At 67.4% G+C, this 40,386-nt stretch carries 31 protein-coding genes, 1 tRNA gene, 3 rRNA genes and 3 pseudogenes; 15 read left to right on the top strand and 23 right to left on the bottom strand.

Going from position 1 to position 40,386, the window contains the following annotated elements; genetic code table 11:
• A pseudogene (locus A5704_RS27405) lies at positions 1-671 on the top strand (ATP-binding cassette domain-containing protein); the annotation flags it as partial.
• Here A5704_RS27405 and A5704_RS05045 read toward each other — a convergent pair.
• Both A5704_RS05045 and A5704_RS05040 read right to left on the bottom strand, forming a co-directional pair.
• Positions 667-1,299 (bottom strand): annotated as a pseudogene (locus A5704_RS05045) (iron ABC transporter permease); the annotation flags it as partial. The pseudogenes A5704_RS27405 and A5704_RS05045 overlap by 5 nt on opposite strands.
• Positions 1,296-3,881, bottom strand: a complete 2,586-nt coding sequence (locus tag A5704_RS05040; RefSeq protein WP_067887660.1) for an ABC transporter ATP-binding protein/permease — start codon at positions 3,879-3,881, stop codon at positions 1,296-1,298. The gene A5704_RS05040 and the pseudogene A5704_RS05045, both read right to left, overlap by 4 nt.
• A 156-nt stretch (positions 3,882-4,037) precedes the next feature.
• Between A5704_RS05040 and A5704_RS05035 the strand changes: the two genes are divergently transcribed.
• A complete protein-coding gene (locus A5704_RS05035; RefSeq protein ID WP_067757829.1) occupies positions 4,038-4,463 on the top strand; it encodes a thiol-disulfide oxidoreductase DCC family protein in 426 nt (141 codons plus the stop codon).
• On the opposite strand, the gene A5704_RS05030 is transcribed toward A5704_RS05035, so the two are convergent.
• Both A5704_RS05030 and A5704_RS05025 read right to left on the bottom strand, forming a co-directional pair.
• The gene (locus A5704_RS05030) at positions 4,460-4,798 is read right to left on the bottom strand and encodes a hypothetical protein (protein WP_197499069.1); all 339 of its coding nucleotides are present in this window, start codon (positions 4,796-4,798) and stop codon (positions 4,460-4,462) included. The genes A5704_RS05035 and A5704_RS05030 overlap by 4 nt on opposite strands.
• A gap of 43 nt (positions 4,799-4,841) precedes the next feature.
• Positions 4,842-4,928 (bottom strand) — tRNA-Leu (locus A5704_RS05025).
• 97 nt (positions 4,929-5,025) lie between these two features.
• Between A5704_RS05025 and A5704_RS05020 the strand changes: the two genes are divergently transcribed.
• A complete protein-coding gene (locus tag A5704_RS05020; RefSeq protein WP_067757831.1) occupies positions 5,026-5,406 on the top strand; it encodes a hypothetical protein in 381 nt (126 codons plus the stop codon).
• Positions 5,403-5,753 (top strand): DUF3817 domain-containing protein, encoded by a 351-nt coding sequence (locus tag A5704_RS05015; RefSeq protein WP_067757833.1) that lies wholly within the window; start codon positions 5,403-5,405, stop codon positions 5,751-5,753. The genes A5704_RS05020 and A5704_RS05015 overlap by 4 nt, the downstream gene beginning before the upstream one ends.
• Positions 5,754-5,808: 55 nt before the next feature.
• Here A5704_RS05015 and rdgB read toward each other — a convergent pair whose 3' ends face one another.
• The 8 genes from rdgB to clpS all read right to left on the bottom strand — a co-directional run bounded on the left by rdgB (position 5,809) and on the right by clpS (position 11,779).
• Positions 5,809-6,414: an RdgB/HAM1 family non-canonical purine NTP pyrophosphatase gene (gene rdgB, locus A5704_RS05010; RefSeq protein WP_067757836.1), complete on the bottom strand. Its 606-nt coding sequence runs from the start codon at positions 6,412-6,414 to the stop codon at positions 5,809-5,811.
• Between the two features lie 44 nt (positions 6,415-6,458).
• Positions 6,459-7,238, bottom strand: coding sequence for a ribonuclease PH (gene rph / locus A5704_RS05005; protein WP_067757838.1), 780 nt, complete (start codon positions 7,236-7,238; stop codon positions 6,459-6,461).
• 24 nt (positions 7,239-7,262) lie between these two features.
• On the bottom strand, positions 7,263-8,045 hold the full coding sequence (locus A5704_RS05000) for a cyclic nucleotide-degrading phosphodiesterase (RefSeq protein WP_067757840.1): 783 nt from the start codon (positions 8,043-8,045) through the stop codon (positions 7,263-7,265).
• A gap of 235 nt (positions 8,046-8,280) precedes the next feature.
• Entirely contained in the window at positions 8,281-9,096 is an 816-nt protein-coding gene (gene murI, locus A5704_RS04995; protein WP_067281152.1) for a glutamate racemase, read from the bottom strand.
• Positions 9,093-9,773, bottom strand: a complete 681-nt coding sequence (locus tag A5704_RS04990; RefSeq protein WP_082954776.1) for a rhomboid family intramembrane serine protease — start codon at positions 9,771-9,773, stop codon at positions 9,093-9,095. Before A5704_RS04990 ends, murI begins: the two co-directional genes overlap by 4 nt.
• 35 nt (positions 9,774-9,808) lie before the next feature.
• Entirely contained in the window at positions 9,809-10,870 is a 1,062-nt protein-coding gene (locus A5704_RS04985; RefSeq protein WP_067757845.1) for a P1 family peptidase, read from the bottom strand.
• Entirely contained in the window at positions 10,867-11,448 is a 582-nt protein-coding gene (locus A5704_RS04980; protein ID WP_067757849.1) for a DUF2017 domain-containing protein, read from the bottom strand. Before A5704_RS04980 ends, A5704_RS04985 begins: the two co-directional genes overlap by 4 nt.
• A 25-nt stretch (positions 11,449-11,473) precedes the next feature.
• Positions 11,474-11,779 carry an ATP-dependent Clp protease adapter ClpS gene (gene clpS, locus A5704_RS04975; RefSeq protein WP_067757852.1) on the bottom strand — a complete coding sequence of 102 codons (306 nt, stop codon included), beginning with the start codon at positions 11,777-11,779 and terminating at the stop codon, positions 11,474-11,476.
• Between the two features lie 67 nt (positions 11,780-11,846).
• Here clpS and A5704_RS04970 point away from each other — a divergent pair, with 67 nt between their 5' ends.
• Together A5704_RS04970 and A5704_RS04965 are read left to right on the top strand one after the other, a co-directional pair.
• On the top strand, positions 11,847-13,160 hold the full coding sequence (locus A5704_RS04970) for a nicotinate phosphoribosyltransferase (protein WP_067757855.1): 1,314 nt from the start codon (positions 11,847-11,849) through the stop codon (positions 13,158-13,160).
• Positions 13,161-13,178: 18 nt separating this feature from the next.
• Positions 13,179-15,188, top strand: coding sequence for an ATP-dependent DNA helicase (locus A5704_RS04965; RefSeq protein WP_067757858.1), 2,010 nt, complete (start codon positions 13,179-13,181; stop codon positions 15,186-15,188).
• 2 nt (positions 15,189-15,190) lie between these two features.
• Here the strand turns inward: A5704_RS04965 and glgP are convergent, their stop codons facing one another.
• Entirely contained in the window at positions 15,191-17,836 is a 2,646-nt protein-coding gene (gene glgP / locus A5704_RS04960) for an alpha-glucan family phosphorylase (RefSeq protein WP_067887656.1), read from the bottom strand.
• Between the two features lie 347 nt (positions 17,837-18,183).
• Here glgP and A5704_RS04955 point away from each other — a divergent pair, with 347 nt between their 5' ends.
• Positions 18,184-20,298, top strand: coding sequence for an alpha-1,4-glucan--maltose-1-phosphate maltosyltransferase (locus tag A5704_RS04955; protein ID WP_067887653.1), 2,115 nt, complete (start codon positions 18,184-18,186; stop codon positions 20,296-20,298).
• 1 nt (position 20,299) lies between these two features.
• Positions 20,300-22,495, top strand: coding sequence for a 1,4-alpha-glucan branching protein GlgB (gene glgB, locus A5704_RS04950; RefSeq protein ID WP_067887650.1), 2,196 nt, complete (start codon positions 20,300-20,302; stop codon positions 22,493-22,495).
• Positions 22,496-22,557: 62 nt separating this feature from the next.
• On the opposite strand, the gene A5704_RS04945 is transcribed toward glgB, so the two are convergent.
• Positions 22,558-23,481, bottom strand: coding sequence for a tetratricopeptide repeat protein (locus A5704_RS04945; protein WP_067747760.1), 924 nt, complete (start codon positions 23,479-23,481; stop codon positions 22,558-22,560).
• Between the two features lie 192 nt (positions 23,482-23,673).
• Positions 23,674-24,855 carry an acetyl-CoA C-acetyltransferase gene (locus A5704_RS04940; RefSeq protein ID WP_067887647.1) on the bottom strand — a complete coding sequence of 394 codons (1,182 nt, stop codon included), beginning with the start codon at positions 24,853-24,855 and terminating at the stop codon, positions 23,674-23,676.
• Between the two features lie 78 nt (positions 24,856-24,933).
• On the opposite strand from A5704_RS04940, the gene mce reads away from it, so the two are divergent.
• The gene (mce, locus tag A5704_RS04935) at positions 24,934-25,401 is read left to right on the top strand and encodes a methylmalonyl-CoA epimerase (protein WP_197499003.1); all 468 of its coding nucleotides are present in this window, start codon (positions 24,934-24,936) and stop codon (positions 25,399-25,401) included.
• Here the strand turns inward: mce and A5704_RS27395 are convergent, their stop codons facing one another.
• Both A5704_RS27395 and nucS read right to left on the bottom strand, forming a co-directional pair.
• Positions 25,402-25,710: a hypothetical protein gene (locus tag A5704_RS27395; protein WP_082950235.1), complete on the bottom strand. Its 309-nt coding sequence runs from the start codon at positions 25,708-25,710 to the stop codon at positions 25,402-25,404. It abuts the gene before it with no gap.
• Positions 25,711-25,732: 22 nt separating this feature from the next.
• The gene (gene nucS / locus A5704_RS04930; protein WP_067887645.1) at positions 25,733-26,404 is read right to left on the bottom strand and encodes an endonuclease NucS; all 672 of its coding nucleotides are present in this window, start codon (positions 26,402-26,404) and stop codon (positions 25,733-25,735) included.
• Positions 26,405-26,449: 45 nt separating this feature from the next.
• Between nucS and A5704_RS04925 the strand changes: the two genes are divergently transcribed.
• Both A5704_RS04925 and A5704_RS04920 read left to right on the top strand, forming a co-directional pair.
• A complete protein-coding gene (locus A5704_RS04925) occupies positions 26,450-28,063 on the top strand; it encodes an adenylate/guanylate cyclase domain-containing protein (RefSeq protein WP_067781101.1) in 1,614 nt (537 codons plus the stop codon).
• A 69-nt stretch (positions 28,064-28,132) separates the two neighbouring features.
• On the top strand, positions 28,133-28,513 hold the full coding sequence (locus A5704_RS04920) for a hypothetical protein (RefSeq protein ID WP_067747749.1): 381 nt from the start codon (positions 28,133-28,135) through the stop codon (positions 28,511-28,513).
• 16 nt (positions 28,514-28,529) lie between these two features.
• Here A5704_RS04920 and A5704_RS04915 read toward each other — a convergent pair whose 3' ends face one another.
• Positions 28,530-29,777, bottom strand: a complete 1,248-nt coding sequence (locus A5704_RS04915; protein ID WP_067781104.1) for an MFS transporter — start codon at positions 29,775-29,777, stop codon at positions 28,530-28,532.
• A 91-nt stretch (positions 29,778-29,868) separates the two neighbouring features.
• Here A5704_RS04915 and A5704_RS04910 point away from each other — a divergent pair, with 91 nt between their 5' ends.
• The 3 genes from A5704_RS04910 to A5704_RS04900 all read left to right on the top strand — a co-directional run bounded on the left by A5704_RS04910 (position 29,869) and on the right by A5704_RS04900 (position 32,820).
• On the top strand, positions 29,869-30,753 hold the full coding sequence (locus A5704_RS04910) for a LysR family transcriptional regulator (protein WP_197499004.1): 885 nt from the start codon (positions 29,869-29,871) through the stop codon (positions 30,751-30,753).
• Between the two features lie 67 nt (positions 30,754-30,820).
• A complete protein-coding gene (locus tag A5704_RS04905; RefSeq protein ID WP_067887643.1) occupies positions 30,821-32,320 on the top strand; it encodes a DNA-3-methyladenine glycosylase 2 family protein in 1,500 nt (499 codons plus the stop codon).
• Positions 32,317-32,820 (top strand): methylated-DNA--[protein]-cysteine S-methyltransferase, encoded by a 504-nt coding sequence (locus A5704_RS04900; RefSeq protein WP_067747740.1) that lies wholly within the window; start codon positions 32,317-32,319, stop codon positions 32,818-32,820. Before A5704_RS04905 ends, A5704_RS04900 begins: the two co-directional genes overlap by 4 nt.
• 59 nt (positions 32,821-32,879) lie before the next feature.
• Here A5704_RS04900 and rrf read toward each other — a convergent pair.
• From rrf to murA, 4 genes are all read right to left on the bottom strand, one after another.
• Positions 32,880-32,992, bottom strand: a 5S ribosomal RNA gene (gene rrf, locus A5704_RS04895).
• Positions 32,993-33,085: 93 nt separating this feature from the next.
• Positions 33,086-36,184: ribosomal RNA gene (locus A5704_RS04890) — 23S ribosomal RNA — on the bottom strand.
• A gap of 282 nt (positions 36,185-36,466) precedes the next feature.
• Positions 36,467-37,994: ribosomal RNA gene (locus A5704_RS04885) — 16S ribosomal RNA — on the bottom strand.
• The 16S, 23S and 5S rRNA genes sit together here, the layout of an rRNA operon.
• Positions 37,995-38,363: 369 nt before the next feature.
• Positions 38,364-39,617 carry a UDP-N-acetylglucosamine 1-carboxyvinyltransferase gene (murA, locus tag A5704_RS04880; RefSeq protein ID WP_067281208.1) on the bottom strand — a complete coding sequence of 418 codons (1,254 nt, stop codon included), beginning with the start codon at positions 39,615-39,617 and terminating at the stop codon, positions 38,364-38,366.
• Positions 39,618-39,787: 170 nt separating this feature from the next.
• Here murA and A5704_RS04875 point away from each other — a divergent pair.
• A pseudogene (locus A5704_RS04875) lies at positions 39,788-40,159 on the top strand (ATP:cob(I)alamin adenosyltransferase); the annotation flags it as partial.
• Here A5704_RS04875 and A5704_RS27390 read toward each other — a convergent pair.
• Positions 40,062-40,386: ATP:cob(I)alamin adenosyltransferase (locus A5704_RS27390; protein ID WP_231968796.1), on the bottom strand; the 325-nt coding region annotated here is incomplete at its 5' end. The pseudogene A5704_RS04875 and the gene A5704_RS27390 overlap by 98 nt on opposite strands.

Here is a 40,386-nt window from a genome sequence, read left to right as displayed (position 1 = left end):
CGACGCCGCAGCCGACGAAGCCAACGGCGGGCTCACCGAGCGGATCATCGAATTCGCCCGCACCCAGCAGGCGCTGCGGGCCGCACGGCGGGTCGAACCGGCGCGCAGCCTGGTCGGCGACGCGCTCGCCGCGCAACACGGGGCGACCATGCGCTTGCTGTCCATGCAGGTCCCGGGTCAGCTGCTGTTCAGCCTGGCCAGCCAGCTGTCGCTCATCCTGCTGGCGGGGGCGACCGCGGCGCTGACGGTCGACAGGGCCCTCTCAGTGCCCGAGGCCATCGCCTTGATCGTCGTCATCGTGCGCTACCTCGAACCGTTCACCACGATCAGCGAATTGGCCCCGGCCCTGGAGAGCACCCGCGCGACGCTCGACCGCATCCGTTCGGTGCTCACGGCGCCACTGATGAGCTCCGGGCCCGCCACGCTGCCCGTCACCGCGGCGGCGCCCCGCATCGAGTTCGACGACGTCGAGTTCCGGTATGGCGATGCGACCGCGCCGGTGCTCGACGGGGTGAGCTTCACCCTGGCGCCGGGCAGCACGACGGCGATCGTCGGCCCGTCCGGATCGGGGAAGAGCACCATCCTGGCGCTGATCGCCGGACTGCACGAACCGACCCGCGGCCGGGTCCTGATCGACGGCGTCGACGCGGCGACGCTGGACGCCGAGACCCGCCGGGCGGCGAGCAGCGCCTGCTGGGTGCGGGCGAATTCGATGATCCGCTCGGTGAGCCCGCCGTTGGCTTCGTCGGCTGCGGCGTCGGCGCGCCGCGTCAGTCGCGCTGAGGCCCACAGCGCACCCAAGAGCAGCGGCACGCCGCCGAGTGCGGCCGCGCCGAGCTGCCACGAGATCGGGAGTAGGGCGACCGCGATGGCGGCGGGCAGCAGGATGGCGGAGATCAGCGGCGTCAGCAGGTTGACGACCAGGCCGACCAGTTCCGGCCCGGTGGCGGCGATGGCCTGGCGCGCCGTCGCGGTGTGCTCGGCGGTGAACCAGTCCAGCCGCACGCCGGGCAGCCGGTCCGCGACGTCGTGCTGGCTGTGGTCGAGGACGGCGAACCCGAGATCGAAGCCGATGCGCGCGGTCGCGGTGTCGATCACCCATCCGACGACGGTGGCGGCCGTGAGCCAGGCGAGCCACCCGAGCGCGCGGTGCGGGTTGTCGAACAGGGCGCCCACCAACGGCACCAGCAGCACGGTGGCCGCCGCCCGCACCACGACGGACAGCAACGCGAGCGCGGCGTAGGCGATGACCCCGGCCCGGCGATCCGCGGGCACCAGCCCCAACCAGGTGCGGATCATCGCGTCCCCTCCCGAGCGGTGGTGGCGGCAACCGGGTCACGCCGGCCGCCTTCCCACAGCCGCCGGTATCGGCCGTCGGCGGCCAGCAACTCGTCGTGCGTGCCGCGTTCGGCGATCCGGCCGTGGTCGAGCACGACGATCTGGTCGGCTCCGGTGACCGTGTGCAGCCGATGGGCGATCACCAGGACGGTGCGATGCCGGGCCAGCCGGTTAAGCGCTTGCTGCACAAGGTATTCCGATTCGGGGTCGGCGAACGCGGTGGCCTCGTCGAGGATCAGGACCGGGGTGTCCGCCAGGATTGCCCGCGCGATCGTCAACCGCTGCCGTTCCCCGCCCGACAACCCCGTTCTCGCGCCGAGCACCGTGTCGTAGCGGTCAGGCAATCGCATGATGCGGTCGTGGATCTGGGCCTGGCGCGCCGCCTCCTGAATCTGCGCCGCGGCGGCATCCGGGACGGCCAGCGCGATGTTCTCGGCGACGGTGCCGTGCACCAGCTGCGTCTCCTGCAGGACGAAGCCGACCTTCGCGTAGAGCTCATCGGCGGTCATCGACCGGATGTCTTGCCCCCCAACGCGTATCGCGCCCTCTTCGACGTCGTGGAACCGGGCCAGCAGGGCGGCCAGCGTGGACTTGCCGGACCCGGACGGGCCGACGAGGGCGGTGACGGTGCCGGGCCGCAGCGTCAGCGACACGTCGCGGATCACCGGGACGCCCGGGCGATAGCCGAAGCTGACGCCGTCGAACACCACAGTCGCGGACGGATCCCCGGACCCGTCTTGCGGCCGCACGGCGAGTTCGGGCTCGTCGAGTGTGTTCTGCAGGCGCCGGGCGGCCAGCATGCCGGCGCTGATGCCGCCCACTCCGTACGCGATACCCAGCAGGCGTGCCCCGAATGTGGTGCCCAGCAACAGGAACGGCACGAGATTCACCGGATCCATCCGCCCGGTGACGGTGAGCAGGGTGCCCGTGAGCACGATGAGCCACAAGAAGGTGGAGGGCCGGGTGACCAGGTCCATCAGCGTCTTCTTGCCGGCGAGCGGCCGCTGCCAGGAGACCAGGAATTCGACGTATTCGTCCAGGCGGCGGCGGAAACTGGAGGCGGCCGCGCCGCCGAAGACGCGGATCACCGGCTGGCCCTCCAGGTAGGCGCCGGCCTCGCCGCTCATCTTCTCGGCCCAGCGCTGCGATTGCGGAATGCGCGGGCCCGACTGAATCGTGAGCGACGACGTCAACACCAGGTACACCAGCACGGGCAGGAACAGCACGAGCGCCACCCGCCAGTCGACGGCGAAGAGGTAGACCAGCACCGCCACCGGTGCGATGATCGCCGCGACCGCGTCCGGGATGGCGTGGGTGACCAGATAGTGCAGCGACAGCGTGTCGTCCTGCAGCAGCTGCTTGATCGAGCCCGATCCACGCGTGGTGAACCAGCCCAGTGGCAATCGGGATAGCTTGCGCAACAACCGCGACCGCAGGTCGGCGGCGAACCGGGCGTCGACGACGTGCAGCCACAGCGTGAGCGCCGCGCCGAGGACGGCGCCCGTTCCCAGCAGCGCAACGGCCGCGATCCCGACGTTCCAGAGTCGGGATGCGGGCGCCCCGGTGACCAGCAGGCGGGCCAGCTCGACCAGCAGGACGAACGGCGCCAGCTGCACCATGGTGATGACGGCCTGCAGCACCCCGGAAAGAATCAGCGCCGAGCGCAACGGCGCGAGCAACCGGCCGGCCCCCTGAGCGCGCCAGTGGCCGCGCGCTGCGGGGGCGGGCGTCTGCGAGGTCGGTCCTGGCGGCGAAACCTGCTCGTGTGCGGGCTCATTCACGGATGCGGGCTCGTCGCCGCGCTGGATGCCCATCGCCCGGCCGGCGCTCCAGTAGGCCTGGGCGTGAATCTCCGACTTGGGAAAACCGAAGTCGTCGCGCAGTCGCGTGCGGACGTGCTTGAGGACCGTGGCCTCAGGTGTGGCCCACGCGTACCAGTTGGACCAGTCGCGGTTATGGATCGCCGCCGCAAGGGACTTCTCGTCGCGGCGGGCCACCCAGTGCACTCTCAGACGGGGGTGCGGCGCGATCGGGATCAGGACGTCATGGTCGTCGTGTTGCTCGAGATACATCTCGATCGGCACTTCATTGGGGACGACTCCGATGATCCCGTTCATGCCGGGGATCGACGCCGAGTCACCGATCAGCAGGTAGCCGGCCGGCTGCTCGGGTGGCACGTCGAAGCGCGACGAGCCCATCAGCGCCATGACGGCGATCGTCGCGCCGGGTTCCACGGTGCGCGCCCACTTCGACGCCGGGCCTGCGGGCTCGTGCAGCACGACGTCGACCGCGAATCGGCCGTTCGGGGCGTCGGCCTCGGAGATGGTGTAGGCGCGCTGGAACTCGGTGTTGGATCCGTCGGGGTCGGGAAACCAGAACCGCAGCCACGCGGCGGGTTCGGCATCCACGTCCTCGAACAGTGTCGGCGACGCCATCCGCACCCGCACGAAATGCGGTGCAATCTGGACGGTTTCGAGCACCGTCGCGGTGTGGTCGCGAGCGCCGAAGCTGCGCAACATCACGCCCTGGAACCCGCGTGCCATCGGCGGTCCTTTCCCGCGGCGCTGAGGCTTCGCGACGGACTTCAGGAGCGGCCGGCCGGACGGAACCTCCGCTGAATACGTTACCGCCACAAACTAAGGGTTGCCTTACCAAAGGTCAAACTCGGGCTGCCGGGGGTCGATCGGTAGCCTGGACGTGTGAGCGGTGAATCGGTTCCGCCGGTGTTGCTCTACGACGGGGTCTGCGGCGTCTGCAACTCAGCGGTGCGGACGATACTTCGGTTCGATCCCCACGGCACGCTGCGCTTCGCGCCCCTGGACAGCGATTTCGCCCAGGAGGTCTTTGCCCGGCACCCGGCCGTCAAAGACGTGGACTCGGTGGTGTTCGTCGACGAACCCGAACAGCCGGGAGAACGCGTCGCCGTCCGGTCCGCGGCCGCCCTGCGCGTGGTGGATTACCTTGGCGGTCCGTGGAAGCTGCTCGGGGCCGCCCGCATCATCCCGGCTCCCCTGCGCGACTGGCTCTACGACCGGATCGCGGACGTCCGCTATCGCATCTTCGGCAAATACGACACGTGTCCGCTGCCGCCGCCGGAGGTTCGTGCCCGCTTTCTGCAGGCCTAGTAGTCCGCGTCGAGGGCCAGGTCGGCCTCGGACTCACTCCTTTTCAGCTCGGCCAGCTTGCGGTCCTCGGCCGCGAACTCGCGATGGTGAACCGCCGATTTCTGGTGTGCACCCACGTCAGACACGCGTTGTTCGACGCTGCGGTCCTGGACCCGCGCGATTCGTTCGTGCTGCAGGGCCGATTCCTCCAAGCTGCGAGCGGCCGAGAGCCCGGCATGCGCGGCGCGTTCCCGCGCTTCCGCGGCCCGTCGTTCGGCTCGCTCGACATCTTTGGCGGTAACTGTTTCGTCGTTTCCGATGGCCATGGCGTCTCCCTGGTGTCCCGTGCATTGCACGTACCCCGCAGGGAGGGTTTAACGCCCGCCGAAGGCGAACAGATGGTGCGGGCGGAGGGACTCGAACCCCCACGCTCTTTCGAGCACCGGCACCTAAAGCCGGGGTGTCTGCCAATTCCACCACGCCCGCAGCGTGCCGATCGTACCGCTCAGTGCGGGGACCGGCCCGGTGGTGGCGCGCCTCGACGTATTCGTCGGAGCCAAGTCGTGAGCGGTACCGTCAAGGGGTGTCCACTACGCGTCGTCGCAGGCCCGCCCTGATCGCCTTGGTGATCGTCGCGGCGTGTGGTTGCCTGGCGCTGGGCTGGTGGCAATGGACCAGGTTCCAGTCGGTCTCCGGCACGTTCCAGAACCTCGGCTATGCGCTGCAGTGGCCGTTGTTCGCCTGGTTCTGCGTGTACGCATACCGCAAATACGTGCGCTACGAAGAGATGCCGCCCGAGCCTCGGCGCGATACCGAACTCACCGAGATACCCTCCGGCTTGCTGCCCGAACGCCCCAAGCCGATGCAACAGCCGTCCGACGATCCCGCGCTGGCGGAGTACAACGCCTACCTGGCCGAGCTTGCCAAACAAGACACCCAAAAGCAGAACAGGACCACCGCATGACCACACCGGAGACACCTGGACCTCAGGCGTCGGCATTCCCCGTGGAGAAGATCCGCAGCGCGTTGCTCGGCTACCGGGTCATGGCGTGGGCGACGGGGCTCTGGCTGATCGCACTGTGCTACGAGATCGTCTCGCACCTTGTCCTGCACCACGAGATCCGCTGGATCGAAGTGGTGCACGGTTGGGTGTACTTCATCTATGTCCTGACCGCCTTCAATCTGGCCGTCAAGGTCCGCTGGCCAATACCCAAGACGATCGGTGTCCTCCTTGCCGGCACCATCCCGCTGCTGGGGATCATCGTCGAGCAAGTCCAGACCAGGGACGTGAAGGCCCGCTTCGACTTGTAGACCTCATCCGCGACGGAAGCCGCTCGACCGCGCGACACACGATGCGGGCGGACGCCTAGGCCAACTCGCGCAGCGCCGGCACCAGCAACGCCAGCGCGCGGCCGCGATGCGAGACCGCGTCCTTCTCCTCGGGACTGAGCTCCGCCGCGGTGCGGTCGGACCCGGCCGGAAGGAAAACCGGGTCATAGCCGAAACCGCCGCCGCCCCGCGGTTCCCGCGCGATGGTCCCGGACCACTCGCCGCGGACGACGACCTCCCCGGACGGCCCGGCCAGGGCGCAGGCGGAGACGAAGGCCGCGCCGCGCCGGTCGTCGGGCACGTCGCTCAACTGCGCCAGCAGCAGCCCGGTGTTGGCGGCGTCGTCGCCGTGGTTACCCGACCAGCGCGCCGAGAGCACGCCGGGCATCCCGTTCAACGCGGCCACCTCCAGACCGGAGTCGTCGGCCACCGCGGGTAAGCCCGTCGCGGCGAACGCATCGCGAGCCTTGGCCAACGCGTTGTCCTCAAAAGTGGCGCCCGTCTCGGGCGCCTCCGCGAAGGCGGGCACGTCGTCCAAAGACACCAACGTCAACCCCGTCAGCCCGGCCGCGTCGAGCACCCGGCGCAGTTCGGCGAGCTTTTTGCGGTTGCGGCTGGCGACCAGCAGCCGCGATGATCGCAACCGTGGCGAAGCCGGGCGCCGCGGGTCAGCACCATCTGACCCGGTCAGCTGCCGAACGCCTTCGGCGGCGGAGCCCCCTCGGGGAGCTCGCCCGGGTACGGCAGGGCCAGCGCCTCGCGCTGGGCGGCGAACAGCTTGTCACAGGCAGCCAGCGCCACGTCGAGCAGCTTGTCCAACGTCGAGCGCGGGAACGTCGCCCCCTCGCCGGTCCCCTGCACCTCCACGAGGGTTCCGGTGTCGGTGGCGACGACGTTCATGTCGACCTCGGCCCGCGCATCTTCCTCGTAGGGCAGGTCCACCCGGATCCGGCCGTCGACCACCCCGACGCTGACCGCCGCGATGGCGCACGACAGCGGCCGGGGGTCGGAGAGCTTGCCGGCCGCGGCAAGGTAGGTCACGGCGTCGGCCAGCGCGACGAAGGCGCCCGTGATGGCGGCGGTGCGGGTGCCGCCGTCGGCCTGCAGCACGTCGCAGTCGACGGCGATGGTGTTCTCCCCCAACGCCGCCAGGTCGATGCAGGCCCGCAGCGAGCGCCCGACCAGCCGGCTGATCTCCTGGGTGCGCCCGGACAGGCGCCCCTTCACGGCTTCGCGGTCGGAGCGCGTGTGGGTGGCCGACGGCAGCATCGCGTACTCCGCGGTCAGCCACCCCAGACCCGACCCCTTGCGCCAGCGCGGCACCCCCTCGGTGACGCTGGCGGTGCACATGACCTTGGTGTGGCCGAATTCGATCAGCACCGACCCAGCCGGGTGGTCGGTGAATCCGCGGGTGATGACTACGGGTCGAAGCTCGTCGTCGAGGCGGCCGTCTTCTCTTCTGGTCACGACGCCAACCCTAACGCGGGGCGCTCAGACCCTTTCAGAGCGGCGGATGTCGAACGTTTCGCCGCACACCACCGCGTGGACGGGGCCGTCGAACTCGGCCTTGGCCTCGCTGATCACGTCCTCACGCGACGTCCACGGCGGGATGTGGGTGAGCAACAGCTCGCGAACGCCGGCCTGCGCCGCGGTCCTGCCCGCCTCGGTGCCCGACAGGTGCAGGGCGGGCGGCCGGTCCGGCGAGTGCGTCCAGGAGGCTTCGCAGAGGAAGACGTCGGCGTCGCGAGCCAACTCGACCAACTGGTCACACACGCCGGTGTCGCCGCTGTAGACGAACGAAGCGCCTGTGGAATCGGTGATCCTCATGCCGTAGGACTCCGTCGGGTGGGCCACCACCCGCGGCGTCACCGTGAGCGACCCGAAGGTCACCGGTTCGCCGTCGACCCAGTGCCGAACGTCGAAAATGTCTGAGCAGTCGTCGATTTCGCCACCATACGGTGACGAGGCGGCGCCCAGTCGAGACCAGGTGTCACCGGGGCCGTACAACAACGCCTTGCCGCCGGGGCGGGACGGGTGGTAGCGCCGCCATACGAACAGGCCGGGCAGATCGAGGCAGTGGTCGGCGTGTAGGTGTGACAGGAGCACGTGCACGGAGGCGGGATCGGCGTAGCGCTGCAGCGCGCCCAATACACCGCCGCCGAAGTCGATGACCATCGGCGGAGTGTCCGGTGCCCGGAGCAGATATCCCGACGCGGGCGAATCCGGCCCCACCACGCTGCCCGAGCAGCCGAGCACGGTTATTCGCACGGACACTACTGTGCCATGCCCGATGCGACCGTGACGAAAACATCGCCGCATTCATGTGATGAGAATCTCGTCATCCGCACATGGCGATCACGAGCGCGGCGAAGCCGGGCTAAGTGGGTCGCCAACAATCGCACATGGCGATCACGAGCGCGGCGAAGCCGGGCGAAGTGGGTCGCCATCAACCGCACATGGCGATCACGAGCGCGGCGAAGCCGGGCGAAGTGGGTCGCCATCAACTGCATTAGTCGATCCGCACGTGGTGAACGGGTTGCACACCGGTGACCGCGGGACCCAGGAACCGGGCCGCCAACTTGGTGAAGGCCTCGGGGTCGCCGGTGGCTTCGAAGACCCGGGTCGCGGGTGGCGCGTCATGCGGGCGCAGCAGGTCGCGCTCGGTGAGCACCCGCAGCACCTCCTTGGCGGTTTCCTCGGCGCTGGACACCAGCGTCACGTGCTCGCCCATCGCCAGCTGGATCAACCCGGACAGCAGCGGGTAATGCGTGCAGCCGAGCACCAGGGTGTCGACCTGGGCGCGCTGCAACGGCTCCAGATAGCCCTCCGCCAGCCCGAGCACCTGGCGGCCACTGGTGACACCGCGCTCGACGAAGTCGACGAAGCGCGGACAGGCCACCGCGGTGATCTCGGTGTCGCGGGCGGCGGCGAACGCGTCCTGGTAGGCGTGCGAGTTGATGGTCGCCCGTGTGCCGATGACACCGATGCGACCGTTGCGCGTCGTGGCGACCGCGCGGCGCACCGCCGGCAGGATCACCTCGACGACCGGCACGTCGTAGCGCTCGCGGGCGTCCCGCAGGCACGCCGCCGACGCCGTGTTGCAGGCGATCACCAACGCCTTGACGCCGCGGCCCACCAGGTCGTCGCCGATCGCCAGCGCGTGCGCGCGGACCTCGGGAATGGTGAGCGGACCGTACGGCCCGTGGCCGGTGTCGCCGACGTAGACGATGTCCTCGTCGGGCAATTGGTCGATGATGGCCCGCGCGACGGTCAGTCCCCCGACGCCGGAATCGAAGATCCCGACGGGCGCCAACGGCGAGCTCATGTCTGGGGGCGCGGCGTCATGGCGCCGGCTTTCCTCTTCGCGCGGGCCTTGCGTTCCGGTGCGGACAACCAATACGCGGCGATGACACCGGCGATGGCGCCGCAGAGGTGACCCTGCCACGACACGCCCCCACACCTGCCCAGCACCGGCATGGCGCCCAGCAGCACGCCGCCGTACGCGAACAGCACCACCAATCCGATCGCGATGTCGGCGAACCTGCGCACGAAGATCCCGAACACGAGCAAAAAGGCCAGCCAGCCGAAGATCAGGCCGGAGGCCCCGATGTGATCGGTCGGCCCGCAGGAGCTGCCCACGTTGCCGATCAGCCAGGTGCCGAAACCGCCGAGGATCCACACGATCGCCGTGGCCCAGACGAACCGGCTCAGCCCGGCCAGCGTCATCAGGAAGCCCAGCACCAGAAGCGGGATCGTGTTGGCCATCAGATGCTGCCAGTTGGCGTGCAGGACCGGGGCGAAGACGATCCCCCACAGCCCGTCGGCCTCGAGCGGCCTGATGCCGTTTTCGTCCAGGGAATGCCGAGTCAGCTGATCGATGAGCTCGATGAGGTAGAGCAGCGCGACGAAGGTCAGGATCGTGGCCCCGCCCACCATCCACGTGGGCCGCTTCGCCTGGCCCGCCGGTGTGCCGGGACGTCCCTTCGGGGTCGTCTTACCCATAGCTGCAGGTTACCGGCGCCGACGGCGCGAGTCCGTCATGGGGCGAACGCACCCGACAACACGCCCCGGTAGGTCGGTATCCCCGCCACCGAATCCGCCGCGAAAACGCCGGCCAGCACCGCCCGCGCCACGCAGTCGGCCGCCGCGGCACCCACCTCCGCGGCCAGCCGCATCTCCGGCGAAAACGAGGCGGGCGAGTCTGCCGTCGGCGGCACCTCGACCGCCCCGGTCGCCAGCGCGAAGACCGTGTCGCCGTCATACGGGGTGTGTGCCGGGCGGATGGCGCGGGCCAGTCCGTCCTGGGCGGCGACGGCGACGCGGCGACACGCGGCCGGGCTGAGCGCCGCGTCGGTCGCCACCACCCCGATGACGGTGTTGAGCGGGTTCTGCAGCGGGCTCGCCGCGGTGGGCAACTGCGCGAAGGCGTCGATCTGCTCCGCCGGCGGTGGCCGCAGCCCGAACTCCCTTACCAAGTCCGCCATCCACGGCAGGCCGGTAGCCCGGTCGGCGACGTCGCCGGCGGAGTTCACCACGACCACCGCGCCGACGGTCACCCCGCACGGCAGCGCCGTCGAGGCGGTCCCGACGCCGCCCTTGAGCACCCCGGCCCGCGCCCCGACGCCCGCGCCGACGCTCCCGACGGCCGGCGCCCCCGCAACGTCGGCGGCTTCGCAGGCCAGGTAGCCGAACTCCGGCGTCGGGCGACAGTCCCAGCCGCCGACCGGCAGATCGAATATCACCGCGCCGGGCACGATGGGCACCACACCGCCGCCCATCGCCACGCCGCGCTCGCGCTCCTCCAGCCAGCGCATGACGCCGTCGGCGGCCGCCAAACCGTAGGCACTGCCGCCGGCGAGCAAGACCGCGTCGACGTACCGGACGGTGTTGGCGGGATCGAGCAGGTCGGTCTCCCGCGTGCCGGGCGCACCGCCGCGGCAATCGACCGCGCCCACGGTCCCCGGCGGTGTCAGCACCACGGTGACGCCGGAGGCCCATCCGGCGCCCATGGTCGCGTCGGGGTCGAGTCGTTGGTGGTGCCCGACGCGGATGCCCCCGACGTCGGTGATGGCGTCCGTCCGGCCGCCATCGGGGCTCATCGGGGCCCCATGAGCACCAGAACGAGGTATTCCTGCAGGACGGTCAGCCACTGGTAGACGTCGAAGTGCACGGCCAGCGGGTGGTCGGCGGGCAGGCGCTCCGGTCCTTGCGGCCCGACCTCGAGCATGACCCCCAACGTCAGCCGGATGTCGTTGACCGCCGCGACCCAGGCGTTCGCGTCCTCCTCGCTCAGGTTGAACCGGCCGCCGCCATCGGGAACCGTATCCAACAACCGCTGCGCGGCAAGACGTTTGGCGTCGATGATCTCGGGCTCGTGCAGGCTGCGCAGCGCGGCGTTCAGGCTCTCCGCGGCGTCGGGGCCGGACGGATCAGCGTCGTCCGGATGGAAGAAATCGGGCAGCAGCCGGCGCAGGGTCGGATCCTTCGGCGGTTCGCTGTTTCCCGTCTTGATGCCGGTGATCTCCTCGAGTTCGTCTGCGGGAGTGGAGGACTCACGCTCGTCGAGCAACCCGACCATGGCCGTTGCCAGGTTCTTCAGCAGGGCGGCTTCGTGAGCCGCCAGCGCGGACCGAAAACTGGGACCGTCCGCGGTCTCGACGCGCTTCCATTTGCGCACAGGTAATCGCCGGGGCCCTCGCCGATTACCGGTCCTGCTGCAGCGTCGCCCACAACCCGGCGGCATGCAGCTTGGAGACGTCGACTTCCATGGATTCCCGGCTACCGGCCGACACCACCGCCCTGCCCTCGTTGTGTACCTGCAACATGAGCTTGGTGGCGTGCGGCTCGCTATAGCCGAACAACTTCTGGAACACATACGTCACGTAGGTCATCAGATTGACCGGGTCATCCCACACGATCGTGACCCACGGACTCGCCGTGACGTCTAACGGGGCGGACTCACGTTGTCCTGTAGTGCCCGGCTTAGCGGGCGCTGACATTACAACCATGGCCTACACGATACCGAGGGTGACGTGAGGTTTCCGAGCCCCCGACGGCAGCCGATACCGTTATGGAATGAATGACCCGGTCGTAACTGGGCTGCTAACCGACAAGTACGAGTTGACGATGCTGGCGGCGGCGCTGCGAGACGGCACCGCCGACCGCGCGACGACCTTCGAACTGTTCGCACGCCGGCTGCCCGACGGCCGCCGTTACGGCGTGGTGTGCGGCACGGGGCGGCTGCTCGAGGCGTTGCCCCAATTCGGCTTTGGCGACGAGGCGTGCCAGTTGCTGGGCCAATTCCTCGATCCGGATACGTTGCGCTACTTGCGGGATTTCCGTTTCGGGGGTGACATCGACGGCTACGCCGAAGGCGAGCTGTACTTCCCCGGTTCGCCCGTGTTGTCGGTGACCGGCACGTTCGCCGAGTGCGTCGTGCTGGAGACATTGGCGCTGTCGATCTTCAATCACGACACGGCGGTCGCGTCGGCGGCCGCGCGGATGGTCAGCGCGGCCAGGGACCGCCCGCTGATCGAGATGGGTTCACGGCGAACCCACGAGCACGCCGCGGTCGCCGCGGCGCGCGCCGCCTACATCGCCGGCTTCGCCGCGTCCTCCAACCTCGAGGCCCAGCGCCGATACGGCATCCCCGCGGAGGGCACCTCCGCGCACGCGTTCACGATGCTGCACGCGAGCGGCGAACCCGCCGAGGTGACCGAACTGGCCGCGTTCCGCGCTCAGGTCGACGCGCTGGGCGTCGGCACCACCCTGCTGGTGGACACCTATGACGTGACCGCCGGCGTGGCCAACGCCGTGGCCGCCGCCGGGGAGGCGCTCGGGGCGGTGCGCATCGACTCCGGCGAGCTGGGCGTGCTGACCCGCCAGGTCCGCGACCAGCTCGACCGGCTGGGCGCCACCGGGACCCGGATCGTGGTCTCCGGCGACCTCGACGAGTTCTCCATCGCCGCGTTGGGTGCCGAACCGGTCGACAGCTACGGCGTCGGCACGTCGCTCGTGACGGGTTCGGGCGCACCGACGGCGAACATGGTCTACAAGCTGGTCGAAGTGGACGGCATGCCGGTGCAGAAGCGCAGCAGCCACAAGGAATCCCGTGGCGGTCGCAAGGAGGCGCTGCGCCTGACCCGCTCGTCGGGCACCGTCACCGAAGAAGTGGTGTATCCCGCCGGCCGCCCGCCCTCGGTCACCGAACCGTATCGGGCGTTGACGGTCCCGCTGGTGCGCGGCGGCGACGTGGTGGCCAAACCGAATGTGGCCGCGGCGCGCGAGCTGGTAGCTTCCGGGCTGCGCAGTCTGCCGTGGGAGGGTTTGAATCTGTCGCAGGGCGAGCCCGCGATCCCGACGACGCAGATCCCCGCCGCCCGCCCGTAGCACCGAAGAGCAAAGAGGATAGCCACGTCCGAAGTGTCCGTGCCCGAGTTGCTGGCCCTCGCCGTGGCCGCGCTCGGCGGCAGTGAGCGCAGCGGCCAGCTCGAGATGGCCGACGCCGTCACGCGGGCGTTCGCCACCGGTGAGCATCTGGTCGTGCAGGCCGGCACCGGCACCGGAAAGTCGCTGGCCTACCTGGTGCCGGCGATCGTCCGTGCCATCGACGACGACTCGCCCGTCGTCGTGTCCACGGCGACCATCGCGCTGCAGCGCCAGCTCGTCGATCGCGATCTGCCCAGGCTCATCGATTCGCTCGCCGATGCGCTCCCCCGCCGCCCGCAATTCGCGCTGCTCAAGGGTCGCCGAAATTATCTGTGCCTGAACAAGATTCACAACGGCGGCGCCGAGGCCGAGGATGACACCGGCGACCGGCCGCAGGAGGAGCTCTTCGATCCCATGGCGGCCACCGCCCTGGGCCGCGACGTCCAACGCCTCACCGCCTGGGCGTCGACCACGGACTCCGGCGACCGCGACGACCTGAAACCCGGTGTGCCAGAACGATCCTGGTCCCAGGTCAGCGTTTCGGCGCGCGAATGCCTGGGCGTGGCACGCTGCCCGTTCGGCGCCGAGTGCTTCTCCGAGCGGGCGCGCGGCCGGGCCGGCGCCGCCGACATCGTGGTGACCAACCACGCGCTGCTTGCCATCGACGCCGTCGCCGAATCGGCCGTGCTGCCCGAGCACGAGTTGCTGGTGGTGGACGAGGCCCACGAGCTGGTCGACCGGGTGACCTCGGTGGCAACCGCCGAGCTGACGCCGGCCGCCCTGGGTGTCGCGGCGCGCCGAATCGCCCGGCTGGTGAATCCAGAACTCACACAACGCCTGGAGGCGGCGACGGCCAACTTCGCCGCGGCGATCCACGAGGCCACACCGGGCCGCATCGACCGCCTCGACGACGAGCTGGCCACCTACCTGACCACGCTGCGCGACGCGGCCGGCGCGGCACGCTCGGCGATCGATGGCACGAGCGACGCGAAAGCCGCCGCGGCCCGCGCCGAAGCGGTGGCGGCGCTGAGCGAGATCTCCGACACCGCCTCGCGCGTCCTCACGTCCTTCGCCCCGGCGATCCCCGATCGCACCGACGTGGTGTGGCTGGATCACGAGGACAACAGGGGCGCCACGCGCCCGGTGTTGCGGGTGGCCCCGCTGTCGGTCGCCGGCCTGCTGCGCGACCGGGTGTTCTCCCGTTCCACCACAGTGTTGACGTCGGCGACCCTGGCCATCGGCGGGTCGTTCGACGCCATGGCGGCGGCGTGGGGGCTGACCGCCGCGGACACCGGGGACGCGCGCTGGCGCGGCATCGACGTCGGCTCGCCGTTCCACCACGCCAAGGCGGGGATCCTTTACGTCGCCGCCCACCTGCCGCCACCGGGCCGCGACGGCACGGGTTCCGCCGAACAGCTGACCGAGATCGAGGAGCTGATCACCGCGGCGGGTGGGCGGACCCTGGGATTGTTCTCGTCGATGCGCGCCGCGCGGGCCGCCGCGGAGGCCATGCGCCAGCGGTTGTCGACGCCGGTGCTCTGTCAGGGCGACGACAGCACCTCGGCGCTGGTCGAGCAGTTCAGCGCCGACCCGCAGACGTCGCTGTTCGGCACCCTGTCGCTGTGGCAGGGCGTCGACGTGCCGGGTCCGTCGCTCTCGCTGGTGCTCATCGATCGCATCCCCTTTCCCCGGCCGGACGACCCGCTACTGGGGGCGCGGCAGCGCGCGGTGGCCGCGCGCGGCGGCAACGGCTTCATGGCCGTCGCCGCCAGCCACGCCGCGCTGCTGCTGGCCCAGGGCTCGGGACGGCTCTTGCGGCGCGTCACTGACCGCGGAGTGGTCGCAGTGCTGGACTCGCGGATGGTCACCGCCGGCTACGGCGGCTACCTGTGCGCCTCGCTGCCGCCGTTCTGGCAGACCACCGACCCGGCCCAGGTCCGCGCCGCGCTGGAGCGGCTGCGCACCACCTCGGAAAGCCAGCCCGCCTGAGCTCAGCGGGCCAGGGTGACCAGGCCGAGTTCGGCGCTGGAAGCGAGCATCGGGTGGTGGGGCAGCACGCGGACCGTGTACCCGACCGCCCCCGCCAGCGGTAGCGACAGCGTCGTCGAGAACACCTGGTTGCCGCCTTCGGCGGTCCCGGTGTACGACATCTCGACCGTGACCGGATCCAGCAGCGCGTCGCTGGCGTCCACCCTGCCCACCACCCCTTGAACGGTGACCTCGTCGGGCGCGAGGCCGTCCAGGGCCACGGTGGCGGTCAGCGTCAGCTTGGCGCCGAGCACCGGCGTGTCCGGCAGCCCGGTGCTGTCGACATCGGTGATGGTGATCTTCGGCCACGCCTCTTCGGCGCGCCGCCGGTAACCGGCCACCTCGCGCGCGGCGCCGAACTCACCGCCGTCCTCGCCGTCCTCGGCGGGCCCGACGGTCCTGCGCAGCGACTGCGCCGCGTGCGTGTAATACCGCTCGACGTAGTCGCGCACCATGCGCGAGGCCAGCACCTTGGGCCCGAGCGTCTGCAACGTGTGCCGCACCATCTCGATCCACCGTGGTGGCACCCCGTGCTCGTCGCGCTCGTAGAACTTGGGCGCGACGGCCTGCTCGAGCAGGTCGTAGAGCGCGCTGGCCTCCAGGTCGTCGCGGCGGGCCTCGTCGGCCACACCGTCGGCGGACGGTATCTCCCAACCGTTTTCGCCGTCGTAGCATTCGTCCCACCAGCCATCGCGGATGGACAGGTTCAGGCCGCCGTTGAGCGCGCTCTTCATCCCGGACGTGCCGCACGCCTCCAGCGGCCGCAGCGGGTTGTTCAGCCAGACGTCGCATCCCCAGTACAAGTGCCGGGCCATGGACATGTCGTAGTCGGGCAGGAACGCGATGCGGTGGCGCACCTCCGGGCGGTCGGCGAAGCGAACCACCTGTTGGATCAACGCCTTGCCGCCGTCGTCGGCGGGGTGCGACTTACCGGCGACGATGAGCTGGATGGGCCGGTCCTCGTCGAGCAGCAGGCGTTCGAGCCGCTCCGGATCGCGCAGCATCAGCGTCAGCCGCTTGTAGGTCGGCACCCGTCGGGCGAACCCGATTGTGAGCACATTGGGGTCGAATGCCGTTGCAATCCAACCCAATTCGGCGTCCGATGCGCCACGTTCGAGCCAGGACTTGCGCAGCCGCCGCCGGACGTCCTCGACCAGCAACGACCGCAATTGCGAGCGGATCCACCAGAGGTGGCCCGCATCAACCTGATTCAGCCGCAGCCAGACGCCCGGATCACCGAACGAATCGGAACCGGCCAGCTCACGCCCCAACTGCAGCCATTGCGGCGCCGCCCAGGTGCGCGCGTGTACCCCGTTGGTGATGGACCCGATCGGCACCTCGTCCGAGTCGAACCCGGGCCACAGCTCGTTGAACATGGCGCGGCTGACCTCACCGTGCAGCAACGAGACGCCGTTGGCCCGTTGCGCCAGCCGCAAACCCATGTGCGCCATGTTGAATTTGGTCGGGTCGTCCTCGGCGCCGAGCGCGAGGATGCGGGCAGTCGGCACGCCCGGCAACAACGCGGGGGCGTTCTTGCCACCGGCTTTCTCGGACTTCTTCCCGGGGTCCTCCTCGACATGCCCGTCGAAGTAGAGCCGCACCATGTCGATCGGGAACCGGTCGATGCCCGCGGGAACCGGGGTGTGGGTGGTGAACACCGTGCTGGACCGCACGACGGCCAGCGCGGTGTCGAAGTCGAGTCCGGCATCGGTCATCAACTCGCGGATGCGTTCGGCGCCCAGGAACCCGGCGTGCCCCTCGTTCATGTGGAACACCTCGGGCGCCGGCAGGCCTTCGATGGCGGTGAACGCGCGGATCGCCCGCACGCCCCCGATGCCGGCCAGCAGCTCCTGGCGCATCCGATGTTCCTGGTCGCCGCCGTAGAGCCGGTCGGTGATGCCGCGCAGGTCGTGCTCGTTCTCGGGGACGTCGGAGTCCAGAAGGAGCAGCGGAACCCGCCCCACCTGCGCGACCCAGATCCGCGCGTGCAGCTGGGCGGAGTCGGGAAGCGTCAGCTCGACCAGGACGGGATCCCCGGTGGAATCGGTGAGGAGCCGCAACGGCAACCCCTGCGGATCGAGCGACGGGTAGGTCTCGTTCTGCCAGCCGTCCGCGGTCAGCGACTGGCGGAAATACCCCGACCGGTAGTACAGGCCGACCGCCACCAGCGGCACCCCCAAGTCGGAGGCCGACTTCAGGTGGTCCCCGGCGAGGATGCCCAGACCGCCCGAGTAGTTCGGCAGCACCTCGGCGACGCCGAACTCCATCGAGAAATAGGCGATGGCCGTCGGCATCGCCACGCCGTCGGCTTGTCGCTGCTGGTACCACAGCGGCCGGGACAGGTAATCGTTCAGGTCGGCGGCCAGCTCGTCGAGCCGGCCGAGGAAGTTTTCGTCCAGCGCCAGCTCGTCGAGCCGTGCCGGATTCACCGCGCCCAGCAACGCCACGGGGTCAGACCCGCACCGCTCCCACAGGTCCGTGTCCACGGTCGCGAACAGCTCCTGGGTCGGCTTGTCCCACGACCATCGCAAGTTGGTCGACAACTGGTCCAGCGCGGCCAGCCGTTCGGGGAGGTGAGCACGGACGGTAAAGCGGCGGAGGGCTTTCACGCATCCTTACCTTACTGAGGATTTCGCGCCGCGCACGTGGGCGGTAGACGGCTTTTCCCGCCGGGGGTGTGACCGGACACTAGGGTGGGTATCGGTTAGTTATTGGGGCCGCAACGGCGCTTCCCCGCAGAGGAAGTTCCCCACGACAGGAAATTTCGCCAGACGAGAGGCATTCCGCGACGAAGCACACGCGGTTTGCCCGCACACAATCGGAACCAGCCGACGACGACGCGGTCCGAGTCCGAGGAAGCGGACCGAGATGAAGTCGGCTAGTCGGAACTCTGCCGGCGACTCCGCGGCCCGAGAGATCGGGCCGGGGAGGAACGGGCAAATCGGAACGGAGTGTTGTGCCTGGTCGTGTCGAGATCGATAACGTCCAACCCGTCGTCTCATGCGGCGCGTACCCCGCCAAGGCCGTGGTCGGTGAGATCGTCCCGGTCAGCGCGGCGGTGTGGCGGGAGGGCCACGAGGCCGTCGCCGCGACGCTGGTCGTGCGCTACCTGGGGCCGCGCTATCCGCAAGTAACCGAAACGCGCCGAATCAAAGCGGTTCAAGCCCCCGTCAAGGCCGCGCCCGAAGTCGACGGCATTGTGGACCAGCAACGAGTCAAGCCGCTGCTGCTGCCGATGACGTTGGGCCTCGAGCCGTACGTCTTCCACGGGCAATTCATGCCCGACCGGGTCGGCCTGTGGACCTTCCGCGTGGACGGCTGGGGCGACCCGATCCACTCCTGGCGGCATGGCCTGGTCGCGAAGCTCGAGGCCGGCCAGGGCGAGACGGAACTGTCCAACGACCTCCTGGTCGGGGCCGGGCTGTTCGAGCGCGCGGCCACGGGGGTACCGCGCACGAAGCGTGAGCCGCTGCTGGCGGCCGCAGCGGCATTGCGCGCTCCCGGTGACCCCGTCACCCGGACCGCATTGGCCCTGGCGCCCGAAATCGACGAGATCCTGGCCGAGTACCCCTTGCGCGATCTCGTCACCCGCGGCGAGCAGTACGGAGTGTGGGTGGACCGGCCGATGGCCCGCTTCGGTTCCTGGTACGAGATGTTCCCCCGCTCGACCGGCGGTTGGGACGCCGACGGCAAGCCCGTACACGGCACGTTCGCCACGGCGGCCGCCCAGCTTCCGCGGATCGCGGCGATGGGGTTCGACGTCGTTTACCTGCCGCCGATCCACCCCATCGGCAAGGTACATCGCAAGGGGCGCAACAACTCTCCGACCGCCGCCCCTTCAGATGTGGGTTCGCCGTGGGCGATCGGCAGTGACGAGGGCGGCCACGACGCCATCCATCCGCAACTGGGCACCCTCGAGGACTTCGACGCCTTCGTCGCCGCGGCGCGCGGACACGGCATGGAGGTGGCGTTGGACCTGGCGCTGCAGTGCGCGCCGGACCACCCCTGGGCGCGCGACCACCGCGAGTGGTTCACCGAATTGCCCGACGGCACGATCGCCTACGCGGAAAACCCGCCGAAGAAGTATCAGGACATCTATCCACTGAACTTCGACAACGACCCGGCGGGCCTCTACGACGAGGTGCTGCGTGTCGTGCGGCACTGGATGGACCACGGCGTCAAGTTCTTTCGGGTGGACAATCCGCACACGAAGCCGCCGAACTTCTGGGCGTGGCTGATCGCCCAGGCGAAGGGCATCGACCCCGACGTGCTCTTCCTCTCGGAGGCGTTCACGCCGCCGGCCCGCCAGTACGGTCTGGCCAAGCTCGGGTTCACCCAGTCCTACAGCTACTTCACGTGGCGCACATCCAAGCAGGAGCTCACCGAGTTCGGCGAAGCGATCGCCGCCGCGGCGGACTTCCGGCGGCCGAACCTGTTCGTCAACACGCCCGACATCCTGCATGCGAGCCTGCAGCACAACGGCCCCGGCATGTTCGCGATCCGCGCGGTGCTGGCGGCGACGATGGGTCCGGCGTGGGGCGTGTATTCCGGATACGAGCTGTTCGAACACCGCGCGGTGCGGGAGGGCAGCGAGGAGTACCTGGACTCGGAGAAATACGAACTGCGGCCCCGCGATTTCGCGGGTGCGCTGGCCGAGGGACGCTCGCTGGAGCCGTTCATCACCCTGCTCAACTCGATTCGCCGGCTGCATCCGGCGCTGCAGCAGCTGCGCACCATTCATTTCCACGCGGTGGACAACGACGCATTGCTGGCCTACAGCAAGTTCGACCCGGCGACCGGCGACTGCGTGTTGGTGGTGGTGACGCTCAACGCGTTCGGGGCCGAAGAGGCCACGCTGTTTTTGGACATGGCGGCTTTGGGTATGGAGCCCTACGAACGATTTTGGGTGCGCGACGAAATCACCGGCCAAGAATTCCAATGGGGGCAAGCAAACTACGTTCGCATCGACCCTGCGCGAGCGGTCGCGCATGTGATCAACATGCCACTCATCCCGCAGGACGCGCGAATGAAGCTGCTCCGCAGGCCACCTAACGGACCGGAGGGATTGTGAGATGAGCCAAGCCGACCAACTGGCCAGGACGCACCTGGCCCCCGACCCGGCCGACCTGGGCCGCCTCCTGGCCGGCACGCAGCACAACCCGCACGGCATTCTGGGCGCCCACGAGTATGCCGACCACACCGTCATCCGGGCGTTCCGGCCGCATGCGGCCGAGGTGGTCGCACTCGTCGGCGACGACCGGTTTCCGTTGGAGCACATCGAATCCGGGTTGTTCGCCACGGTGCTGCCGTTCACCGGCCTGATCGACTACCGGCTGCAGATCAAATACGAGGGCGCCGACCCTTACACGGTCGCCGACGCGTACCGCTTCCTGCCCACGCTGGGCGAGGTCGACCTCTTCCTGTTCGGCGAGGGTCGACACGAGCGGCTCTGGGAAGTCCTTGGGGCGCATCCCCGCTCGTTCACCACGGCAGACGGCGTGGTCAACGGCGTGTCGTTCGCGGTGTGGGCGCCCAATGCCAAGGGCGTCAGCCTGATCGGCGAGTTCAACGGCTGGACCGGCAGCGACGCTCCGATGCGGTCGCTGGGCTCGTCGGGAGTGTGGGAGCTGTTCTGGCCCGACTTCCCCCCCGACGGTCTGTACAAGTTTCGCGTGCACGGCGCCGACGGGGTCGTGACCGAGCGGGCCGACCCGATGGCCTTCGCCACCGAGGTTCCGCCGCACACCGCCTCCCGTGTCACGCGCAGCAAGTACACCTGGCAGGACGCCGAGTGGATGGAACAGCGCGCCCAACGCAATCCGGTGTTCGAGCCGATGAGCACCTATGAGGTGCACCTCGGTTCGTGGCGCCCCGGCCTCGGCTACCGGCAGCTCGCCGAGGAGCTGACCAACTACGTGGTGGAGCACGGCTTCACCCATGTGGAGCTGCTTCCCGTCGCCGAGCATCCCTTCGCCGGATCCTGGGGCTACCAGGTCACGTCCTACTACGCGCCGACGTCCCGTTTCGGCACGCCCGACGAATTCCGGGCACTGGTCGACGCGCTGCACCACGCCGGCATCGGCGTGATCGTGGACTGGGTGCCTGCGCACTTCCCGAAGGACGCGTGGGCGCTGGGACGGTTCGACGGCACCCCGCTCTACGAGCACGCCGACCCCAAGCGTGGCGAGCAACTTGACTGGGGCACATACGTCTTCGACTTCGGACGCGCCGAGGTGCGCAACTTCCTGGTGGCGAACGCTCTGTACTGGCTCGAGGAGTACCACGTCGACGGCCTGCGGGTGGACGCGGTGGCTTCCATGCTGTACCTGGACTATTCACGCCCCGAGGGCGGCTGGACGCCCAACATCTACGGCGGGCGGGAGAACCTCGAGGCCGTTCAGTTCCTGCAGGAGATGAACGCCACGGTGCACAAGAGCGCGCCCGGCATCGTCACCATCGCCGAGGAGTCGACGTCGTGGCCCGGCGTCACGCGCCCGACAAACCTTGGCGGCCTGGGCTTTTCGATGAAGTGGAACATGGGCTGGATGCACGACACGCTCGACTACATCAGCCGCGACCCGATTTATCGCAACTACCACCACCACGAGATGACGTTCTCGATGCTGTACGCGTTCAGCGAGAACTACGTGCTGCCGATCAGCCACGACGAGGTCGTGCACGGCAAGGGCACCCTGTGGGGCCGGATGCCGGGCAACAACCACGTCAAGGCCGCCGGGCTGCGCAGCCTGCTCGCCTATCAGTGGGCGCATCCCGGCAAGCAATTGCTGTTCATGGGACAGGAATTCGGCCAGCGCGCCGAATGGTCCGAGGAGCGCGGTCTGGACTGGTGGCAGCTCGACGAGCAGGGCTTCTCGAACGGCGTCGCGCGTCTGGTGCGTGACATCAACGCCATCTACCGCAGCCACCCGGCGCTGTGGAGCCAGGACACCATCCCCGATGGATACTCCTGGATCGACGCCAACGACTCGGCCAACAACGTGCTCAGCTTCCTGCGTTATGGCAGCGACGGATCCGTCATGGCGTGCATCTTCAACTTCGCGGGCAATGAGCACAGCGGCTACCGGCTCGGGCTGCCGTCCGCAGGGCGCTGGCGCGAGGTGCTCAACACCGACGCCACCGACTACAACGGGACGGGCATCGGCAACATGGGCGGGGTGGATGCCACCGAGGACCCGTGGCACGGGCGTCCCGCCTCCGCGGTGCTTGTGCTGCCGCCCAACTCGGCCCTGTGGCTCGAGCCCGAGTAGACCGGGGCCGCTCAGCACGAGCCGCTTTCGCCGCAACCACCCGACGGCCGCGGCCGGCGACCTCAGTAGAGCGCGTTGGCGAGGTTCCGCCGCCCGGCGACGACCTCGGGATCGGCGGGATCGAAGAGCTCGAACAGCTCGATCAGCCGGGTGCGCACCCGAGTGCGCTCGTCCCCGGATGTGCTGCGCACCAGAGCAATCAGGCGCTCGAACGCCGCGCTCGCGTCCTGGTTGAGGATTTGGACATCGGCAGCCGCGAAGGCCGCTTCGATGTCGGCCGGTGCCGCATCGGCCGCGGCCACCGCGTCCGGTGAATGCGCGGTCGCGCGCATCAGGAAGTCGATCTGCCGGATCGCGCCCTTGGCCTCGGCGCTGCCCGGATTGGCGTCCAAAATTGCTTGATACGCCGCTCGGGCGCCCTCGAAATTGCCGGCCTCCAGTTGCTCGCGGGCGGCCGCCAACTCGGGGTCGACTTCGTCGGCAGCGGCGGAACCGCCTGGGCCCCTGAGCTTCCCGGCCGTCGCCGAAAGGATCTGGTCCAGCCAGCCGCGTAATTGATCCGGCGGCTGCATGCCCTGGAAGCTCGAGATCGGCTGCCCGGCGGCCAAAGCCACGACGGTAGGCACCGCGTCGACACCGAATATCTGGGCAACCCTGGGCGCCACGTCGACGTTGACCGTCGCCAGCGACCACTGTCCGTTGTCCTGGGCGGCCATGCCGGACAGCGTGTCCAGCAGCTGGACGCACGCGTCGCTGCGCGGGGACCACAGCAGCACCACGACGGGCACTTCCTCGGACCGCAGCAGGACCTCGGCCTCGAAATTGGCCTCGGTGATCGCGGTGCCTCCGGGGCCGCCCTCGGCGGCCGGCGTTGTGCCGCCGCCGGTCCCGCCGCCGGGCGGTTGCTGCTGGGCCCGCTGCTTGAGGCCGGATAGGTCGACAGCGCCGGCCATCGCGGGGCCGATCGAGGGTCGCGGACGCGTCACACCGTCAAGTTTGTCATGCGCATCGGTGCCCCATCCACCCGGTCGCGCGGACGCGTGGGCCCGGTGCCGCGGCCCGAAAATCGCGCCCGGAGACGGCCGCGGGGGACGATATGACGAAGATCACAAAACTTCCCACCCGCGTCGGTCCAGCAACGTCGCCCAGGGCGTCGGCGCTCCGGCTTCTCGGCCCGCTTACTTTGCCCGCAGGATCAGTGCGTCACCCTGCCCGCCCGCGCCGCACAGGGCCGCGACGCCGTAGCCGGAGCCGCGGCGGGCCAGTTCCAGGGCGGCATGCAGCGTGATCCGCGCGCCCGACATCCCGATGGGGTGCCCCACGGCGATCGCGCCGCCGTTGACGTTCACGATCTCGGGATCCACGCCGAGTTCGCGGGTCGAGGCCAGCGCGACGGCGGAGAACGCCTCGTTGATCTCGACCACGTCGAGCTGGTCGACGGTGATGCCCTCGCGGCTGAGCGCCTTCTTGATCGCGTTGGCCGGCTGCGATTGCAAGGTGGAGTCCGGCCCGGCGACGACGCCGTGTGCACCGATCTCCACCAGCCAGGTCAGCCCCAGTTCCTCCGCCTTGGCCTTGTTCATCACCACCACGGCCGCGGCCCCGTCGGAGATCTGCGACGCGGACCCGGCGGTGATGGTGCCGTCCTTGCGAAAGGCCGGTTTGAGGCCGGCCAGCGACTCGGCGGTGGTGTTGGCGCGAATGCCCTCGTCCTCGGTGAACTGCAGCGGATCACCCTTGCGCTGCGGGATGTTGACGGGAACGACCTCGTCGGCGAAGACGCCGTCCTTCCACGCCGCCGCCGCCTTCTGATGCGACCGAGCAGCGAACTCGTCCTGCTCGGCGCGGGTGAACTTGTCGACGTCGTTGCGCTGCTCGGTGAGCGCGCCCATCGGCTGGTCGGTGAAGACGTCGTGCAGGCCGTCGTAGGCCATGTGGTCGAGGACGGTGACGTCGCCGTACTTGTAGCCCGCCCTGCTGTCCATCAGCAAATGCGGCGCCTTGGTCATCGACTCCTGCCCACCGGCCACCACGACGTCGAACTCACCGGCTCGAATCAGCTGGTCAGCCAGCGCGATGGCATCGATGCCGGACAGGCACATCTTGTTGATGGTCAGCGCCGGGACGTCCCAGCCGATGCCGGCCGCTACGGCCGCCTGCCGCGCGGGCATCTGGCCGGCGCCGGCCGTCAGCACCTGGCCCATGATCACGTACTCGACAGCCGACCCGGGCACGTTGGCCTTCTCCAGCGCGCCGGCGATCGCGATGGCACCCAGATCGCTGGCCGAAAAATCCTTCAGCGAACCCATCAATTTGCCGATCGGCGTGCGCGCTCCAGCAACGATCACCGACGTCGTCATAACAACCTCCCAAAGGTCCGTGGACGGCCGATCCGGCCTCCCGGAGAAGCGCAGTCTTTGCCGCCAGGTTACCTTTATGTGATGACGACCGATCAAGTTGACGCCCGTCAGGTCCTGGCCACCGAGCTGGTGACGGCGATCGATCACGTCGGCATCGCAGTCGCCGACTTGGACGCGGCAATCGCGTGGTACCGCGACCACCTCGGCATGATCCTGGTGCACGAGGAAGTCAACGAGGACCAGGGAATCCGCGAAGCCATGCTGGCCGTGCGCGGCGCGCCCACCGGTACGGCGCAGATCCAGCTGATGGCCCCGATCGACGACTCCTCGACCATCGCCAAGTTCCTCGACAAGCGCGGGCCCGGCATCCAGCAGATGGCGGTTCGGGTGAGCGACCTCGACAGCGTTATCGAGCACCTGCGCTCGCAGGGCATCCGGCTCGTCTACGAGGCCCCGCGCCGCGGCACGGCAAACTCGCGGATCAACTTCATCCACCCCAAGGACGCCGGCGGCGTCCTCATCGAGCTGGTCGAACCGGCCGCCTGATCAAGACCACTTCCGGGTTGGGCCCCGCGTGGCGCGGTGGCTCCAGCACGGGGTGTGCCAATGCCGCCGATCTTCGACGAGTCCTGGGCCTCCACCGAGGGTCGGATCGGTTGGCCACACCACCAGATGTGCGGTGCCGACCCGAATTTCGTGATCGCAGCCCGGGCAACGGTAGGTCTTGACCGCACGGGCGGCCGCGACCGGACGGACTTCGTACTCGTGGCCGTCGGGCCCGACCTCCACCCGGCGGGCAGGCGGGGGCGGCGATGACTGCCACCGCTGACGTGGCGGTGTGCGGCGCCGGGCCATGCCGCCAGCCTAGCCGGGAGGCTCAGAACAGCCGGTATTCGTCGCTGTCCATCCCGCGCATCTTGTCGTAATCCAGTGTGACACAACGGATCCCACGGTCGATGGCCAGTGTGCGCGCCTGTGGCTTGATCTGCTGGGCCGCGAACACGCCCTTCACCGGCGCGAGCACGCTGTCGCGGTTGAGCAGCTCGAGGTATCTGGTGAGCTGTTCGACCCCGTCGATCTCGCCGCGCCGCTTGATCTCCACCGCCACCGAACCGCCCTGTTCGTCACGGCAGAGCAGGTCGACGGGCCCGATGGCGGTCATGTATTCGCGACGAACCAGCGTGTACCCCTCGCCGAGCAGGTGCACATGCTCGGCGAGCAACGCCTGCAGATGGGCTTCGACCCCATCCTTGACCAGCCCGGGATCGACGCCCAGGTCGTGGCTGGAGTCGTGCTCGACATCCTCGACGGTGATCCGCAGCTGTTCGCCGGCCTTGTTCTGCACCACCCACACGGGGGCCTGCTCACCCGGCTCCTCGGTCAGCCAGCACGGCGGGCTCATCCAGTTCAGCGGTTTGTAGGCGCGGTCATCGGCATGCACGCTGACCGATCCGTCGGCCTTGAACAGCAGCAGCCTGCGGGCCGAGGGAAGATGCGCGGTGAGCCGGCCGACGTAGTCCACAGTGCACTGGGCGATCACTAGACGCACCCGACTCACCTTAGAGCGTGGCCGACAAATTAGGCTGGCGCCACCATGTCGGCCACGCAGAGCTTGGCGAAACGCATCGGGCGGGTGCTCGAGACGGTCACGCGTCAGAGCGGCCGGCTACCGGAGACCCCGGCGTACGGCTCCCTGCTGTTGGGGCGGGTGTCAGAAAGCCAGGCACGTCGCCGCGTCCGCATCCAGGTCATCCTGACTGTACTGGTGCTGGGCGCCAACCTGATCGGCATCGGCGTCGCCCTGCTCCTGGTGACCGTCGCCATCCCGCAACCGAGTGTGTTTGACGCGCCATGGTGGATAACCTTCGCGGCATCACCGGCCTACATCGCGCTGGCGCTGGCGGTGGGCACCTACTGGATCACCCGCAGGACCGTCGTATCGCTCCGCTGGGCGATCGAGGAGCGCGCGCCGAACCGGGAAGACGAACGAAACACGTTCCTGGCCCCATGGCGAATCGCCCGCTTCGATCTCATCCTGTGGGGTGTCGGGGCGGTGGTGCTGACCACGCTCTATGGCCTAGTCAACACGCTCTTCATCCCGCGCTTCCTCATCGCGGTGGGCATCTGCGGGATCTTGGTGGCCACCGGCAGTTATCTGCTGGCAGAGTTCGCGCTGCGCCCGGCGGCGGCTCAGGCGCTCGAAGCGGGGCCACCACCGCGTCGATTCGCCTCGGGGATCATGGGCCGGACCATGGTGGTCTGGTTCCTCGGCTCGGGCCTGCCCGTTCTCGGCATCGGCTTCCTGGCGGGCTTTCAAGCCTTGATGCGCAATCTGACCGAAACGCAATTCGCCGTCGGTGTGCTGATCGTCTCGATCGCCACGCTCATCTTCGGTTGCCTGTTGATGTGGATTCTGGCCTGGCTCACCGCAACTCCGGTGCGCGTGGTCCGCGCGGCGTTGCGCCGGGTTGAGCGCGGCGATCTGCGGGGCGACCTCGTCGTTTTCGACGGCACCGAACTCGGTGAGCTGCAACGCGGTTTCAACGCGATGGTGGACGGGCTGCGCGAACGCGAACGGGTTCGCGACCTGTTCGGCCGGCACGTCGGACGCGAGGTCGCCCTGGCCGCCGAACGCGAGCGACCGAAGCTGGGCGGCGAAGAACGCCATGTAGCAGTCGTATTCATCGACATCGTCGGTTCCACCCAACTGGTGACCAGCCGGCCTCCGGCGGAAGTCGTTTCGGTGCTCAATCAATTCTTCGGCATCGTTGTCGAGGAAGTGGACCGACACTGCGGTCTGGTCAACAAGTTCGAGGGGGACGCGACCCTGGCCATCTTCGGGGCCCCGAACCATCTGGACCGCCCGGAAGACCAGGCGCTGGCCGCGGCGCGCGCCATCGCCGAGCGGCTCGTCGACGAAATGCCGCAGTGCCAAGCCGGTATCGGCGTGGCGGCCGGGCAGGTGGTGGCCGGCAACGTCGGCGCCCGGGAACGCTTCGAGTACACCGTAATCGGCGGTCCGGTCAACGAGGCGGCCCGCCTCTGCGAACTCGCCAAGTCGTACCCGGGTCGACTGCTGGCGACGGCCGATGCCCTCGAAGGCGCGAGCGAGAACGAGCGCGGCCGTTGGACTTTGGGCGAAACCGTGACTCTTCGCGGGTATGAGCAGCCCACCCGGCTCGCCACGCCCGCCGACCCGCCGGCCTGATGGATTGATTTCCGACCCGAGTGGGTAAGGGGACTAAGGACATCGCCCCTTTCAGAGATTGGTGTTGACATGGCTAGTGGAACTGCGCGGCGTGCTTCCCTCGCCGCGGGGATCGCCGCGGCGATCGCCTTGAGTTCGTTGACCGCGGGCTGCGGCTCGGGCAAAGACAACAAGAACCCGACGACTTCGACCTCGACCGTCACCACCTCCGTCACCACGCCCGCCAGCGTCACCACGACGGCACCGGCGGCGACGACTCCGGCCGGCCCGGGCGGCGGTCCCGAGACCGGACCCGGGGGCGCCACGACGGCCGGCCCGGGTGGCTCGGGCGCCGGCGCGGGCCCCGGTGGCGCGAGCGCGGGTGTGCCGGGCGCCGGTGCGTCCGCCGGACCCGGCGGCGCGGGGGCCTGCGCCGGCGGCGTCTGCGTCGGGACCCCTCCCGGCCCCTAGCCGCCTACCGGGCGCATCAGTCAGCGGCCGCCAAGGCCGCAACGAGGTGGTTGTTGGTGCGGGGGTCGCCCTCCCGCACCAACAGCGCCACCAGGCATGAGCCGGCCACCAGCAGCCCGCCGACGAAACCGACCGTCGCCGGCCAGCCGCCGACCGCGTACACGACGCCGCCGATCGCACCGGCCACTGACCCGCCCAAGTAGTAGCTGAACAAATACAGCGCCGACGCCTCCGCGCGGTCGCGTTGTGCCACCGCGCCCACCCAGCCGCTGGCCACGGTGTGCGCGGCGAAGAAACCACCCGTGAAGACGCCGACCCCCACCACGATCGCGGGCAGGGCGTGCGGCACGGTGAGCAGCAGGCCCGTCAGCGTGACCGGCAGGGCGGCCCGCAGCACGAGTGGGCGTCCCCTGCGGTCGGCGAGCCGCCCGGCCGCCACCGACGTCCAGGTGCCGACCAGGTACAGCAGGAACAGCAGGCCGACTGCTGACGGCGCCAGGCCGAACGGCCGCCCGGTCAATCGGTAGCCAAGGTAGTTGTACACGGTCACGAATCCACCCATCAACACGAACCCCACCGCGAACAGCTTCAGCAGCAACGGGTTTCGCAGATGCGCGGCGAGGTTCCGGATGCTGGCCCGCACGCTCGTCTCCTTCGGGTCGAAGAACTGAGACCGCGGCACCAGGGCGGCGAAGACCACCGTGCCGGCCAGTGTCGTCAGGGAGCACACCAGCAGTGCGACCCGCCAATCGCTCGCCTCGATGACCAACGACGGGACGAGGCGTCCGGCCAGCCCGCCGACCGTCGTTCCGGCGATGTAGCGGCCCATCGCCGACCCGAGCGACGAGGCGTGCACCTCCTCGGCGAGGAACGCCATCGCGACGGCGGGTATCCCGGCCAGCGCGGCGCCCTGCGCGGCGCGGCCGACGAGCAGCACGCCGAGCGTCGGACTGAACGGCAGCAGGAGCCCGATCACGCTGGACGCCAACCCCGAGGTCAACATCACGGTGATGCGGCCGTAGCGCTCGGACAGGACGCTGGCGGGAATGATGCAGACGGCCAGCATCCCCGTGGTCAGCGATACCGTGAGCGCCGCCGCGGCCGGACCGATCCGATACGACGCCGAAAGCGCTGGCAGCAGCGCCTGGGTGCAGTACATCGCGGCGAAGCTGGCCAGACCTGCACCGCAGAGCGCCGCGGTCAGCCGCCGGTACCCGCGGGTTCCGGCTCGGTGCGCTACGGCGGTGGAGGGGCCTTGGGGCATGCCCTTAATCCTGCGCGCCGACGCAAAGCGAAGGAAATGAATTATTCGCAGGTTTAATATGCTCCAAAGACATAAGTCGAGGATGGTGCGCGTGGCGGGCGACGACTACGAGTGGTTCGTCACACTTGCGGAGCTGGAACACGTCACGGCGGCCGCCGAACAGCTTCGCGTGGCCCAGCCGACGCTCACCCGGATGCTCGCGCGTCTGGAACGGCGGCTGGGCGTGGCGCTGTTCGATCGTCGCGGCAAACGCCTGTCACTCAACACGTATGGCCGGATCTTCTACGAGCATGCCCGACGCGCGCAGCTGGAGCTCGACTCGGCCAGGCGCGCGATTGACGACCTGGCCAACCCGGCCGTCAGCGAGATCCGGGTGGGCTTCCTCGGCTCGTTCGGGGCGACGGTGGTGCCGCGCCTGATCGCCCGGTTCAAGGAATCCTCACCCCGCGTGGCCTTCGCGCTCGAGGAGGGCGCCGCCGAATCGATCGGCGAGCTGGTGCTGGCCGGGCGCGTCGACGTCGGGGTGGTGTCCCCGCGGCCACGGCGGCCAACTCTCGCCTGGCGCAGCCTGTTTCGGCAGCGGCTCGGTGTCGCCGTGCCACGTGGTCACCGATTCGAGGGCGATGCCGCAGTGTCCATGACCGATCTCGCGGACGAGCCCGTCGTGGCCATGCACCCGGGGTTCGGCATGCGACGGCTGCTCGACGAGCTCTGCGCCGCGGCACAATTCCAGCCGCGGATCGTGCTGGAGGCGGCGAACCTCACCACGACCGCGGGCCTGGTGGCCGCCGGGCTGGGTGTCGGCCTGATGCCCATCGACGGCAGCGAATCCGCGGCGGGGTTGAGCGTGCTGCCACTGGCCGACGCCGACGCGTACCGCGACGTGGGGATGATCTGGGACTCGGGCCGGCCGCTGTCCCGCCCGGCCCGCGACTTCATCGCCGCCGCCGCGGCCGTGCGGCACGACGGCCCCTAGGTGGGCTCCCACTGCCATGTCGCTTTTCCGCCAGTTTTGTCACCGGGCGGGTGTAAGTCTTAGAAGCGTGCACGACGACTTCGAACGCTGCTACCGCGCCGTCCAGTCCAAGGACGCCCGGTTCGACGGCTGGTTCGTCACGGCGGTGCTGACCACCCGCATCTATTGCCGGCCCAGTTGCCCGGTTCGGCCGCCGTTCGCCCGCAACGTGCGCTTCTACCCGACCGCGGCCGCCGCCCAGCGGGCCGGATTCCGGGCGTGTAAGCGGTGCCGGCCCGACGCTTCGCCCGGGTCACCGGAATGGAATGTCCGGGGCGACGTCGTCGCCCGGACGATGCGTCTCATCGCCGACGGCACCGTGGACCGCGAAGGCGTCGGCGGCCTGGCGGCGCACCTCGGCTACACCACCCGCCAGCTGGAGAGGCTGTTGCAGGCCGAGGTCGGCGCCGGCCCGCTCGCGCTGGCCCGCGCCCAGCGGGCGCAGACGGCCCGGCTGCTTGTCGAGACCACGGACCTGCCATTCGGCGACATCGCGTTCGCGTCGGGGTTCTCCAGCATCCGGCAGTTCAACGACACGGTGCGCTCTGTCTTCGAGAGCACCCCGAGGGAGCTGCGCCGGCGGGCGGCGGGGCGGGCCGGGACCGGCACCGCTTCGCCGGGGGCCGTGTGCCTGCGACTGCCGGTCCGCACCCCGTTCGCCTACGAGGGCGTCTTCGGCCACCTGGCCGCCGGCACCGTGCCCGGTTGTGAGGAGATCCGCGGCGGCGCGTATCGACGGAGCCTGCGTCTCCCGTTCGGCAGCGCCGTCACCACCCTGACACCGGCCGTCGATCACGTCCGCTGCGTGCTGGTGCTCGACGACTTTCGCGACCTGACGACGGCGATCGCCCGCTGCAGGCGACTGCTGGATCTCGACGCCGATCCCGAGGCGGTGGACGACGCGCTGTCCGGCGACCCGCACCTGCGTCCGGTCGTGGGAAAGGCCCCCGGACAACGCATTCCACGCACCGTGGACGAGGCCGAGCTCGCCGTGCGCGCAGTCCTGGGCCAGCAGGTGTCGACCAAGGCGGCCAGAACCCACGCCGGCCGCCTGGTCGCGGCCTACGGCCGGGCGATCGCCGACCCCGACGGCGGGCTGACCCACACCTTCCCGTCCGTGGAGCAACTCACGGAGATCGACCCCATCCACTTGGCGGTCCCCAAGACCCGGCGACGGACCCTGAGCGCATTGGTCGCCGCCCTCACCGACGGCAGTATCGTCCTCGACAGCGGCAGCGACTGGGAGGCCGCCCGCAGACAATTGCTGGAGGTGCCCGGAGTCGGCCCATGGACCGCGGAGGTGATCGCGATGCGTGGGCTCGGTGACCCGGATGCCTTCCCCGCCACCGACCTTGGGCTTCGGATGGCCGCCAGGCAATTGGGCTTACCGACCGACGAACGGGCCCTGATCGGGCACGGCGCCCGGTGGCGCCCCTGGCGCTCCTACGCCACCCAGTACCTCTGGACCACCCTCGAGCATCCGGTTAACCAATGGCCACCACAGGAGCCCCAGAAGGAGACAGCATGATCGAGTACCGCACCATCGACAGCCCGATCGGGCCGCTGACCCTCGCCGGTCAGGACTCGGTTCTGACGATGCTTCGGATGGTCGACCAGACTTACGAGCCCAGCCGAACCGGCTGGGCTCCGAACGCCACGGCGTTCAACGAGGCCACCGACCAACTGAACGCATATTTCGCCGGCGAACTCACCGAGTTCGATTTCGACTTCGAGTTGCGCGGCTCCGAATTCCAGCGGCGCGTGTGGAAGGCCCTTCAGACAATTCCTTACGGCGAAACCAGGTCCTACGGAGAGATCGCGGAACAGATCGGCGCTCCGGGCTCCGCGCGCGCCGTGGGATTGGCGAACGGCCACAATCCCATCGCGATCGTCGTTCCTTGTCACCGTGTCATCGGCGCCAATGGGAGCCTGACCGGCTACGGCGGCGGGCTCGACCGCAAGCGAACGCTGCTCGCATTGGAGAAGAAACGCGCGTCGGTGAATGCGGCCTTGACATTGTTCGACTAGGACTGCGCCGTACCGAGAAATGCAAAAACACCCCCGTTGCCGGGGGTGTTTTTGTGTATGTTCGGCGGTGTCCTACTTTTCCACCCGGAGGGGCAGTATCATCGGCGCTGACAGGCTTAGCTTCCGGGTTCGGAATGGGACCGGGCGTTTCCCTGTCGCTGTGGCCGCCGTAACTCTATTTAAATTTGGTTTCGGTGGGGGGTGTGGTGTTCAGAGCGCCCGACGACAATAGCCGCTGGGACTGAACTAGTGGTTGCGATTGTGTGTTGGTAAGTTTTCGGCCGGTTAGTGCCAGTTCCCTGCACTCATTACTGAGCTTCCAGGTCTGGCCTATCGATCCCGTGGTCTGCGGGGGGCCTTATCCCTCTAAAAGGGTGAGAAACCTGATCTTGGAGAAGGTTTCCCGCTTAGATGCTTTCAGCGGTTATCCTGTCCGAACGTGGCTATCCAGCGGTGCCCCTGGTGGGACAACTGGTATACCAGAGGTTCGTCCGTCCCGGTCCTCTCGTACTAGGGACAGGTTTCCTCAAGTTTCTGACGCGCGCGGCGGATAGAGACCGAACTGTCTCACGACGTTCTAAACCCAGCTCGCGTGCCGCTTTAATGGGCGAACAGCCCAACCCTTGGGACCTGCTCCAGCCCCAGGATGCGACGAGCCGACATCGAGGTGCCAAACCATCCCGTCGATATGGACTCTTGGGGAAGATCAGCCTGTTATCCCCGGGGTACCTTTTATCCGTTGAGCGACACCCCTTCCACTCGGGGGTGCCGGATCACTAGTCCCGACTTTCGTCCCTGCTTGACTTGTAAGTCTCGCAGTCAAGCTCCCTTGTGCACTTACACTCAACACCTGATTGCCGTCCAGGTTGAGGGAACCTTTGGGCGCCTCCGTTACATTTTAGGAGGCAACCGCCCCAGTTAAACTACCCGCCAGGCACTGTCCGTGAACCCGATAAGGGTTCGACGTTAGGTGTCCAATACGATCAGAGTGGTATTTCAACAACGACTCCACAATTACTGGCGTAACTGCTTCAAAGTCTCCCACCTATCCTACACAAACCGTACCGAACACCAATACCAAGTTGTAGTGAAGGTCCCGGGGTCTTTTCGTCCTGCCGCGCGTAACGAGCATCTTTACTCGTAGTGCAATTTCGCCGAGTCTATGGTTGAGACAGTTGGGAAGTCGTTACGCCATTCGTGCAGGTCGGAACTTACCCGACAAGGAATTTCGCTACCTTAGGATGGTTATAGTTACCACCGCCGTTTACTGGGGCTTAAATTCTCCGCTTCACCTTACGGTTAACGGGTCCTCTTAACCTTCCAGCACCGGGCAGGCGTCAGTCCGTATACATCGTCTTGCGACTTCGCACGGACCTGTGTTTTTAGTAAACAGTCGCTACCCACTGGTTTCTGCGGCCGAATCCCGCTCCCACCGCAAGGGTGTTCACGGTATTCCGGCCCCCCTTCTCCCGAAGTTACGGGGGCATTTTGCCGAGTTCCTTAACCATAGTTATCTCGTACGCCTTGGTATGCTCTACCTGACCACCTGTGTCGGTTTGGGGTACGGGCCGTGTGTGTGCTCGCTAGAGGCTTTTCTTGGCAGCAGAGGATCACCGAATTCACCTCAACCGGCTATGCATCACCTCTCAGGATTAATGAGCGACGGATTTGCCTATCGCTCTCCCTACAGGCTTGCCCCAGTATTACCACTGACTGGTACGGCTACCTTCCTGCGTCACCCCATTGCTTGACTACTACCAGCGAAGGTCCCACGCAGCCGGCGATCCTCGCACCCCGAAGGGATTGATAGACCACCATTTGGGTGGTTAGTACCGCTGATTCGTCAGGGACGCCCACACACGGGTACGGGAATATCAACCCGTTGTCCATCGACTACGCCTGTCGGCCTCGCCTTAGGTCCCGACTCACCCTGGGCGGACTGGCCTGGCCCAGGAACCCTTGGTCTTACGGCGGGCAAGGTTCTCACTTGCCTTATCGCTACTCATGCCTGCATTCTCACTCCCCCAAACTCCACCACACGGTTACCCGGTGGCTTCGCTGCATGGGGGACGCTCCCCTACCCAACCTTGCGGTTGCCGCGGCTTCGGCGGTGTGCTTGAGCCCCGCTACATTATCGGCGCACAATCACTTGACCAGTGAGCTATTACGCACTCTTTCAAGGGTGGCTGCTTCTAAGCCAACCTCCTGGTTGTCTCTGCGACTGCACATCCTTTTCCACTTAGCACACGCTTAGGGGCCTTAGCCGGCGATCTGGGCTGTTTCCCTCTCGACGTACGGAGCTTATCCCCCGCCGTCTCACTGCCACGCTATACACCACGGCATTCGGAGTTTGGCTGACGTCAGTAACCTAGTAGGGCCCATCGGCCATCCAGTAGCTCTACCTCCGTGGTGAAACACGTAACGCTGCACCTAAATGCATTTCGGGGAGAACCAGCTATCACGGAGTTTGATTGGCCTTTCACCCCTACCCACAGCTCATCCCCTCAGTCTTCAACCTAAGTGGGTTCGGGCCTCCACGCGGTCTTACCCGCGCTTCACCCTGGCCATGGGTAGATCACTCCGCTTCGGGTCCAGAACACGCCACTACACCCCAAAGGGGATGCGCCCTATTCAGACTCGCTTTCGCTGCGGCTACCCCGCACGGGTTAACCTCGCGACGTGTCCCTGACTCGCAGGCTCATTCTTCAAAAGGCACGCCATCACCCCACAAGGAGGCTCTGACGGATTGTAGGCACACGGTTTCAGGTACTCTTTCACTCCCCTCCCGGGGTACTTTTCACCATTCCCTCACGGTACTAATCCGCTATCGGTCATCGAGAAGTATTTAGGCTTACCGGGTGGTCCCGGCAGATTCACAGCAGATTCCACGGGCCCGCTGCTACTCGGGTGTTGATATAAGGCAGGTGCCGGGTTTTCGCGTACCGGGCTTTCACCGTCTACGGCGGGCCGTCCCAGGCCACTTCCGCTAACCACGACACTTTCTGACTACCCCTCAGCCAGGTAGAGCTGAGACATATCAATCCCACAACCCCGCACACACAACCCCTACCCGGTTATCCATGCATGCGGTTTAGCCTGTTCCGCGTTCGCTCGCCACTACTGACGGAATCACAATTGTTTTCTTCTCCTACGGGTACTGAGATGTTTCACTTCCCCGCGTTACCTCCCGCACCCTATATATTCAGATACGGGTAACACGACATGACTCGTGCTGGGTTTCCCCATTCGGAAATCCTCGGATCAATGCTCGGTTGACAGCTCCCCGAGGCATATCGCAGCCTCCCACGTCCTTCATCGGCTCTCGATGCCAAGGCATCCACCATGCGCCCTTAGACACTTACTTACACACAAGAGTTTTAAAAGAAATTACACATTTTGACGAACACGCCACCGTTGCCGGCAACGCATCCGTCTAGATGCTCGCAACCACTATCCAATACTCAAACACCACACCCCACCACCAAGATGGAGGGACACCACACGGACTGGCCGAGTGTTGTCTCAGGGCCCAATAGTGTGTCTGGCAATCATTTGCTGTTGTGCACCCGGCCCCCGCCCACTACAGGCGGGAACCCCTCACGGCTCGCACCCCACCAATTGGAGTGCTTTTCGTGGTGCTCCTTAGAAAGGAGGTGATCCAGCCGCACCTTCCGGTACGGCTACCTTGTTACGACTTCGTCCCAATCGCCGATCCCACCTTCGACAGCTCCCTCCCAAGGGTTAGGCCACTGGCTTCGGGTGTTACCGACTTTCATGACGTGACGGGCGGTGTGTACAAGGCCCGGGAACGTATTCACCGCAGCGTTGCTGATCTGCGATTACTAGCGACTCCGACTTCACGGGGTCGAGTTGCAGACCCCGATCCGAACTGAGACCGGCTTTAAAAGGATTCGCTTAACCTTGCGGCATCGCAGCCCTTTGTACCGGCCATTGTAGCATGTGTGAAGCCCTGGACATAAGGGGCATGATGACTTGACGTCATCCCCACCTTCCTCCGAGTTGACCCCGGCAGTCTCTCACGAGTCCCCGGCATTACCCGCTGGCAACATGAGACAAGGGTTGCGCTCGTTGCGGGACTTAACCCAACATCTCACGACACGAGCTGACGACAGCCATGCACCACCTGCACACAGGCCACAAGGGAACGCCTATCTCTAGACGCGTCCTGTGCATGTCAAACCCAGGTAAGGTTCTTCGCGTTGCATCGAATTAATCCACATGCTCCGCCGCTTGTGCGGGCCCCCGTCAATTCCTTTGAGTTTTAGCCTTGCGGCCGTACTCCCCAGGCGGGGTACTTAATGCGTTAGCTACGGCACGGATCCCAAGGAAGGAAACCCACACCTAGTACCCACCGTTTACGGCGTGGACTACCAGGGTATCTAATCCTGTTCGCTCCCCACGCTTTCGCTCCTCAGCGTCAGTTACTGCCCAGAGACCCGCCTTCGCCACCGGTGTTCCTCCTGATATCTGCGCATTCCACCGCTACACCAGGAATTCCAGTCTCCCCTGCAGTACTCTAGTCTGCCCGTATCGCCCGCACGCTCACAGTTAAGCCGTGAGATTTCACGAACAACGCGACAAACCACCTACGAGCTCTTTACGCCCAGTAATTCCGGACAACGCTCGCACCCTACGTATTACCGCGGCTGCTGGCACGTAGTTGGCCGGTGCTTCTTCTCCACCTACCGTCAACTCACAAAGTGAGCCTTCGTCGATGGTGAAAGAGGTTTACAACCCGAAGGCCGTCATCCCCCACGCGGCGTCGCTGCATCAGGCTTGCGCCCATTGTGCAATATTCCCCACTGCTGCCTCCCGTAGGAGTCTGGGCCGTATCTCAGTCCCAGTGTGGCCGGACACCCTCTCAGGCCGGCTACCCGTCGTCGCCTTGGTAGGCCATCACCCCACCAACAAGCTGATAGGCCGCGGGCCCATCCCACACCGCAAAAGCTTTCCACCACAAGGCATGCGCCAAGTGGTCCTATCCGGTATTAGACCCAGTTTCCCAGGCTTATCCCGAAGTGCAGGGCAGATTGCCCACGTGTTACTCACCCGTTCGCCACTCGAGTACCTCCGAAGAGGCCTTTCCGTTCGACTTGCATGTGTTAAGCACGCCGCCAGCGTTCGTCCTGAGCCAGGATCAAACTCTCCAAACAAAATCTCCTCGCAGAACGAGGTGAATTTCAAATCAGAGAAAATCTGACCTAACAAAAAGACACCAAATAACTGGCATCAAAAATTGCCATACCCACACACGGGGAGTGCTAGGTATGGCCAAAAAACAACAACAAATAAAAAGACCAAACACACTATTGAGTTCTCAAACAACACTTGTTTCGCCCGTTTTGGGGCAACCCTGCCAGCTTAATACAAGTCCGGCAGTGGAGTCAACTCCCAGTTTTGGTCTTCGGAAGACCGTTTCGGGAGCAGCCGTGCCAGGCTAGTACCAATCCAGCGAGGGAGTCAAGCGCCCGGGGTGTCGGTCGCCTGGTGTGGCGACCGCCCCTGCGGGGCACTGACTTTGGTTACTCTACCCGCTCGATCTCCGCTCCCAAAATCGCCAGGTTTTCGACGAACAACGGGTAGCCGCGATCGATGTGGAAGACGTCGTGAACCTCGGTGTCACCGTCGGCGACGAGCCCCGCCAACACCAGGCCGGCGCCGGCGCGGATATCGGAACACCACACCGGGGCGCTGGACAATTGCGGCAGGCCTCGCACGACCGCGTGGTGGCCGTCCGTGCGCGCGTCGGCACCCAGCCGGATCATTTCTTCGACGAAACGGAAACGCGCCTCGAAGACGTTTTCCGTGATCATCGACGTCCCGTCGGCGATCGACGCCAGCGCGATCGCCATCGGCTGCAGGTCGGTGGGAAATCCGGGGAACGGCAGGGTCGCGACGTTGACGGCCTTGGGCCGCTCGTACTGGGTGATCCGAAAGCTGTTGTCCGTTTGGGTGACCGTCGCGCCGGCGTCGTGCAGCTTGTGCAGCACCACCTGAAGGTGGGCCGGGTCGACGCCCGTCACCGAGATGTCGCCCCTGGTCATGGCGGCGGCGATACCCCAGGTGGCGGCGACGATGCGGTCCCCGATCACGCGATGCTCGGTGGGGTGTAGCCGCGGGACACCGGTGATGGTCATCGTCGGCGAACCGGCACCTTCGACCTGCGCGCCCATCTGATTCAACATCGTGCACAGGTCCACGACGTCGGGTTCGCGCGCGGCGTTGTGAATCGTCGTGACGCCCTCGGCCAGCACGGCGGCCATCAGGATGTTTTCGGTGGCGCCCACCGACGGGAACTCGAGCTGGATCTCCGCACCGCGCAACGTGTCGGCCTGGGCGACGACGCAGCCGTGCTCGATGTTGCATTGGGCGCCCAGCTGGCGCAGCCCCGCCTGATGCATGTCCAGCGGCCTGGACCCGATCGCGTCACCACCCGGCAGCGCGACCCGGGCCCGCTTGCAGCGGCCGACCAGCGGCCCGAGCACGCAGACCGACGCCCGGAACTGTCGCACCGCGGCAAAGTCCGCGTCGTACTTCGGCTCGTCGGGTGAGGTGATCCGGGCGACGTCGCCGTCGAGCTCGACGGTGGCGCCCAGGCCGCGCAACACCTCGGCCATCAACGGCACATCGAGGATGTCGGGGCAGTTGGTGATGGTGCTGGTGCCTTCGGCCAACAGCGCCGCGGCCATCAGCTTGAGCACGCTGTTCTTGGCGCCCCCCACTGCGACTTCGCCGGACAACCGGTTGCCGCCGGTCACCACGAATCGCTCTGCCACCCGCGTCAGTCTAGTGAAGCGGTATCGGGTTGTCAGTCAGCCCGCGTGACGACGATGCGCTCCGCGCGGCGGAGCGAGGTGGGGGCACCCCCAGCCGCGAAGCGGCGAGGGGCGAGTCAAGGCGTGAGCCGAGCCACGGCGCCGCCGCGCACCGCAGTACCGTCTTGCTCATGGCGATACACCTGACCCGCATCTATACCCGGACCGGTGACGACGGCACGACGGGGTTGAGCGACTTTTCGCGGGTCTCCAAGAACGATCCCCGCCTGGTCGCCTACGCGGATTGTGACGAGGCGAACTCGGCGATCGGGGTGGCGATCGCCCTGGGTGAGCCCGACGAGGAAATCGCCGGCGTGCTGCGGCAGATCCAGAACGACCTGTTCGACGCCGGCGCGGACCTGTCGACGCCGGTGGTGCAGAACCCCGAGCATCCCCCGCTTCGGGTCACCCAGCCCTACATCGACCGGCTCGAGGGCTGGTGTGACAAATATAACGAGAAGCTGCCGGCGCTGAATTCCTTTGTGCTGCCTGGTGGTTCGCCGCGCGCGCCAGGATGAAAAGTAGATCCGAAAGGCGGTTCAGGTACTTCGCCGGCAGGACGTTGACCTGCTGCGGCGCGGCGTCGATGGCCGCCCACGCCGACCGTTCCGCGCGACGGACGATCGTGCGGGCGACGTGCAGCAGCGCCGAAAGCGGCGAACCACCAGGCAGCACAAAGGAATTCAGCGCCGGCAGCTTCTCGTTATATTTGTCACACCAGCCCTCGAGC

Origin of the sequence: Mycobacterium sp. E735 (assembly GCF_001666955.1) — a bacterium.
Taxonomy (GTDB): Bacteria; Actinomycetota; Actinomycetes; order Mycobacteriales; family Mycobacteriaceae; genus Mycobacterium.
The sequence above is the reverse complement of the archived record's forward strand: the minus strand, read 5'-3'. Positions and strand labels throughout refer to the sequence as shown.

What these genes read in the sequence shown, in the direction of transcription:
- A5704_RS04900 (WP_067747740.1), top strand. Translation starts at nt 32,317, where the DNA reads ATGATCGAGTACCGCACCATCGACAGCCCGATCGGGCCGCTGACCCTC.
- A5704_RS04985 (WP_067757845.1), bottom strand. Translation starts at nt 10,870, where the DNA reads ATGAGCCCCGATGGCGGCCGGACGGACGCCATCACCGACGTCGGGGGC.
- murI (WP_067281152.1), bottom strand. Translation starts at nt 9,096, where the DNA reads ATGAGCTCGCCGTTGGCGCCCGTCGGGATCTTCGATTCCGGCGTCGGG.
- A5704_RS04990 (WP_082954776.1), bottom strand. Translation starts at nt 9,773, where the DNA reads ATGGGTAAGACGACCCCGAAGGGACGTCCCGGCACACCGGCGGGCCAG.
- clpS (WP_067757852.1), bottom strand. Translation starts at nt 11,779, where the DNA reads ATGGTTGTAATGTCAGCGCCCGCTAAGCCGGGCACTACAGGACAACGT.
- A5704_RS04920 (WP_067747749.1), top strand. Translation starts at nt 28,133, where the DNA reads ATGGCTAGTGGAACTGCGCGGCGTGCTTCCCTCGCCGCGGGGATCGCC.
- A5704_RS05015 (WP_067757833.1), top strand. Translation starts at nt 5,403, where the DNA reads ATGACCACACCGGAGACACCTGGACCTCAGGCGTCGGCATTCCCCGTG.
- A5704_RS04915 (WP_067781104.1), bottom strand. Translation starts at nt 29,777, where the DNA reads ATGCCCCAAGGCCCCTCCACCGCCGTAGCGCACCGAGCCGGAACCCGC.
- A5704_RS04940 (WP_067887647.1), bottom strand. Translation starts at nt 24,855, where the DNA reads ATGACGACGTCGGTGATCGTTGCTGGAGCGCGCACGCCGATCGGCAAA.
- A5704_RS04970 (WP_067757855.1), top strand. Translation starts at nt 11,847, where the DNA reads ATGAATGACCCGGTCGTAACTGGGCTGCTAACCGACAAGTACGAGTTG.
- A5704_RS27395 (WP_082950235.1), bottom strand. Translation starts at nt 25,710, where the DNA reads ATGGCCCGGCGCCGCACACCGCCACGTCAGCGGTGGCAGTCATCGCCG.
- glgB (WP_067887650.1), top strand. Translation starts at nt 20,300, where the DNA reads ATGAGCCAAGCCGACCAACTGGCCAGGACGCACCTGGCCCCCGACCCG.
- A5704_RS05040 (WP_067887660.1), bottom strand. Translation starts at nt 3,881, where the DNA reads ATGGCACGCGGGTTCCAGGGCGTGATGTTGCGCAGCTTCGGCGCTCGC.
- A5704_RS04925 (WP_067781101.1), top strand. Translation starts at nt 26,450, where the DNA reads ATGTCGGCCACGCAGAGCTTGGCGAAACGCATCGGGCGGGTGCTCGAG.